The sequence below is a fragment of the Ruegeria sp. BHSC029 genome, assembly GCF_059613085.1.
This window is the reverse complement of record NZ_JBXWRU010000003.1, coordinates 505,175-561,705: the sequence shown is the minus strand read 5'-3', so window position 1 is coordinate 561,705 and position 56,531 is coordinate 505,175. Positions and strand designations below refer to the sequence as shown.

At 63.1% G+C, this 56,531-nt stretch carries 52 protein-coding genes (2 of these 52 running past the window's edge); 18 read left to right on the top strand and 34 right to left on the bottom strand.

Annotated features, from left to right (window positions below):
* The 14 genes from AC2FML_RS09805 to AC2FML_RS09740 form a co-directional block, all read right to left on the bottom strand.
* Window positions 1-404 carry the beginning of an NADH-quinone oxidoreductase subunit E gene (locus tag AC2FML_RS09805; RefSeq protein ID WP_496782942.1) on the bottom strand. Its footprint begins 745 nt before the window's first position, so the window shows 404 of its 1,149 coding nt (coding positions 1-404); the start codon lies at window positions 402-404; the stop codon falls past the left edge of the window.
* Window positions 404-1,627: an NADH-quinone oxidoreductase subunit D gene (locus AC2FML_RS09800; RefSeq protein ID WP_496782941.1), complete on the bottom strand. Its 1,224-nt coding sequence runs from the start codon at window positions 1,625-1,627 to the stop codon at window positions 404-406. Before AC2FML_RS09800 ends, AC2FML_RS09805 begins: the two co-directional genes overlap by 1 nt.
* Window positions 1,627-1,752 carry a hypothetical protein gene (locus AC2FML_RS09795; protein WP_261391884.1) on the bottom strand — a complete coding sequence of 42 codons (126 nt, stop codon included), beginning with the start codon at window positions 1,750-1,752 and terminating at the stop codon, window positions 1,627-1,629. The genes AC2FML_RS09800 and AC2FML_RS09795 overlap by 1 nt, the downstream gene beginning before the upstream one ends.
* 7 nt (window positions 1,753-1,759) lie before the next feature.
* The gene (locus AC2FML_RS09790; protein ID WP_010442775.1) at window positions 1,760-1,933 is read right to left on the bottom strand and encodes a hypothetical protein; all 174 of its coding nucleotides are present in this window, start codon (window positions 1,931-1,933) and stop codon (window positions 1,760-1,762) included.
* A 2-nt stretch (window positions 1,934-1,935) separates the two neighbouring features.
* On the bottom strand, window positions 1,936-2,538 hold the full coding sequence (locus AC2FML_RS09785; protein WP_170340389.1) for an NADH-quinone oxidoreductase subunit C: 603 nt from the start codon (window positions 2,536-2,538) through the stop codon (window positions 1,936-1,938).
* 12 nt (window positions 2,539-2,550) lie between these two features.
* Window positions 2,551-3,084, bottom strand: a complete 534-nt coding sequence (locus tag AC2FML_RS09780) for a NuoB/complex I 20 kDa subunit family protein (RefSeq protein WP_093964904.1) — start codon at window positions 3,082-3,084, stop codon at window positions 2,551-2,553.
* Window positions 3,075-3,440 (bottom strand): NADH-quinone oxidoreductase subunit A, encoded by a 366-nt coding sequence (locus AC2FML_RS09775; protein ID WP_093964903.1) that lies wholly within the window; start codon window positions 3,438-3,440, stop codon window positions 3,075-3,077. The genes AC2FML_RS09780 and AC2FML_RS09775 overlap by 10 nt, the downstream gene beginning before the upstream one ends.
* Before the next feature lie 187 nt (window positions 3,441-3,627).
* Complete coding sequence (locus AC2FML_RS09770) at window positions 3,628-4,416, bottom strand: crotonase/enoyl-CoA hydratase family protein (protein ID WP_496782939.1); 789 nt, start codon at window positions 4,414-4,416, stop codon at window positions 3,628-3,630.
* 9 nt (window positions 4,417-4,425) lie between these two features.
* Entirely contained in the window at window positions 4,426-5,280 is an 855-nt protein-coding gene (locus AC2FML_RS09765) for a hydroxymethylglutaryl-CoA lyase (RefSeq protein ID WP_005984063.1), read from the bottom strand.
* A 57-nt stretch (window positions 5,281-5,337) separates the two neighbouring features.
* Window positions 5,338-7,269, bottom strand: coding sequence for an acetyl/propionyl/methylcrotonyl-CoA carboxylase subunit alpha (locus tag AC2FML_RS09760; RefSeq protein WP_496782937.1), 1,932 nt, complete (start codon window positions 7,267-7,269; stop codon window positions 5,338-5,340).
* A 5-nt stretch (window positions 7,270-7,274) separates the two neighbouring features.
* A complete protein-coding gene (locus AC2FML_RS09755; protein WP_170357337.1) occupies window positions 7,275-7,691 on the bottom strand; it encodes an ASCH domain-containing protein in 417 nt (138 codons plus the stop codon).
* Between the two features lie 13 nt (window positions 7,692-7,704).
* The gene (locus tag AC2FML_RS09750) at window positions 7,705-9,309 is read right to left on the bottom strand and encodes a carboxyl transferase domain-containing protein (protein WP_170450672.1); all 1,605 of its coding nucleotides are present in this window, start codon (window positions 9,307-9,309) and stop codon (window positions 7,705-7,707) included.
* Window positions 9,306-10,106 (bottom strand): hypothetical protein, encoded by an 801-nt coding sequence (locus AC2FML_RS09745; RefSeq protein ID WP_170445024.1) that lies wholly within the window; start codon window positions 10,104-10,106, stop codon window positions 9,306-9,308. The genes AC2FML_RS09750 and AC2FML_RS09745 overlap by 4 nt, the downstream gene beginning before the upstream one ends.
* Window positions 10,096-11,628, bottom strand: a complete 1,533-nt coding sequence (locus tag AC2FML_RS09740) for an AMP-binding protein (protein ID WP_496782935.1) — start codon at window positions 11,626-11,628, stop codon at window positions 10,096-10,098. Before AC2FML_RS09740 ends, AC2FML_RS09745 begins: the two co-directional genes overlap by 11 nt.
* 136 nt (window positions 11,629-11,764) lie before the next feature.
* Here AC2FML_RS09740 and AC2FML_RS09735 point away from each other — a divergent pair, with 136 nt between their 5' ends.
* A complete protein-coding gene (locus AC2FML_RS09735) occupies window positions 11,765-12,370 on the top strand; it encodes an OmpW/AlkL family protein (protein WP_170357333.1) in 606 nt (201 codons plus the stop codon).
* 51 nt (window positions 12,371-12,421) lie between these two features.
* Here the strand turns inward: AC2FML_RS09735 and AC2FML_RS09730 are convergent, their stop codons facing one another.
* From AC2FML_RS09730 to AC2FML_RS09720, 3 genes are all read right to left on the bottom strand, one after another.
* A complete protein-coding gene (locus tag AC2FML_RS09730) occupies window positions 12,422-13,585 on the bottom strand; it encodes an isovaleryl-CoA dehydrogenase (RefSeq protein ID WP_170357332.1) in 1,164 nt (387 codons plus the stop codon).
* A 156-nt stretch (window positions 13,586-13,741) separates the two neighbouring features.
* Window positions 13,742-14,932: a DegT/DnrJ/EryC1/StrS family aminotransferase gene (locus tag AC2FML_RS09725; protein ID WP_496782933.1), complete on the bottom strand. Its 1,191-nt coding sequence runs from the start codon at window positions 14,930-14,932 to the stop codon at window positions 13,742-13,744.
* Between the two features lie 40 nt (window positions 14,933-14,972).
* Complete coding sequence (locus AC2FML_RS09720) at window positions 14,973-15,644, bottom strand: HAD-IA family hydrolase (RefSeq protein WP_170357330.1); 672 nt, start codon at window positions 15,642-15,644, stop codon at window positions 14,973-14,975.
* A gap of 133 nt (window positions 15,645-15,777) precedes the next feature.
* On the opposite strand from AC2FML_RS09720, the gene glmU reads away from it, so the two are divergent.
* From glmU to AC2FML_RS09705, 3 genes are read left to right on the top strand one after another with little or no spacing between them, the layout of a single operon-like run.
* Window positions 15,778-17,130, top strand: coding sequence for a bifunctional UDP-N-acetylglucosamine diphosphorylase/glucosamine-1-phosphate N-acetyltransferase GlmU (glmU, locus tag AC2FML_RS09715; RefSeq protein ID WP_496782932.1), 1,353 nt, complete (start codon window positions 15,778-15,780; stop codon window positions 17,128-17,130).
* A 4-nt stretch (window positions 17,131-17,134) separates the two neighbouring features.
* Complete coding sequence (gene glmS / locus AC2FML_RS09710; RefSeq protein ID WP_496782931.1) at window positions 17,135-18,958, top strand: glutamine--fructose-6-phosphate transaminase (isomerizing); 1,824 nt, start codon at window positions 17,135-17,137, stop codon at window positions 18,956-18,958.
* 6 nt (window positions 18,959-18,964) lie between these two features.
* A complete protein-coding gene (locus tag AC2FML_RS09705; protein WP_496782930.1) occupies window positions 18,965-19,651 on the top strand; it encodes a DNA alkylation repair protein in 687 nt (228 codons plus the stop codon).
* Here the strand turns inward: AC2FML_RS09705 and AC2FML_RS09700 are convergent.
* The gene (locus AC2FML_RS09700) at window positions 19,639-20,043 is read right to left on the bottom strand and encodes a hypothetical protein (protein WP_496782928.1); all 405 of its coding nucleotides are present in this window, start codon (window positions 20,041-20,043) and stop codon (window positions 19,639-19,641) included. The two genes, AC2FML_RS09705 and AC2FML_RS09700, sit on opposite strands and share 13 nt — an antisense overlap.
* A 91-nt stretch (window positions 20,044-20,134) precedes the next feature.
* Between AC2FML_RS09700 and moaA the strand changes: the two genes are divergently transcribed.
* Together moaA and AC2FML_RS09690 are read left to right on the top strand one after the other, a co-directional pair.
* The gene (gene moaA, locus AC2FML_RS09695; protein ID WP_480752856.1) at window positions 20,135-21,142 is read left to right on the top strand and encodes a GTP 3',8-cyclase MoaA; all 1,008 of its coding nucleotides are present in this window, start codon (window positions 20,135-20,137) and stop codon (window positions 21,140-21,142) included.
* A gap of 1 nt (window position 21,143) precedes the next feature.
* A complete protein-coding gene (locus tag AC2FML_RS09690) occupies window positions 21,144-22,442 on the top strand; it encodes a 3-deoxy-D-manno-octulosonic acid transferase (RefSeq protein WP_496782927.1) in 1,299 nt (432 codons plus the stop codon).
* 39 nt (window positions 22,443-22,481) lie between these two features.
* Here AC2FML_RS09690 and AC2FML_RS09685 read toward each other — a convergent pair whose 3' ends face one another.
* Genes AC2FML_RS09685 through AC2FML_RS09665 form a run of 5 tightly spaced genes read right to left on the bottom strand, consistent with a single transcriptional unit; the run spans window position 22,482 to window position 29,066 of the window.
* On the bottom strand, window positions 22,482-23,645 hold the full coding sequence (locus tag AC2FML_RS09685) for a M20 aminoacylase family protein (RefSeq protein ID WP_496782925.1): 1,164 nt from the start codon (window positions 23,643-23,645) through the stop codon (window positions 22,482-22,484).
* Window positions 23,646-23,671: 26 nt separating this feature from the next.
* A complete protein-coding gene (locus AC2FML_RS09680) occupies window positions 23,672-24,835 on the bottom strand; it encodes a M20 aminoacylase family protein (protein ID WP_496782924.1) in 1,164 nt (387 codons plus the stop codon).
* A 16-nt stretch (window positions 24,836-24,851) separates the two neighbouring features.
* Window positions 24,852-26,018, bottom strand: a complete 1,167-nt coding sequence (locus AC2FML_RS09675; protein WP_496782922.1) for a M20 aminoacylase family protein — start codon at window positions 26,016-26,018, stop codon at window positions 24,852-24,854.
* A gap of 55 nt (window positions 26,019-26,073) precedes the next feature.
* Window positions 26,074-27,240 (bottom strand): acetylornithine deacetylase, encoded by a 1,167-nt coding sequence (gene argE, locus AC2FML_RS09670; RefSeq protein ID WP_496782920.1) that lies wholly within the window; start codon window positions 27,238-27,240, stop codon window positions 26,074-26,076.
* Window positions 27,241-27,245: 5 nt separating this feature from the next.
* The gene (locus AC2FML_RS09665) at window positions 27,246-29,066 is read right to left on the bottom strand and encodes an ABC transporter ATP-binding protein (protein WP_170357320.1); all 1,821 of its coding nucleotides are present in this window, start codon (window positions 29,064-29,066) and stop codon (window positions 27,246-27,248) included.
* A 282-nt stretch (window positions 29,067-29,348) separates the two neighbouring features.
* Between AC2FML_RS09665 and AC2FML_RS09660 the strand changes: the two genes are divergently transcribed.
* The 3 genes from AC2FML_RS09660 (at window position 29,349) to AC2FML_RS09650 (ending at window position 33,130) form a co-directional block, all read left to right on the top strand.
* Complete coding sequence (locus AC2FML_RS09660) at window positions 29,349-31,055, top strand: peptide ABC transporter substrate-binding protein (RefSeq protein WP_496782918.1); 1,707 nt, start codon at window positions 29,349-29,351, stop codon at window positions 31,053-31,055.
* Window positions 31,056-31,149: 94 nt separating this feature from the next.
* Window positions 31,150-32,157 carry an ABC transporter permease gene (locus tag AC2FML_RS09655; RefSeq protein WP_170340961.1) on the top strand — a complete coding sequence of 336 codons (1,008 nt, stop codon included), beginning with the start codon at window positions 31,150-31,152 and terminating at the stop codon, window positions 32,155-32,157.
* Window positions 32,150-33,130 (top strand): ABC transporter permease, encoded by a 981-nt coding sequence (locus AC2FML_RS09650; protein ID WP_093964881.1) that lies wholly within the window; start codon window positions 32,150-32,152, stop codon window positions 33,128-33,130. Before AC2FML_RS09655 ends, AC2FML_RS09650 begins: the two co-directional genes overlap by 8 nt.
* Before the next feature lie 7 nt (window positions 33,131-33,137).
* On the opposite strand, the gene AC2FML_RS09645 is transcribed toward AC2FML_RS09650, so the two are convergent.
* The 6 genes from AC2FML_RS09645 to AC2FML_RS09620 form a co-directional block, all read right to left on the bottom strand.
* On the bottom strand, window positions 33,138-34,274 hold the full coding sequence (locus AC2FML_RS09645) for an MFS transporter (protein ID WP_170391037.1): 1,137 nt from the start codon (window positions 34,272-34,274) through the stop codon (window positions 33,138-33,140).
* Between the two features lie 69 nt (window positions 34,275-34,343).
* The gene (locus AC2FML_RS09640; RefSeq protein WP_170440813.1) at window positions 34,344-35,621 is read right to left on the bottom strand and encodes a DUF3422 family protein; all 1,278 of its coding nucleotides are present in this window, start codon (window positions 35,619-35,621) and stop codon (window positions 34,344-34,346) included.
* A 106-nt stretch (window positions 35,622-35,727) separates the two neighbouring features.
* The gene (locus AC2FML_RS09635) at window positions 35,728-36,084 is read right to left on the bottom strand and encodes a VOC family protein (RefSeq protein ID WP_170340955.1); all 357 of its coding nucleotides are present in this window, start codon (window positions 36,082-36,084) and stop codon (window positions 35,728-35,730) included.
* A gap of 98 nt (window positions 36,085-36,182) precedes the next feature.
* Window positions 36,183-37,637 carry an NAD(P)(+) transhydrogenase (Re/Si-specific) subunit beta gene (locus AC2FML_RS09630; protein WP_170357315.1) on the bottom strand — a complete coding sequence of 485 codons (1,455 nt, stop codon included), beginning with the start codon at window positions 37,635-37,637 and terminating at the stop codon, window positions 36,183-36,185.
* Between the two features lie 13 nt (window positions 37,638-37,650).
* Entirely contained in the window at window positions 37,651-39,222 is a 1,572-nt protein-coding gene (locus tag AC2FML_RS09625) for a Re/Si-specific NAD(P)(+) transhydrogenase subunit alpha (RefSeq protein ID WP_475143261.1), read from the bottom strand.
* 130 nt (window positions 39,223-39,352) lie between these two features.
* Window positions 39,353-39,802 (bottom strand): methyltransferase family protein, encoded by a 450-nt coding sequence (locus AC2FML_RS09620; RefSeq protein WP_170460609.1) that lies wholly within the window; start codon window positions 39,800-39,802, stop codon window positions 39,353-39,355.
* A 198-nt stretch (window positions 39,803-40,000) separates the two neighbouring features.
* Here AC2FML_RS09620 and kynU point away from each other — a divergent pair, with 198 nt between their 5' ends.
* Complete coding sequence (gene kynU, locus AC2FML_RS09615; protein ID WP_496782915.1) at window positions 40,001-41,194, top strand: kynureninase; 1,194 nt, start codon at window positions 40,001-40,003, stop codon at window positions 41,192-41,194.
* Here kynU and AC2FML_RS09610 read toward each other — a convergent pair.
* Window positions 41,187-41,765, bottom strand: coding sequence for a TetR/AcrR family transcriptional regulator (locus AC2FML_RS09610; protein WP_496782914.1), 579 nt, complete (start codon window positions 41,763-41,765; stop codon window positions 41,187-41,189). The two genes, kynU and AC2FML_RS09610, sit on opposite strands and share 8 nt — an antisense overlap.
* A 99-nt stretch (window positions 41,766-41,864) precedes the next feature.
* On the opposite strand from AC2FML_RS09610, the gene AC2FML_RS09605 reads away from it, so the two are divergent.
* Entirely contained in the window at window positions 41,865-42,329 is a 465-nt protein-coding gene (locus tag AC2FML_RS09605) for a (2Fe-2S)-binding protein (RefSeq protein ID WP_170357311.1), read from the top strand.
* Between the two features lie 3 nt (window positions 42,330-42,332).
* Window positions 42,333-44,573 (top strand): xanthine dehydrogenase family protein molybdopterin-binding subunit, encoded by a 2,241-nt coding sequence (locus AC2FML_RS09600; protein WP_496782912.1) that lies wholly within the window; start codon window positions 42,333-42,335, stop codon window positions 44,571-44,573.
* A gap of 64 nt (window positions 44,574-44,637) precedes the next feature.
* On the opposite strand, the gene AC2FML_RS09595 is transcribed toward AC2FML_RS09600, so the two are convergent.
* From AC2FML_RS09595 to AC2FML_RS09585, 3 genes are all read right to left on the bottom strand, one after another.
* On the bottom strand, window positions 44,638-45,417 hold the full coding sequence (locus AC2FML_RS09595) for a gamma-glutamyl-gamma-aminobutyrate hydrolase family protein (RefSeq protein WP_170340336.1): 780 nt from the start codon (window positions 45,415-45,417) through the stop codon (window positions 44,638-44,640).
* A 188-nt stretch (window positions 45,418-45,605) separates the two neighbouring features.
* Window positions 45,606-46,031 carry a GlcG/HbpS family heme-binding protein gene (locus AC2FML_RS09590; protein WP_170340334.1) on the bottom strand — a complete coding sequence of 142 codons (426 nt, stop codon included), beginning with the start codon at window positions 46,029-46,031 and terminating at the stop codon, window positions 45,606-45,608.
* Window positions 46,032-46,067: 36 nt separating this feature from the next.
* On the bottom strand, window positions 46,068-48,203 hold the full coding sequence (locus tag AC2FML_RS09585) for a malate synthase G (protein ID WP_496782911.1): 2,136 nt from the start codon (window positions 48,201-48,203) through the stop codon (window positions 46,068-46,070).
* A 215-nt stretch (window positions 48,204-48,418) separates the two neighbouring features.
* On the opposite strand from AC2FML_RS09585, the gene pepN reads away from it, so the two are divergent.
* The 6 genes from pepN to AC2FML_RS09555 all read left to right on the top strand — a co-directional run bounded on the left by pepN (window position 48,419) and on the right by AC2FML_RS09555 (window position 56,359).
* Entirely contained in the window at window positions 48,419-50,971 is a 2,553-nt protein-coding gene (pepN, locus tag AC2FML_RS09580) for an aminopeptidase N (RefSeq protein WP_496782910.1), read from the top strand.
* Complete coding sequence (locus AC2FML_RS09575; protein ID WP_170340328.1) at window positions 50,968-51,411, top strand: hypothetical protein; 444 nt, start codon at window positions 50,968-50,970, stop codon at window positions 51,409-51,411. Before pepN ends, AC2FML_RS09575 begins: the two co-directional genes overlap by 4 nt.
* A 142-nt stretch (window positions 51,412-51,553) precedes the next feature.
* Entirely contained in the window at window positions 51,554-52,801 is a 1,248-nt protein-coding gene (locus AC2FML_RS09570; RefSeq protein ID WP_496782908.1) for a hypothetical protein, read from the top strand.
* Window positions 52,802-52,891: 90 nt separating this feature from the next.
* Entirely contained in the window at window positions 52,892-54,403 is a 1,512-nt protein-coding gene (gene gatB / locus AC2FML_RS09565; RefSeq protein WP_170365804.1) for an Asp-tRNA(Asn)/Glu-tRNA(Gln) amidotransferase subunit GatB, read from the top strand.
* A 148-nt stretch (window positions 54,404-54,551) separates the two neighbouring features.
* The gene (pepT, locus tag AC2FML_RS09560; protein ID WP_496782907.1) at window positions 54,552-55,808 is read left to right on the top strand and encodes a peptidase T; all 1,257 of its coding nucleotides are present in this window, start codon (window positions 54,552-54,554) and stop codon (window positions 55,806-55,808) included.
* 83 nt (window positions 55,809-55,891) lie between these two features.
* Window positions 55,892-56,359, top strand: coding sequence for a DUF4177 domain-containing protein (locus AC2FML_RS09555; RefSeq protein WP_170357303.1), 468 nt, complete (start codon window positions 55,892-55,894; stop codon window positions 56,357-56,359).
* Between the two features lie 12 nt (window positions 56,360-56,371).
* Here AC2FML_RS09555 and AC2FML_RS09550 read toward each other — a convergent pair whose 3' ends face one another.
* Window positions 56,372-56,531 carry the 3' portion of a DUF805 domain-containing protein gene (locus AC2FML_RS09550; protein WP_170357302.1) on the bottom strand. It continues 230 nt past the right edge of the window, so 160 of the gene's 390 nt are visible here — the last part of the coding sequence; its start codon lies off the right edge, out of view; its stop codon occupies window positions 56,372-56,374.

The window sequence follows — 56,531 nt, the reverse complement described above, 5'->3', positions numbered from 1 at the left end:
ACCTCTTCCCAGCTCAGCTTGCCGTCCGCCGACAGTTGGTGCGGCTTGGGCGCGATCTTTTCGCGGCAAACAGCAATCAGATCCTCGGCCCCGCAGATCATGCAGGACGTGGTGCCACAGACCTGAATATGCGCGACGGACCCAACCGGTTGCAACTGGAACATGAAGTAGAAGGATGCAACTTCGAGCACCCGGATGTAGGACATGCCCAGCATCTCGGCCACATATTCGATGGCCGGGCGGCTCAGCCAGCCCTCCTGCTCTTGCGCGCGCCACAGCAGCGGGATGACCGCGCTGGCCTGACGGCCCTCGGGGTATTTGGTGATCTGCGCTTCGGCCCATTGCTGGTTGGCAGCGGTGAAGGCAAAGCTTTCGGGTTGTTCGGGATGAAGACGGCGGAGCATTAGCGGTCAATCTCTCCAAATACGACGTCCATGGTGCCAATGATGGCGGCGACGTCGGCCAGTTGGTGGCCCTTGGCGACGTGGTCCATAGCCTGCAGGTGCAGGAAACCGGGCGCACGCAGCTTGGCGCGGTACGGCTTGTTGGTGCCGTCGGCGACCAGATAGACGCCGAACTCGCCCTTGGGGGCCTCGACGGCGGCATAGACTTCGCCTGCGGGGACGTGGAAGCCTTCGGTGTACAGCTTGAAGTGATGGATCAGGCTCTCCATCGAGGTCTTCATGTCCGAGCGTTTCGGCGGGGTGATCTTGCCGCGGGCCAGAACGTCGCCCGGGCAGTCGCGCAGCTTGGCGATGGCCTGACGGATGATCGACACCGACTGGCGCATTTCTTCCATCCGCACCAGGTAACGGTCATAGCAGTCCCCGTTCTTGCCGACGGGGATCTGGAACTCAAACTCGTCGTAGCATTCATAGGGTTGCGCGCGACGCAGATCCCAGGCCAGGCCCGAACCGCGCACCATCACGCCCGAAAAACCGTATTGCTGGATATCTTCCTCGGTCACCACGCCGATGTCGCAGTTGCGCTGTTTGAAGATGCGGTTCTCGGTCAGCAGTCCGTCAATGTCGTCCAGAACGGCGGGGAATTCGTGGCTCCAGGTCTCGATGTCATCCAGCAGTTCGGGCGGAAGATCCTGATGTACACCGCCGGGGCGGAAATAGGCCGCGTGCAGGCGCGCACCGCAGGCACGCTCGTAGAACACCATCAGCTTTTCGCGCTCTTCAAAGCCCCACAGCGGCGGCGTCAGCGCGCCCACGTCCATCGCCTGCGTGGTCACGTTGAGCAGATGGTTCAAAACGCGCCCAATCTCGGAATAGAGGACCCGGATCAACGAGGCCCGGCGCGGAACTTCGACGCCGGTCAGCTTTTCGATGGCAAGGCACCAGGCATGTTCCTGGTTCATCGGCGCCACATAGTCCAACCGGTCGAAATACGGCAGGTTCTGCAGATACGTCCGGCTTTCCATCAGCTTTTCGGTACCGCGGTGCAGCAGGCCGATATGCGGGTCGCAACGTTCGACGATCTCGCCGTCCAGCTCAAGCACAAGACGCAAAACTCCGTGCGCCGCAGGGTGCTGCGGGCCGAAGTTGATGTTGAAGTTGCGGATCTTCTGTTCTCCGCTCAGCGCGTCCGTGCTGCCGTCATCGTATCTTGAGCCGTCCATCAACGCCCTCGTTTCTTTTTCGCTTCGGCCCGAACCCGGACCTTTTCCGCCTCAAGCGCTTTGGCTGCGGCCCCCGCCAGCAGGACCCCCAGCGCACCCAACGCAATCAGTTCCCCCAGCAGCATGACCATCTCAGCGGCGCTCCAGTTCCTGCAGTTTCAACCCGACCCACCACAGCAACGCGATCGTGCCGAATGGGACCAAGCAGAGAAGGCACCAGTATTTGTTGATCCCGAAAAACGGCAAAATCTTCACCATCGGAATGATGGTCAGTGCAGAAAGGATCAGCCACCAGATGCCACCCATTGTCAGGTCTCCTGTTTTTCATCCCCCGGCAGAACATAGTTCGCACCTTCCCACGGGCTCATGAAATCAAACTGGCGATACTCCTGAACCAGCGAGACCGGTTCGTACACGACCCGTTTCTGCGCTTCGTCGTAGCGGACTTCGATATACCCGGTAGTCGGAAAATCCTTGCGCAGCGGATAGCCGCGGAAGCCATAGTCGGTCAGGATGCGACGCAGGTCCGGGTGGCCCGAGAACAGGATGCCGAACATGTCGAACACTTCACGCTCGAACCAGTTGGCCGAGGGGTGCACATCGACGATCGACGGAACCATGTCTTCCTCGCGCACCGAAATCCGGATACGGATACGCTGGTTCTGGTACATCGAAAGAAAGTGGTAAACCACGTCGAACCGTTTGGCACGTTCGGGGTAATCAACTCCGGTAATGTCGACCAAGGTCGAAAACTTGCAGTTCTGATCCGTTTTCAGAAACTCGACAAACTCCACCAGGCTCGAGGGCGCAACATCAACCGTCAGCTCGTCATGGGCTACGCTCCATGACAGAACACAGTCCGTGCGCTTCAGCTCGATATGCGTGCCGAGTTCCTTGAGTGCTTCGCTCATCTCGGTCCCTCCTCAGCGGACGATGGTGCCGGTGCGGCGGATCTTGCGCTGCAGCTGCAGCAGACCGTACAGCAGCGCCTCGGCCGTCGGCGGGCAGCCGGGCACATAGATGTCCACCGGAACGATGCGGTCGCAACCACGCACGACGGAATAGGAATAGTGGTAATAGCCACCACCATTGGCGCAGGATCCCATCGAGATCACATAGCGCGGCTCGGGCATCTGGTCATAGACCTTGCGCAGCGCCGGGGCCATCTTGTTGGTCAGCGTACCGGCCACGATCATCACGTCCGACTGGCGCGGGGATGCGCGCGGCGCGATGCCGAAGCGTTCGGCGTCGTAGCGCGGCATCGAGGTGTGCATCATCTCGACCGCGCAGCAGGCCAGGCCAAAGGTCATCCAGTGCAGCGAGCCGGTGCGCGCCCAGTTGATGATGTCCTCGGACGAGGTCAGCAGGAACCCTTTGTCCTGCAGCTCGGCGTTCAGGGCCTGAGTGGCGACTTCCTTGTCGACGCCCGCGGTGTTTGCACCCGTCATCACTCCCATTCCAGGGCCCCCTTCTTCCATTCATAGGCAAAGCCGATGGTCAGAACGCCCAGGAACACCATCATCGACCAGAAGCCGACATCGCTGATGTCCTTGAAGCCCACGGCCCAGGGAAACAGGAACGCAATCTCGAGGTCGAAGATGATGAACAGGATCGACACCAGATAGAATCGGACATCGAACTTCATCCGCGCATCGTCGAACGCGTTGAACCCGCATTCATAGGCGCTGACCTTTTCGGGGTCGGGATTGCGGACAGCCAGAACGACGGCGGCCAGAATCAGGACGATTCCAAGGCCCACGGCGACGGCCAGAAACACCAGGATCGGGAGATATTCCCGCAACAGCTCTTCCACGAGTGGCTCCTTTCCTGCGCATCCCGAACGAGACGCGCCGTCAATTGGCGTGTTGACTGGACATTCTCTATCCGCGCGGGGTCAGAGGGTCAACCGAGCAGAAGCGCGCATGGCACCGAATATTCGGCTTGCCAACGCCCAGCGCTGCACTAGGCGCAAGCCCTTGGCTTCAAATGGTCGCGGGCGGTCAAACCTTACTATTCCATGAAGGTTTTCGCTTGTCGAAGAAAGCGCTGATTCCCTCATGCGCTTCGTCGGTTTCCCAACGGTCGACCAGCGCTCGGATCGTGTGATCGATCACCGCGTCGTCGATGCGCGGCCCGAGGTCCCGAACCAACGCCTTGGCCGAGGCCACGGCGCCCGGCGCACAGGACAGATAAGGCTGCACTTCGGCTTCGATCGCGGCATCCAACTCATCCGCCGGAACGGCCCGCGCCAGCAGGCCGAGTTCTACCGCCTCGGCCGCGTCGAACAGACGCGCCGACATGAACACGCGTCGCGCGCGGGCCTCACCCATGCGGGCGATAACATAGGGCCCGATGGTAGCCGGGATCAGCCCCAGCCGGGTTTCGGTCAGCCCCATCTTCAGGCTGTCCACGCCGATGGCCACGTCGCAGACCGACGCCATCCCGACACCCCCGCCAAAGGCGTTGCCCTGCAGCGCGCCGATCAACGGTTTGGGAAGGGTGTTCAAGGCGTTCAACATCTCGGCCAACTTGCGCGCCTCGACAAAGCGGGTCTCGGGGTCGGCGGCCATCTGGGCCTGCATCCAGCCCAGGTCGCCCCCGGCGCAGAAGCTTTTGCCCGCGCCGGTCAAAACTACGACACGCACGTCGTTGGTTTCTCCCAATTGCGCGGCGGCCTGGGTCAGCTCGGCGATCATCTGCGCCGACATCGCGTTGTGTTTTTCCGGCCGGTTCAGCGTCAGCGTAGCAACGCCGCGCAGGTCGGTGGAGATCGAGATAGTTTCAAACATGTCAGCCTCTTATCCCGCCCGCATCGCGCGGGCCATTTCCGCCGCTTCGTTCAGCACGGCGGCGTCCAGTCCGGTGTCATAGCCCAGCCGCTCGAGATGCGCGGCCACGGCTTCGGTTGCCACATTCCCGGCCGCGCCCGGCGCGTAGGGGCAGCCGCCCAATCCGCCCACGGCCGCGTCGAACACCCGGACGCCCAGCGCAAGAGACGCGTCGATATTGTCGATCGCGCGCCCGTTGGTGTCGTGGAAATGCCCGGCTAGGCGGGTCGCGGGCACGTATTCACGCACCGCCAGCAGCATCCGTGCGATGCTATCGGGTGTCCCCTGCCCGATCGTGTCGCCCAGCGAGATCTCGTAACAGCCGTGCGAGAACAGCAGGTCGGCCACCTCGGCCACTTTGGCGGGCGGAGTCGGCCCGTCATAGGGGCAGTCGGTCACGCAGGAAACATAGCCGCGCACCGGCAGGTCGATATGGCGCGCCGCCTCGAGGATCGGGACGAACCGCTCGATGGATTCGGCGATGGTCGCGTTGATGTTGGCCTTGGAAAACCCCTCGGAGGCCGAGGCAAACACCGCGATTTCATCCGCCCCGGCAGCCAGCGCGTCCTCATAGCCGCGCATGTTCGGGGTCAGCGCGGCATAGCGCACGCCGGGGGCGCGGGTGATCCCGGCCAGCACCTCGGCGCTGCCGGCCATCTGCGGCACCCATTTGGGCGACACGAAACTGGCCACCTCGATCCGGCTGAACCCCGCCCGGCTGAGGCAGTCGACCAGCGCGATCTTCTCGGAAACCGGGATTTCGCGCTTTTCGTTTTGCAGCCCGTCGCGCGGCCCCACTTCGAAAATCTCGACACGTTCCGCCATGGCGGTGCCCTCCTGTTCAGTCCCGGCCCGCCCCGCTCGGGGTGGGCGTTCAGGGTTTCAGTAGTCTTCCAGCCGGACCAGCGCCGCGCCAGCCTCGACCTGCGATCCGGCCTCGGCCAGAACCTCGGCCACGACGCCGTCGCGTGCTGCCAGCAGCGAATGCTCCATCTTCATGGCCTCGAGGATGGCCAGCCGGTCGCCTTCCTTCACCGGCTGCCCCGGCGCGGCGAACACCGCCTTGACCAGCCCGGGCATCGGCGCCTCGACCACGTTGGTGTCGCCGGCGGCGCTGACGTCTCGGTCCAGCGGGTCCAGCATCTCGAAGTTTACGCCATAGGCGTCGAACACGGTGACATCGTGGCCCGCAACCGCAACCGGAGGCATCGGCTGGCCGTCGATGATCCAGCGGCCGTTGACCCGTTCGGCGATCACGCTGGTCCCGTCGACCTGCCAGTCCTGCCGGTCCGGCCCTGCGACCTGGACGTCCATATCCAGAACCTCGCCGTCGCGCTTCAGCTGAAGCGCCCGGTGCAGCGGGGCCCAGAGAGTAAACCCCGTATCCTCGGCGGGTTTGTCCAGTCCGGTCGCGGCCATCGCGGCCGCAACGGTCATTGCCGGGGTGACGGCCGGTTCGCGCACCAGATCGTCCAGATCGCGGCCGATCAACCCGGTATCTACATCGCCTGCCGCAAACCCGGCGTGCCGGGTCAGTGCGCCCAGAAAGGACAGGTTGGTGACGGTTCCCGCCACCTGCGTCCGGCGCAGCGCGCGGTGCAGTTGTTCCAGCGCCACCGCGCGGGTCGGGCCGTGCACGATCACCTTGGCGATCATCGGGTCATACCATGGGCTGATCGTGTCGCCCGCACGCACGCCGCTGTCGGCGCGGCAGCCGTGCGGAAACTCCAGATGGGTCAGGGTGCCCGTGGCGGGCAGGAACCCTTTGGGTACGTCCTCGGCATAGAGCCGGGCCTCGAAGGCATGGCCGTTGATCGACAACTCGCTCTGCTGTTTCGGCAGGCTTTCCCCCGCCGCAACCCGCAACTGCCATTCGACCAGGTCGATACCGGTTATGGCCTCGGTCACCGGGTGTTCGACCTGCAGGCGGGTGTTCATCTCCATGAACCAGAACCGGTCGGGGCGCAGCCCGTCAGAGGCATCGACGATGAACTCCACGGTACCCGCGCCCTTGTAGCCGATGGCCTCGGCCGCGCGCACGCCCGCCTGCCCCATCGCTTCGCGCATCTCGGGCGTCATTCCGGGGGCCGGCGCTTCCTCGATCACCTTCTGGTGGCGGCGCTGCAGCGAGCAGTCGCGTTCGAACAGATGCACGGCATGGGTGCCGTCACCAAAGACCTGCACCTCGATATGGCGAGGCTTGGCCACGAATTTCTCGACCAAAACAGCATCATTGCCAAAGGCGGTGCGGGCCTCGCCCCGGGCACTGTCCAGGGCGGCTGCGAAATCCGCCGGTCTCTCGACCAGCCGCATCCCCTTGCCGCCACCGCCGGCCACCGCCTTGATCAGAACCGGATAGCCGATGGTGTCGGCCGCGCCGGCCAGATGCTCGGGGTCCTGGTTGTCGCCGTGATAGCCGGGCACGACCGGGACGCCGGCCTGCTCCATCAGCGCCTTGGCGGCATCCTTCAGGCCCATCTTGCGGATCGCATCCGCCGAGGGGCCGATGAAGGTCAGGCCCGCGGCCTGTACCGCATCGACGAAATCGGGGTTCTCGGACAGAAACCCATAGCCGGGGTGGATCGCCTGCGCGCCGGTATCCAGCGCGGCCTGAATGATCACATCCCCCTTCAGATAGCTGTCGGCCGGAGCCGCCCCGCCGATATGCTCGGCCTCATCCGCCATCTGCACATGTTTGGCGGCCGCGTCCGCATCCGAGTACACGGCAACGCAGGCCACGCCCATCTTGTGCGCAGTTTCGATGACCCGGCAGGCAATCTCGCCCCGGTTGGCGATCAGGATCTTGTCAAACATGGCCGTTACCCTTTCCCTGCCAGATCTTCCACAAGGCGAAACCGTTCGCAGACCAACTCCATCTTCGGGTCGAAGCCGCCGTTTCTTTCGAAATATCTGCGATGATCCTCGCGCCAGCCTTCCAGGCTGTCGTTTTCGCCCTCGGCCAGGGCAAATGCCTCGTCCACATCGCAATAGCGCCGAACCGTCACATCGACCGTTTCGATGACCAGCGCGGGCCGTCCGTCCCAGTCCAACGCGATGTCGCGGCGGCCTGCCTGCGGCATCGCCTCGCCACCCGTCGCAAAGTCACGCAACGCGCCACATGTCGCTGTCTTGCGCCCCGAGCGGACCAGAGCCAGCAACTCGTCGCACAATGCGCGGTTGTCGCCGAATTGAAAGGTCTCGGCCCCCGGATATCTTTCTTTCAAGCTTTCCAGCATCGAACCGCCCCTTCTACATCCGGAACACGCCAAAGCGCGTGTCCTTAATCGGGGCGTTCAACGCGGCGCTCAGCGACAGGGCCAGCACGTCGCGGCTTTTGCGCGGGTCGATGATGCCGTCATCCCACAGCCGGGCAGAGGCATAAAGTGGGTGCGACTGCTCCTCGAACATCTCGAGCGTCGGGCGTTTGAACTCGGCCTCTTCCTGGGCCGACCATGTGCCGCCCTGCCGTTCGATCCCGTCGCGCTTGACCGTTGCCAGAACACCGGCGGCCTGCTCGCCGCCCATGACCGAGATGCGGCTGTTCGGCCAGGTCCACAGGAACCGCGGCTGATAGGCGCGGCCTGCCATGCCATAGTTCCCGGCCCCGAAAGAGCCGCCCACCAGCATGGTGATCTTGGGCACATTGGTCGAAGCCACCGCCGTCACCATCTTGGCGCCGTGGCGCGCGATGCCTTCGTTCTCATATTTGCGGCCGACCATGAACCCGGTGATGTTTTGCAGGAAGACCAGCGGGATCTTGCGCTGGCTGCACAATTCGACGAAATGCGCGCCCTTCTGCGCGGCCTCGGAAAACAGCACGCCATTGTTGGCGACGATGCCGACGGGGCAGCCTTTGACATGGGCAAAGCCGGTCACCAACGTTTCACCGAACCGCGGCTTGAACTCGTCAAAGCGCGAGCCATCGACCAAGCGCGCGATCACCTCGCGGATGTCATACGGGGTGCGTAGATCGGCCGGAACGACGCCCAGAATTTCCTCGGGGTCATAAGCCGGGTCTTCGGGGCTGGCCCAATCCACCGTCTGCGGCCTGTGTCGGTTCAGCGACCCAACCGCCCGGCGGGCCAGAGCCAGCGCGTGCGCGTCGTCCTCGGCCAGATAGTCGGCCACGCCGGACAGGCGCGTGTGCACGTCGCCGCCGCCCAGGTCCTCGGCGCTGACGACCTCGCCCGTCGCCGCCTTGACCAGCGGCGGGCCGGCCAGAAAGATCGTGCCCTGTTCCTTGACGATGATCGTCACATCGGACATGGCCGGCACATAGGCGCCGCCCGCGGTGCACGAGCCCATCACCACGGCAATCTGCGGGATGCCCTTGGCGCTCATCCGTGCCTGGTTGTAGAAGATGCGGCCGAAATGGTCGCGGTCGGGAAAGACCTCATCCTGGTTGGGCAGGTTCGCGCCGCCGCTGTCCACCAGATAGATGCAGGGCAGATGGTTTTCCTCGGCGATCTCCTGCGCGCGCAGGTGCTTTTTGACCGTCATCGGATAATAGGTACCGCCCTTCACGGTCGCGTCGTTGCAGACCACCATGACCTCTTGCCCCTGCACCCGGCCGATCCCCGCGATCACGCCGGCACAGGGGGCCGCGCCACCGTACATGCCATGCGCCGCCGTCGCGCCGATTTCCAGAAACGGAGACCCCGGATCCAGCAGGTTGGCCACCCGCCGCCGGGGCAGCATCTTGCCCCGCGACACATGGCGTTCGCGCGATTTCTCGCCCCCACCCATGCGCGCGGCCTCGGCGGCCTCGGAGATCTGCGCCAGCGCCTCAAGGTGCGCGGCACGGTTTTGCTTGAAGCCATCGGACGAGGGCAAAGCGGAAGATCGCAGCTTCATCTGGTATACTCTCTCAGAAATTCGCGAACGGGGTTTTCGCTGACGCCAAAGCTCTGCATGATGCGCGCATAGCCCTGCGACACGTTGCTGGAGCAGACGGTGTCCAGCTTCTTGATTTCCGGCTCTTCGAGGAAGTCCTCAAGGTCCCACATCGGAACCATGAAATAATACTCGAACGGCTGCATCTCGGCCGCCATTTCCATCGCCTCGACGGCCTGGTCCTGTTCACCCCGGCACAGATAGGCCAGCGACAGGTTGCGGTAGGCGCCTGCCAGGCTCTCAAGGTCGTCATCGGCCTCGTACTGGTTGACCGCAAGTTTGAGCCGCCCAACGACCTGACGGTCGAAATACCCATCATCCGCCTGCGCCTCGGGCAGGAACATCGCGACATAGGCCAGCTTCTCGTCATGCCAGCCGTCGGTCTGCATTTCATTGCTGAAAACCGAGTGCAACATCCGGATTTCCGGTTCGAATTTCAGGGTGCCGTCGGAATCGGCCACCGCATCCAGATAGTTGTCGTAAAAGGCGATCTTTCGTTTGTCATCGGCGTCCAGCCTGGCGACCCGATCGGCGATCTTGCGCAATTCCGAGATGGCCTCATCCGGGTAGCCGTATAAAACCAGAAGGTCGGCCAATTGCAGTTTTTCGATGACGGCGATCTTTTCTTCGACCGCCTTGTCGATCGTGTCGTGCATCCACGTTTCGAAATAGGTCTTTCCGGCCCACACGGCCCCGATGACCGCGATGACTGTCGCGCTGAACTCGATTCCGGTCCGGACGCTGGATTTATCTGCCATGGCACATCTCCTCGGACGCGCGACGTTTCAATTCCTTGCGAATGACTTTTCCCGTCACGGTCAAAGGCAAGTCTTGCACAAAAGCCACCTCTCGCGGGTAGGAATAATGCGCCAGACGGTCCTTGACCCAATCCTGCAGCTCTTGCTCCGAGGCCTCGGACCCCGGTTTCAGCACCACATAGGCCTTCACGATCTCGGTCCGCAGCGGATCAGGTTTGCCGACCACGCCCACGGTGGCCACCGCCGGATGGGTCAGCAGGCAATCCTCGATCTCGGCCGGGCCGATGCGATATCCGGCCGAGGTGATCACGTCATCCTCACGGCCGACAAAGCGCAGATAGTCGTCCTCCCACACGCCGCGGTCACCGGTGATCAGCCAATCACCGCGAAACTTCTCGGCCGTGGCCTGCGGGTTGTTCCAGTATTCCAGCAGCATCGAGGCTGAACCGCGCCGGATGGCCACATCACCCTCGGCGTCGGTCGGGTTGCCGTCCGCGTCTATCACCGCGACCTCATGCCCCGGCACCGGTTTGCCGATGCAGCCCGGGCGCGCGGGGAAATCCTCGGCGCAGGAGGAAACCACCATGTTGCATTCGGTCTGGCCGTAGAATTCGTTGATCGTCAGGCCAAAGGCCCGCTCTCCCCACGCCAGCATTTCCGCGCCCAGCGGCTCGCCGCCCGAAGCCACGGACCGCAGGCCGGGGATCGTCACATCCGCGGCCTTGAGCATCCGCAGGGCTGTGGGCGGAAAGAACACGTTGCGAACGCCGCCGCGCGCGATCACATCCGCGCAGGCCGGCGGGGTAAACTTGTCGAGCCGCGCGGCGACGACCGGAATGCCCAGTGCCAGCCCCGGCATCAGCACGTCGAACAACCCGCCGATCCAGGCCCAGTCGGCCGGCGTCCACAGGCAGTCGCCCGCGCGCAGGTGGTTGTGGCTGATCGAAACGCCCGGCAGATGCCCGGTAAGTACCCGGTGCCCGTGCAGCGCACCCTTGGGCTTGCCCGTCGTGCCCGAGGTATAGATCAGCACCGCCGGATCTTCGGGGCCGGTGTCAGCATAATCCACCGCAGGCCCGTCCGCCCCAAGCTCGGACACGATCAACGGCTGCGCCAGATCGCCCAGCATATCGGCGCCCTCGCCGTCGGTCAGCACATACCCGGCCCCCGCATCGCCGATGCGCGAGGCCAGGGCATCGCGCTTGAACAGCTTGAACAGCGGCACCGAGATTGCCCCAATCTTCCAGATGGCCAGATGCGCCGCCGCGCACCACGGCGACTGGCTGAGCAGCACGCCGACCCGGTCGCCGGGTTGCACCCTGCCCAGCAACCCGCGCGCCAGCCGGTCGGTCATTTGTTCCAGTTCACCATAGGTGATCTCGGTCGTAGCCTCGGAAGACAGATCGAGGATCGCCACCTGCTCACTAGGCCGCGACAGGCACTGACGTGCCATGTTCAGCCTGGGCGGAATGTCCCAGCTGCCACCAGACCGCAAACCCGGTATGACCTCAGCGGGACGCATGGCGTTTTTCCCTTAAATTTAAGCGACTTGCCGCGCCAAACTGAATATCGAACATCAACGAAACTTGATGCAGATCAGAGTGGCCGCCCCGTCCTTCAGGCATGGTCGGCTTGCACACAAAACCAAAGGCAAGAACATGACCAGCAAACTCGCCATCCTCACCCTTTCCACCGCGTTGGCCGCTGTTTCGGCCCCCGCATTCGCCCAGTCTCAGGGAGACTGGACCGTTGGTGTCGGTATCGGCTACCTCGACCCGAAATCCGACAACGGATCCCTCGCCGGCTTCAGCGCCGACGTCGACTCGGACACCCGCCCGATCTTCACCGCCGAGTATTTCATTCGTGACAATCTGGGCATCGAGCTTTTGGCCGCAACGCCGTTCAGCCATGACATCACGCTGGGCGGAAGTGTCGACGCGGGCAGCGTCAAGCACCTGCCGCCCACACTGTCGCTGAACTACCACTTTGCAACCAGCAGCGCCTGGAAACCCTATGTCGGCGCCGGTTTGAACTACACCGTGTTCTTTGACGAGGAATCGCCGCTGGGCGATCTGAAGGTCGACGACTCGTTCGGCGTGTCGCTGCAGGCCGGCCTGGACTACATGGTCACGGACAAGGGCGCGGTTCGCCTGAACGTCCGCTGGTTCGACATCGACTCGGACGTCACCCTCAACGGAGCCGACATCGGCAAGGCCGAGATCGATCCGTGGCTGGTTGGCGTGTCCTACGTCCATCGCTTCTGATCCTTCGATCGGATACGCCTCGCCGTGACCTCGTCGGCGAGGCGTTTTTCTTCAGAGCATTTCGTTCATCAATTCGCGGCCGATCAGCATCCGGCGAATCTCGCTGGTGCCCGCGCCGATCTCCATCAGCTTGGCATCGCGGAAGATCCGGCTAACCGGCGCATCCGCCAGGAACCCGGCCCCGCCCATGGCCTGAACCGCCTGATGCGCCTGCACCATCGCCTGCTCGGACGCATAGAGACAGCACGCCGCCGCATCCTGCCGGGTCACGTCGCCCCGATCACAGGCCTTGGCGACCTCGTAGACATACGCCCGGGCCGAATTCATCGCGGTGTACATGTCGGCGATCTTGCCCTGCATCAGCTGGAAGGTTCCGATCGGTTTGCCGAACTGCTTGCGCTCGGCCAGATAGGGCATGATCTCGTCCAGGCAGGCAGCCATGATGCCGGTGCCAATCCCGGCCAGAACCACGCGCTCATAGTCGAGGCCCGACATCAGAACCGCAACGCCCTTGCCTTCTTCGCCCAGCACGTTCTCGAAGGGCACCTCGACATCTTCGAAGATCAGCTCGGCCGTGTTCGAACCGCGCATACCCAGCTTGTCGAAATGGGGCGAGGTCGAGAACCCTTTCATCTCTTTCTCGATCAGGAAGGCCGTGATGCCCTTGGACCCGGCCTCGGGGTCGGTCTTGGCATAGACGACCAGCGTATCGGCATCCGGCCCGTTGGTGATCCAGTATTTGTTGCCGTTCAGGCGGTAATGGTCGTTGCGCTTTTCCGCCCGCAGTTTCATCGACACAACATCCGACCCCGCTCCGGGTTCCGACATTGCCAGGGCACCTACGTGTTCGCCCGAAATCAGGCGCGGCAGGTATTTCTGCTTCTGTTCTTCAGTGCCGTTCAGCTTGATCTGGTTGACGCATAGGTTGGAATGCGCCCCGTAGGACAACGCCACCGATGCCGAGGCGCGTGCGATTTCTTCAACCGCGATCGTATGCGCCAGATAGGTCATTTCGGCGCCGCCATACTGTTCGGGAACGGTTACGCCCAGCAGACCGAGTTCACCCATTTCCTTCCACAGCTCGTTGGGAAAGGCGTTGGTCTTGTCGATCCCGGCCGCCATCGGCTTGACCCGCTCCTGCGCCCAGCGGTGCACCATCTCGCGCAGCGCGTTCACATCCTCACCCAGATCGAATTGCATTGTCGCCGTGAACATCCGCGCTCTCCTCTTTCGCGTTAATGAACAGGTGTTCAATAAACTGATACAGACCTTTCCCCGCGCGGTCAATCATCGCGTGACCCAAATGAAAAAGCCGCCCTCGGGCGGCTTTTGCAGTGTTCGAACGTGCGCCGCATGGCGCACTCGATTGAATTACTGTTGGAAAACGGCGCCGACCTCGGCGCGGATGATGCCGGCAATCAGGCGGCAATCGTCCAGTGAGAAGGTCAACGGAACGCGCATGTCGATGATCCCGCGCAGAATCCGGTCGGTCTCGGGCATCCGTTCCGACTCGGCATAGCGCCAGCTGTCATAGCGCGAGGTGAACCCGGTCGGCTCGGCCCCGCCGAACCACTTCAACTCGACTCCGCGATCGGCGCAGCGTCGCAGAACCTCGGTAATCCTGTCCTGCGCCCAATCCAGCAGAAGGAACTGGATCGACGAGCCGACATAGCTCTCCTCGGCAGGCCGCTCGACGATGGTCAGGCCGGGCGTGCCGCGCAGGCCCGCCTCGATCTCGGCATAGCGTTCGTTCCAGCGCCGCACCTGCCGATCCAACTCGCGCAACTGGGGGCGCAGGATCGCCGCGCGCAGATTGTCCATCCGCCCCGACACGTTTGGCGTGGTGTACTTGATCCGCTCGAACACCTCGGGACCCGGCACCGCAAGGTGGCGTTCGTATAGCATGTACGAGCCCGATAGCATCGTGGCTTTGGCCGCCAGCATTTCGTCATCGGTGATCAACAGGCCACCCTCGCCCGAGTTCACATGTTTGTAGGTCTGGCAGGAATAGCAGCCGATCGCCCCCTGACGGCCGGACAACTGTCCGCGCCAGGCGGCGCCCATCGTGTGGGCGCAATCCTCGATCACCGTCACCCCGGCGGCGTCGCACATCTGCATCAACCGGTCCATGTCACACAGATGCCCGCGCATGTGGCTGAGCATCAGAACCTTGGCGCGGTCCAGCTTGGCCGCCAGATCGTCCAGATCGATGGTCAGCCCCTCGGTCACGCCCACGAAAACCGGGCGCGCATTGACCGAGGCGATCGCCCCCGGCACCGGGGCCAGCGTGAAGGCGTTGGTCAGAACCGCATCTCCCGGCTGGACACCCACGGCACGCAGGGCCGTGGCCAGCGCATAGCCGCCCGACGACACGGCCAGACAGTATTTCGCACCCATCTGCGCCGCAAATTCCTGTTCCAACAGGGCGGTTTCGCTCAGCTCTCCGGGGGCCACGTTGTAGCGGTGCAACCGCCCGTGACGCAGAACAGCCAGCGCCGCCTCGATCGCCGCGTCGGGGATCGGCTCCTGCTGGGTGAAACTGCCTGAAAATCGCTCGGTCATGGCGTCGTTTGTGGGGCCAGTCGCAGCGCGGGTCAAGAGATCAGGCCGCCGCGCCCACAAGCTCGGCAACGATTGCGGGCAGATCGTCGAAATGGTGCAGCAGCGCATCGGGCTGCAGTGCGGCCATGTCATCACCGGACGGGCCGAAGGTCACAAGGATCGAAGGCACCCCTGCGGCCCGGGCCGTGTTACGGTCGGTATCCGAGTCGCCCACCAGTATGCAGTGGTCGGGAAGCCCGCCGGCCCGGCGCGCCGCTTCACGCAGCGGCGCGGGGTCGGGCTTGCGCACCGGCAGCGTGTCCGCCCCCACCAACGAGCCGAACAACGCCCGCGCTCCCAGCCGCGTCATCAGCAGCTCGGCCAGCGCCTCGGGCTTGTTGGTGCAGATGCCGACACCGTAACCGGCGGCCTTCAGCGCCTCGACCGCCTGCAGCGCGCCGGGATAGAAGGTGGTGTGGGTGTCGATCGCCTGCCCATAGGCCTCGAGCAGGACCGGGTAATAGGCGTTCACGGTCTCTTCGTCATAGGCGCCCACGCGTTTCAGCCCGTGGGTCAGCATCATCCGCCCGCCGCGCAAAGCCACCGCCGCATCCTGCCCGTGCACCAGCACGTCGCCATGCCCCATCTGCCGGAAACAATGGTTGGCCGCCGCCAGCAGATCGCCCGACGTATCGGCCAAAGTCCCGTCCAGATCGAAGATGACCGTGCGCATTCTGTCTCCTTGCTCGGCAGTTTTCCGCCATGTCGTGTTGCAAACGGCAATCTTGTTTGATGGCCGAACGGCTTGCGCCTTTGCCCTCAGCGGATAAAACGGACCGCGACAAAACAAAAGAGAAAACGCATTCATGAGCACTGCCCTTGTCATCCTTGCCGCCGGAAAAGGCACCCGGATGAATTCGGATATCCCAAAGGTTCTGCACCCGATCGCCCAGGTTCCGATGCTGGTGCACGCCATGCGCGCCGGGTCGGTTCTGGCACCCGAACGCACGGTCATCGTCACCGGCCACGGCGCCGAGGCGGTGGCCAAAGTCGCGCAGGCCGAGGATGAAGACGCCCGCATCGTCGTGCAGGACCAACAGTTGGGCACCGCCCATGCCGTCGCCCAGGCGCGCGCGGCTTTGGACGGGTTCACCGGCGACGTGGTCGTTCTGTACGGCGATACCCCGTTTCTGCAGCCCGACACGCTGGAGCGCATGATCGCCGCGCGGGCTGACAACGATCTGGTGATCCTGGGCTTCGAGGCCGCCGACCCGGCCCGGTATGGCCGTTTGGTGATGAACGGAGATGCTCTGGAACGGATCGTCGAGTTCAAGGATGCGTCAGATGAAGAACGCGCCATAACCTTCTGCAACTCGGGCCTTCTGGCCTGTGACGCGGGCACTCTGTTCGACCTGATCGACGCGGTCGGAAACGACAACGCGTCGGGCGAGTACTACCTGACCGACGTGGTCCAGATCGCGCGCGACCGCGGCCTGAAGGTCACTGCCGTTTCGTGCGACGAAGCGCAGACGCTGGGCGTGAACTCGCGCGCTGATCTGGCCGCGGCCGACGCCGTGTTCCAGGCCCGCGCCCGGGCCGAGCTACTGGATCTGGGCGTCACCCTGATGGCCCCCGAGACGGTCTATCTGGCTGCCGACACGGTGATCGGCCGCGACACGGTGATCGAACCCAACGTGGTCTTCGGCCCCGGCGTCACGGTCGAAAGCGGCGCGGCGATCCGGGCGTTTTCGCACCTGGAAGGCTGCCATGTCAGCCGCGGCGCCGTGGTCGGCCCCTATGCCCGGCTGCGTCCGGGGGCGGAACTGGCCGAGAACACCCGTATCGGCAATTTCGTCGAGATCAAGAATGCCGAAATCGCCGAGGGCGCCAAGGTCAATCACCTCAGCTATATCGGCGATGCGTCGGTGGGCGCGGGTACGAATATCGGCGCGGGCACCATCACCTGCAACTATGACGGCGTGATGAAGCACCGCACGGTGATCGGCGAGAATGTCTTTGTCGGCTCGAACACCATGCTGGTGGCCCCGGTCACCGTGGGCAGCGGCGCGATGACGGCCACCGGCACCATCGTGACCCGCGACGTCGAACCCGACGCCCTGGCGGTAGGTCGCGCCAAACAAGAAAATAAGCCGGGCTATGCCCGCAAGCTGTTCGAGATGCTGAAGGCGAAAAAGGCACGCCGGGACAAGGGAGCCTGAGTAAATGTGTGGAATTGTTGGCGTATTGGGCAAGCACGAAGCGGCGCCCATCCTGGTCGAAGCGCTGAAGCGGCTGGAATACCGCGGCTATGACAGTGCGGGCATCGCAACCGTAAACGGCGGCAAGCTGGGTCGTCGGCGCGCGGTAGGCAAGCTGGTCAATCTCAGCGACCTGCTGGTGCATGACCCCTTGCCCGGAAAGTCGGGCATCGGGCATACGCGGTGGGCGACCCATGGCGTACCCTCGGTCAGCAACGCGCACCCGCATCAGGCCGGACCGGTTGCCGTGGTCCACAACGGCATCGTCGAAAACTATCGCGAGCTGAGGGCCGAACTGGCCGAGAACGGAATCGATTTCCAGACCGAGACCGACACCGAAACCGTCGCGTTGATGACCGAATTCTACATGAAATCGGGGCTGAGCCCGGTCGAGGCCGCCTTCAAGACCATCGACCGGCTGCAAGGCGCCTTTGCGCTGGCCTTTCTGTTCGACGGCGAGGATGACCTGATCGTCGCCGCCCGCAAGGGCTCGCCGCTGGCCATCGGGCACGGGGATGGCGAGATGTTCGTGGGCTCGGACGCCATCGCACTGGCGCCGCTGACCGACCGGATCACCTATCTGGAAGAAGGCGACCGCGCCGTGGTCACCCGCACTTCGGTCGAGATCCGCAACGAGGCGGGCGAGATCGCAAATCGCGAGATCCGCAAGATCCAGCTGGATCAGACCCGGACCGACAAGGGCGGGCACAAGCATTTCATGGCCAAAGAAATCGCCGAACAGCCGGTGGTGGTGGCCGAAGCGATCCGCTCGTACCTGCCAACCGGCGGCGACAGGGTAGTTTTGCCGGACGCGGATCTTGATTTCTCCAAGCTGGACCGCCTGACCATGGTGGCCTGCGGCACAGCCTTCTATGCCTGTCTGACCGCCAAGTACTGGTTCGAGCAACTGGCCCGGATGCCGGTCGAGGTCGATATCGCCAGCGAGTTCCGCTATCGCGAACCGCCGATCACCGACCGCACGCTGGCCCTGTTCGTCAGCCAGTCGGGCGAAACCGCCGACACTCTGGCCGCGCTGCGCTATTGCGAGGGCAAGGCCGACAAGATCGTGTCGGTGGTCAATGTCCCCGAAAGCTCGATCGCGCGCGAAAGCGACGTGGCGCTGCCCATCCATGCCGGGGTCGAGATCGGCGTGGCCTCGACCAAGGCCTTCACCTGCCAGCTGAGCGTTCTGCTGATGCTGGCGCTCAAGGCCGCGGCCGACCGGGGCACGCTGGACGATGACGCGCTGGCCGATCACGCCGCCGCGCTGCGCGGCTTGCCGACGCTGCTGAACGCCGCGCTGGATCAGGAGGAGGCGATCCGGAAATCCGCGCAGCGCCTGTCCGAGGCGCGCGACGTTCTGTTCCTGGGGCGCGGCCTGATGTACCCGCTGGCCCTCGAAGGCGCGCTGAAACTCAAGGAAATCAGCTATATCCACGCCGAAGGTTATGCCTCGGGCGAGTTGAAGCACGGCCCCATCGCCCTGATCGACAAGCATATGCCGGTGGTGGTGATGGCCCCGCGCGATGCGGTGTTCGACAAGACCGTGTCGAACATGCAAGAGGTCATGGCGCGCAAGGGCAAGGTCATTTTGGTCTCGGACGACGACGGGATCGCCGATGCCAAGGACGGGGTCTGGAGCACGATCCGTATGCCGCATGCCCACCCTTCGGTGGCGCCGATCCTGTATTCGGTGCCCGCGCAGCTGCTGGCCTATCACACGGCGGTCGCCAAGGGCACCGATGTGGACCAGCCGCGCAACCTGGCGAAATCCGTCACGGTCGAGTAAGCCCCCATGCCGGACAGCCCTCTGGACCAGATCAACGCCCATGCCGACCCCGACCGGGCCGCCCAGATGGCGGCCTATCACAAGATCGACCGCCCCTATCTTGGGGTACCGAACCCGGTGCTGAATGATCTGACCAGAATCTGGCGGCAGCAGATGGACGTGGACGCCCGCGTCGCGCTGGCCGATCAGCTGTGGCAGACCAACATCCACGAGGCGCGGCTGGCCGCCGCCAAGCTGTTGACGCAGGCCCGCATCCGTCCCGATCAGGCGGTTTGGGACCTGCTGCAAAGCTGGCTGCCCGATTTCGACGCCTGGGCGGTGGCCGATCATGCCAGCATGGCCATGCAAAAGCGCCTGTGGGCCGATCCTTCGCGGCTGGATCAGGTCGAAAGCTGGACCACCTCGGATCACATGTGGACCCGACGCGCAGCACTGGTCGCCACCCTGCCCTGGACCAAGCAGAACCACCCCAAGCCCGAAGACCTTCAGCGCCGCGACCGAATTCTGGGGTGGGCCGCCGGCTATGTCCCCGATCGCGACTGGTTCATACAGAAGGCGGTGGCCTGGTGGCTGCGCGACCTGTCCAAACATGACCCCGATCGGGTCCGGGCGTTTCTGGCCGTGCACGGTCACGCGATGAAGCCTTTTGCCCGCAAAGAGGCCGGCAAGTACCTGAAAGATCAGTTGGAATAAACGTCTACTTCAACCAGTTCGTCAAACGGCACCAATAGCGCACGCATCGCCTCAACCGACAGGCGGCTGCCGCCTGAGGGCGCCGGTACAAGTGTGATATAGGCCTGCGCGCCCGTCTTGGGCACGACCACCCGGCCATTGATCTCAGTTTCGACCAACGGCGTTTCAAGCCAGCGTCCGGGCTTGTTCGGATCGCCCAGTCCGGCAATCGTTGTCTTGGCGCCGGCCCATCCGGTGTTCACGGCCGCAACAGGCGTTGCTTCCACCTCTTCAGTCGCAGCGGCGGTTTCTGTCGTCTGCGCAGGTTCCGCATCCGGGGCGCGATCAAGGCTTTGCCGCACCGCATCACAGCCGGTCAAAAACGCAGGAATAATGACAAACAGGTATCGCATGCAACCAGCCTACCCCTGCCCGCGCCCGCGTTCCACCCCTCAAGCGCAGTTCTGACTTGTCGCAAGGCACGGTGCGCTTTACCTATTGGGCATGACTGCTCCGTTGATCGACCCGTTTGCCCGCGCAATCACCTATCTCCGCGTCTCCGTCACGGACCGCTGCGATTTCCGCTGTGTCTACTGCATGTCTGAAAACATGACCTTTCTGCCCAAGAAAGAGCTGCTGACGCTGGAAGAACTGGACCGGATGTGTTCGACCTTCATTCGACTGGGCGTGGAAAAGCTGCGGATCACCGGGGGCGAGCCGCTTGTGCGCCGTGGGATCATGGGGTTCTTCGACTCGATGACCCGGCATCTGGACAGCGGCGCACTGAAAGAGCTGACGCTGACCACCAATGGCTCGCAACTGGCCCGGTTCGCCGACGACCTGTATGCCGCCGGGGTGCGGCGGGTGAATGTCTCGCTCGACACGCTGGACGAGGACAAATTCGCCCAGATCACCCGTTGGGGTCGCTTGAAACAGGTCCTGGGCGGGATCGATGCCGCGCAGAAGGCCGGGTTGCGCGTCAAGATCAACGCGGTGGCCCTGAAAGGGTTCAACGAGGAAGAGCTGCCCAAGATCACCCGCTGGTGCGCCGAGCGCGACATGGACCTGACCTGGATCGAGGTCATGCCTATGGGTGACATCGGCAACGAGGACCGGCTGGACCAGTACTGGTCGCTGAAAGACGTGCGGGCCGAGTACGAAAACCACTATACTGTCACCGATCTGGCCGAGCGCACGGGCGGACCGGCGCGCTATGTCCGGCTCGAGGAAACCGGGCAGAAGATCGGCTTCATCACGCCGCTCAGCCATAATTTCTGTGAAAGTTGCAACCGGGTACGCCTGACCTGCACGGGCGAGTTGTACATGTGCCTGGGGCAAGAGGACATGGCCGACTTGCGCGCCCCTCTGCGCGACCACCCCAACAGTGAAGAGCCACTGGAACAGGCGATCCGCGCGGCGATCACCCTCAAGCCCAAGGGCCATGATTTCGACTATTCCCGCCAGAAGATCGATGGCCAGATGAGCCGTCACATGAGCCACACGGGCGGCTGACATGGCAGACCAGTCGGGGCAACCCACGACGCTGTACCGTATGTACTGCGCGTTGACGTCCATCGCCATGCCATTGGCCTGGCGCACCGTTCGCGCCAAGCTGCAGACGGCGGGTGTTTCCGAGGTCCGTCAGCGCGAGCGGCTGGGCCATGCGAGCCAGCCCCGGCCCGACGGTCGGCTGATCTGGTTCCATGCGGCCAGCGTGGGCGAGAGCCTGTCGGTTCTGAGCCTGATCAAGCGTATGAGCGAACGGATTGAGGATGCGCAGTTTCTGATCACCTCTGGCACCCCGACCTCGGCGGCGCTGGTGGAAAAACGCCTGCCGCCGCGCACCCGCCACCAATACCCCCCGCTGGACAGCGCCGGCCCGGTTGCGCGGTTTCTGGATCACTGGCGGCCCGATGCCGGCGTCTTTGTCGAAAGCGAGATCTGGCCACGCCTGATCGTCGAGACCGCCCGGCGCGGGACGCCCCTGGCCCTGCTGAACGCGCGCCTGTCCGAGAAATCGGTGGCCGGGTGGAAGAAGCGCCCCGACACCGCCCGCTATGTCCTGAGCCGGTTCCGACTGTTCCTGACGCAAAACGACCGCACGGCCGCAAACCTGATCGCCATGGGCGCGTCCGCCGATCTGGTGCAGCCCGGAACCAACCTCAAGGCCATGTCCGATCCGCTGCCGGTGGATCAAAACACGCTGACGCAGATCCGCGCGCAGATCGGCGCGCGGCCGGTCTGGATCGCCAGCTCGACCCATGCGGGCGAGGAGGAGACCGTTCTGGCCGCCCATGCCGAATTGCTGAACCGCAGGCCCGATCTCCTGCTGCTGCTGATCCCCCGCCACCCGGAACGGCGGGACGAGGTCTGCGCCCTGATAGATGCCGCGGGTCAAAGCCATGCTCTGCGCAGCGCCGGGCAGCCGGTTACCGACGACACGCAGGTCTATGTGGCCGATACGCTGGGCGAAACCGGAACGTGGTACGCGTTGTGCCCGATCGTGTTTCTGGGCGGGTCGCTGAAAGAGATCGGCGGCCACAACCCGTTCGAACCGGCTCAGGCTGGCGCTGCGGTGATCACCGGGCCGGGTTACTACAATTTCGCCGAGACATTTGCCCCGCTGGTGGACAGCGGCGGCGCGGTCGAAGTCGCTTCGGCACCCGAGTTGGCCAAAGCGGTCGAGCTCTGGCTGTCGGACAGATCGGCGCTGGCCGCGGCGCAAGCGGCGGCGCAGTCCTGCGTGAACACCCAGAAATCGGCGCTGGATTCGGTTGTGGATACGCTATGCGACAAGCTGGGCCTCAACTGACCGCAAGCGGCAGCGGGGGCCTGCGCCCCCGCCACGGTGTCAGGCTGCGGGCATCCGCTGTTCGACGATCTCGGCCCACCAGCTGCAACCGGCAGGGATCGCCTCGTCGTTGAAGTTGTATTCAGGATGGTGGACCATCGCCGTGTCGCCATTGCCGACCAGGATATAGGCACCGGGACGTTCTTCCAGCATGTAGGCGAAGTCTTCGCCGCCCATGACCAAAGGTGCCTCCTCGCAGGCCCCCGAGACCGAGCGGGCGACCTCGGCGGCGAACTCGGTCTGCTCGTCGCTGTTGATCATGACCGGATAGCCCCGGATATAGTTGACATCGGCAGTACCGCCGAATGTCGCGGCGACGCCCAAGCAGATTTCGTTGATGCGCTGCTCAGCAAGGTCGCGCATCTCTTTGCTCATCGTGCGCACGGTGCCCTTGATCTGCACTTTCTGCGGGATCACGTTGAACGCCTTTGACGAGGTCTCGAACGAGGTGACCGAAACAACGACCTGATCGATCGGGTCGGCATTGCGCGACGCGATGGTCTGCAACGCCAGAACGGCCTGCGCAGTCATGACAGTGGTGTCCACGGTTTCATGCGGTTTGGCGGCATGACCGCCACGACCTTCGAAAGTAATATCGAACTGGTCAGTCGCCGCGAAGAACGCGCCCGGCCGGATCGAGAAGCTGCCCACAGGCTTACCGGGCCAATTGTGCATTCCGTAGACTTCCTGAATGCCCCAACGCTCCATCAGGTTGTCTTCGCACATCTCGCGGCCGCCGCCGCCGCCCTCCTCGGCGGGCTGGAAGATCACAACGACGGTTCCGTCGAAGTTGCGCGTTTCGGACAGGTATTTGGCCGCCCCCAGCAGCATGGCGGTGTGGCCGTCATGGCCGCAGGCATGCATCGCACCCGGAGTTTTCGAAGCATAGTCCAAACCCGTCGCCTCGTGGATCGGCAAAGCGTCCATATCCGCCCGCAATCCGATCACCTTCCCCTTGGTGTCGACCTTGCCCTTGATCACCCCGACAACTCCGGTGCGGCCAATCCCCGTGACCACCTCGTCGCAGCCGAATTCTTTCAGCTTTTCCGCAACCAGCGCACTGGTGCGATGCGTATCGAACAGAATTTCAGGATTCTCGTGAATATCACGCCGCCAGGCGGTGATTTCATCCTGCAATTCGGCAAAGCGGTTCTTCACTGGCATCTTCGTCTTCTCTCCTTAAAAAAATCTCAGGCCACCGGCATCCGGCGTTCGACCATCTCTGCAAACCACGAGCATCCGATCGGAATGATCTCGTCATTGAAATCGTATTCGGGGTGGTGAAGCCCGGCGCTGTCGCCATTTCCCAGGACTATGAAGGCCCCGGGACGTTCCTGCAACATGAACGAGAAGTCTTCGCCCCCCATCACCATCGGTGCTTCGGCACAGCTGCCACCGACGGCAATTGCCGCGGATTCTGCATATCCGGTCTGCTCTTCCGCGTTGATCGTGACCGGAACGCCGCGCGAGTAGGTCACCGTGGCGGTGCCACCCATGGTCGCCGCGACACCTTGCACAACTTCATTCAGTCGCTGTTCGATCAGGTCGCGCATCTCGTTCGAATGGGTGCGGACGGTGCCACGCAGCCGGGCCGATTGCGGGATCACGTTGAACGCATTCGACGAGGTCTCGACCGCCGTGACCGACAGAACGGCCTGCAAGATCGGGTCGGCGTTGCGCGAAACGATGGTCTGCAGGGCCACGATCAGTTGCGACAGCATGACCGTAGTATCCACGGTTTCCTGCGGCTTGGCGGCATGACCGCCGCGGCCTTCAAGATGGATGTCAAACTCGTCCGCCGCCGCCAGCAGAGGCCCGGAGCGAATGGCAAACTGCCCGGTCGGCAGGCCCGGCACGTTGTGCATCGCATAGACTTCCTGGATGCCGAAGCGGTCCATCAAACCGTCCTGGCACATGGCTTCAGCACCGTTGCCGCCTTCTTCGGCCGGTTGAAAGATCACGATCGCGGTCCCATCGAAGTTTCGGGTCTCGGCCAGATATTTGGCGGCGCCCAGAACCATCGCAGTGTGACCGTCATGGCCACAGGCATGCATGGCGCCCGCAGTCTTGGAGGCATAATCCGCTCCCGTCTGCTCCTGCATTGGCAGCGCATCCATATCGGCCCGCAGACCAATCACCCGGCCTTGGGTGTCGGTCCTGCCCTTGATCACGCCGACTACCCCGGTCCGGCCAATTCCGGTCACGACATCGTCGCAACCGAACTCTTTCAGTTTTTCCGCAACCAATGCGCTGGTCCGATGGGTATCGTAGAGAATTTCGGGGTGTTGATGTATGTCGCGCCGCCAACCGGTGATTTCGGGGTGCATTTCGGCAAAACGGTTCTTGATCGGCATGACTGTCTTTCCTGTTTCAGGCGATGGGCATTCGTCGTTCGACGAGCTCGGCGAACCAGCTGCATCCGGCCGGAATGGCCTGGTCGTCGAAATTGTATTCGGGATGGTGGCACATGGCCGTGTCGCCGTTCCCCAAGAAGATGTAGGCTCCGGGCCGTTCTTCAAGCATGTAGGCGAAGTCTTCGGACGGCATGATCGGATCCGTTGCGTCATTGACCTTGCCTGCCACCGCCTCGGCGGCTTCGGCGGCGAAGGCCGTTTCCGCCTCGGAATTCACCGTCACCGGGTAGCCGGGCGTCCAGGTCACGCGGGCTTTGGCGCCAAAAGCCGAGGCTGTGTCTTCGGCGATCCGGCGCACGCGCTCCTCGGCGATGCCACGGTATTCCGGGTCCAGTGTGCGAACCGTGCCCTGCAGCCGGACCGTGTGCGCAATCACGTTCGAGGCGACGCTGTCAGTTTCAAACGTCCCCACCGTCAGCACCACCCGTCGGATTGGATCAACGGTGCGGGATACAACCGATTGCAGCGCAACCACGATATGCGATGCCACCAAGGTTGTGTCGATGGCTTCATGCGGTGCGGCGGCGTGGCCACCTTTGCCGGTCACGACAATCTCGAACTCGTCCGACGACGCCAGCAGCGCGCCGGGCCGGATTGCGAACTCTCCGACAGGCAGGCCGGGCATGTTGTGCAAGCCGTAGACTTCCTGAATGCCCCAGCGATTCATAAGCCCATCGCGGCACATGGCCAGACCGCCGGCCCCGCCTTCTTCGGCCGGTTGAAAGATCAGAACCACCGTTCCGTCGAAATTGCGCGTCTCGGCAAGGTATTGCGCAGCGCCGAGCAAGATCGACGTGTGCCCGTCATGCCCGCAGGCATGCATCTTGCCCGGCACGGTCGAGGCATAGTCCAGTCCGGTCGCCTCGTTGATCGGCAAGGCATCCATGTCGGCCCGCAACCCGATCACCCGCCCCTGCGTGTCCGTCCGCCCTCGGATCACGGCCACGACACCGGTTTTACCTATACCCGGCGTGATTTCATCGACACCGAACGCCTTGAGTCGGTCGACAACGAAGCCGGCGGTTTCATGCACGTCGTACATCAACTCGGGATGCGCATGCAGGTGCCGCCGCCACTTGGTGATCTCGGCGTGCATTTCGGCAAGTCTGTTTTTGACCGGCATGTTCAACTCTCCGAGCTTCTGACTGAAATCCTGAGTTTCCAGTGCCTCTTTTGGGTCACGCCGCCAGTTTGTAGACCAGACGCTGCATGAAGTCATGGCCGGCGTTGAACTGAGCGATCGTGATGTATTCGTTCGGCTGGTGCGCCTGGGCGATATCTCCGGGCCCACAGATCACGGCTGAGTAACCGGCTTCCTGAAACTGACCGGCTTCGGTGCCATAGCTGACGACATGGGTAGCGTTGTCGCCCGTAAGGGCACGCACCAGTGTCTCGGCTTCGCCATCGGTTTCCGGGACCAAAGCCGGAACGGCAAAGCTGGCTTTCACCTCGATATGGGCGTCCGCATGCACTTGCTGCATCTTCCTTTCCGCCACTCTTACCTGTTCCAGATAGGCTTCTTTCCAAGCTGATGCCTGCTCGCCGGGGACGACCCGGAAATCCATCATGAAACGGCAATCCTTGGCCGTGATGTTGTGCGCAGTGCCGCCCTTGATCATGCCCACGTGACAGGTTGTCCAAGGAGGATCAAAGACTGCCGCGATATCGCTGGGGTCCGCCGCCATGTTGATGTCGTTCTGCGCATTTGCCCAGTCGATCAGCGGCGCGGCATACATTATCGCATTGACACCGGTATGCATGATCGAACTGTGCACCTCGTATCCAACCACGTGGGTATCAAAGCCGAAGCCGCCCTTGTGGCCGGTGACGGCCTGCATCATCGACGGCTCGCCCACCACCACGGCCGAGCCCTTGGGCAGAACCTCCTGCATGGCGACGATCATGGGCGGCGCACCGGTGCAGCCGACCTCCTCGTCAAAACTCAGCGCCAATTGCAGCGGGCGCTTGACGTCGGCGTATTGCGCCTCGACCAGCGCCCAGATGGCGAGGGCGTCATAGCCCTTCATGTCACAGGTACCACGTCCGAAATACTTGCCGTCCCGTTCGGTCACGACAAACGGGTCGCTGTCCCAGGGTTGTCCGTCCACCGGCACCACATCCGTGTGACCGGAAAGCACGACCGCGCCTTCCTCCCAGGGGCCGACATGGGCAAACAGGGCCGCCTTGTGCGGCTGGTCCGGATCCGGCCATCGGTGGGCGCGGATACCGTGGCCGTTCAGGTAGTCTTCGACCCAGTCGATCAGCGGCAGGTTGCTGTCGCGGCTGACGGTGGGAAACGCGATCAGCTTGGTCATGATCTCAAGCGGAGTCAGGCGCTGTGGCATATGGGTCAGTAACCGCTGTCGGTCGTCAGAATGAAGTGACCCGGCTCGACCTCGCGGTATTCCGAAGGCGCAGGCTCATAGCCGATTGGGTGAATTGGAGACGGGATCGGTTTGAAATTCAGATCTTTTTCCGACTTGCGCTGATTGGGATCGGCGATTGGAACCGCCTTCATCAATGCCTGCGTATAGGGGTGCTGCGGGTTCTCAAAAACACGCGCCCGTGGGCCCAGTTCGACGATCCGGCCCAGATACATCACACCCACGTGGTGGCTGACCCGCTCAACCACGGCCATGTCGTGGCTGATAAACAGATAGCTCAGGCCAAGTTCGGACTGCAATTCCATCATCAGGTTCAGAACCTGCGCCTGAACAGAAACGTCCAGCGCGGAAACGGCTTCGTCCGCAATGATCAGTTTCGGGTTCAGGGCCAGCGCCCGGGCAATCGCAATTCGCTGCCGCTGCCCACCCGACATTTCGTGCGGGAACCGGCGCATGAAGCTGCGTGGCAGGTGCACCTTGTCGAACAGCTGTGCGACCCGGTCCTGCAGTTCCGACCCCGATGCCACGCCATAGTTGCGCATCGGCTCGGCCACCTGATCAACCAACTGCATCTGCGGGTTCAGCGATGCGAATGGGTCCTGAAAGATCATCTGCATGTCCAGGCGGGCCTTGCGCAGGCCCTTCTGGTCCAGCTTCATGATGTCCATGCCATCAAGACTGATTTCACCCGCCATGGGCTCGATCAACCGCAGGATCGAGCGTCCGGCCGAAGATTTTCCACAACCCGACTCGCCGACGAGGCTCAGCGTCTGCCCTTTGTTCAGGGTGAACGAGACGTCTTCGACCGCGTGCACATTCGAAATGGTGCGGCGCAGGATCCCGCCTTTTACCGGGAACCGCGTGGTCAGGTTCCGGACTGACAGCAATACATCCTCGGTTCCGGGAATCGGGGCGATCTTCTGTCCTTCGACACCCAGCAACTTCATCGGCTCGGGGGCGGATTTTCCGCGCATCTCACCCAGCTTGGGCACCGCGGCCAGCAGAGCCTTGGTGTAGTCATGCTGAGGATTCTCGAAAATCTCGGTGACGGTGCCCTCTTCGACCTTGTTGCCGCGGTACATGACGACAACCCTGTCGGCCATCTGGGCGACCACGGCCATGTCATGGGTGATGAACATGACCGCCGTGCCGGTTTCACGCTTCAGCCGGTCCATCAAGGCGAGGATCTCGGCCTGGATCGTCACGTCCAGAGCCGTGGTGGGTTCATCGGCGATCAGCAGGCGCGGCTCGCAGGCCATGGCCATTGCGATCACAACCCGCTGGCGCATCCCGCCCGACAATTCGTGCGGATACTGCTTGAGCCGCCGCTCGGGTTCGGGGATGCGGACCTGTTTCAGCAGTTCCAAGGCGCGTGCTTCGGCCTGGGACTTGGACATATCCTTGTGAATCCGCAGCCCTTCGGTCAGCTGTCGCCCGACCGTGAAAACAGGGTTCAGCGCCGTCATCGGTTCCTGAAAGATCATCCCGATTTCGTTGCCGCGAATCTGCTTCATGAGGTCCTGATCGGCCTTGGCCAGATCCAGTTCGGTCCCGTCGTTGCGGTCGAAAATCAACTGTCCGCCGGCGATTTCACCCCCGCCGAATTCAACAAGGCGCATCAATGACAACGAAGATACGGACTTGCCCGATCCCGATTCGCCCACGATGCAGACGGTTTCGCCCGGACGGACCTCGAACGAGACGTCCTCGACCCCGACGACGGGCCCATCCTTGGTTTGGAATTCGACCCGAAGTTCCCTGATCTGGGCGATAGGCTGATCCAGCACGCGAGCGCTCCCCTTGGCTGCATGAGTGTTTTGATTGCCGAACGCTAAGGCGGGCTGACAGGAAAAGTCAAACGCATTGCCAGTTTCGCTGCGGCAAGGCTTGCAATTTCTGCAAACTCTGTTTCGATACCCCGCGTAACCGTGCCGAGAAATTGGGCGTAGTGCGCAGACATTTGCGCAATTGTCTTTTGTTTCAGTGGCTTGAGCCCGGCACGGCAACGCCAAATCCGCAGGCCTTGCGGAGAAAATCGAGACACGAATGTGTCCAACAAGGAGTGTATGATGAAAATCAAAACCCTTTTGCTTGGTGCGATTGCAAGCACGGCGATGGCCCCGATGGCCATGGCCGAGCGCGGATCGGACGGCAACGTCAGCATCATCTATTGGCAAGCACCCTCGATCCTGAACCCGTTCCTGTCGGGCGGCACCAAAGACGTCGAAGCGGCCTCGCTGGTGATCGAACCTCTGGCCCGCTACGACCAGGACGGCAACATGGTGCCGTATCTGGCAGCCGAAATCCCGACCGTCGAAAACGGCGGCGTGAGCGAGGACCTCACCTCGATCACGTGGAAGATCGCTCCGGGGATCACCTGGTCGGATGGTACGCCGTTCACCTCGGCCGACGTGAAATTCACCGCCGATTACTGCATGGACCCCGAAGGAGGCTGTGCGCAGGTGACCAAGTTCGAAGGCGTCACCAGCGTCGAAGCTGTGGATGATCTGACCGTCAAAGTCACTTTCGACAAGCCGACCCCGTTCCCCTACGGTCCGTTCGTCGGCGGTGAAAGCCCGATCATTCAGGCCGCTCAGTTCGCGGACTGCATGGGCGCGAAAGCTCCGGAATGCACCGATCAGAACTTCAACCCGATCGGCACCGGCCCGTTTGTCGTCACCGAGTTCAAGCCGAACGATGTGATCACCTTCAAGGCCAACGACAACTATCGTGACCCGGCGAAACCGGCCTTCGCAACCGTGACCTTCAAGGGCGGCGGCGATGCGACTGCGGCCGGTCGCGCCGTGATGGAAACCGGCGAGTTCGACTATGCCTGGAACCTGCAGTTGGCGCCCGAAGTGATCGCGCAGATGCAGGAAGGCGGCAAAGGCACTCCGGTGGCAGGCTTTGGCCCGCTGGTCGAGCGCATCATGCTGAACCAGACCAACCCGTCGCCCGAACTGCCGGAAGGCGAGCGTTCGACGGCCAAGCACCCGCACCCGTTCCTGAAGGATCCGGCGGTGTACAAGGCTATGTCGATGGCAATCGACCGCCCGCTGTTGGTTGAGATCGGCTATGGCCAGGCGGGTAAAGTGACCTGCAACTGGGTGCCGGCTCCGGCTGCGTTCAACTCGACCTCGATGACCTGCGACACGCAGGATATCGAAGGCGCCAAGAAACTGCTGGATGATGCCGGCATCGTCGACACCGACGGCGACGGCGTCCGTGAGAAGGATGGCGTTCCGCTGAAAATCGTCTATCAGACCTCGACCAACGCCGTCCGTCAGGACTTCCAGGCGCTGATCAAGGAATGGTGGAGCCAGATCGGCATTGAAACCGAACTGCGCAACATCAACGCTTCGGTCTTCTTCGGTGGTGACCCGGGCTCGCCCGACACGTTCCAGAAGTTCTATGCTGACGTTGAAATGTACGCCAACACCTTCAACGGCACCGACCCGCAAAGCTATCTGGGCAACGGCCTGTGCGACAAGGCACCGCGTCCCGAGACCCAGTGGCAGGGTGAGAACATCAGCCGCTTCTGCAACGAAGAGTTCGACAAGCTGCACGCCCAACTGGCGCAGACCGCAGGTCTGGAGCAGCGCGCCGAAATCGCGAAGCAGCTGAACGACATCATGGTTCAGAACGGCGGCATGATCCCGCTGGTCCACCGTGGTCGTCTGTCGGCCCACGCAAACACTCTGGGCGGTGTCGTCCTGAACGTGTGGGACAGCGAACTGTGGAACATCGCTGACTGGTACCGCAAGACCGGTTCCTAAGCGCTAGCCTTGCACGGCCGCGTCCCGATCTGTATCGGGGCGCGGTCTTTCGCAAGTTCCACCAACAAGAAGACGCATATAAAGGCGCCTCTTAATGCTCAACTTCACCATTCGACGACTGATCCTGGCCGTTCCGACGCTGTTGTTCATCAGTCTCGTCATCTTCCTGTTGCTCGAGCTCGCCCCCGGCGACCCGATGGCACAGGTTCCGCTTACCGTTCCGCCCGAAGTCAAAGAGAAGATGCGCGAGGCGCTTGGCCTCGGCCAGCCGATGCATGTCCGGTTCTGGAAATGGATCGTGCAGTTCTTCTGGATCGAACCGCAGGTTTTGGTCGACCACATCTTTGGCACTACCTTTTCCGAAGGTGACCTGCGTGTGATTTCGTGGCAGACCCGCTCGCCCGTCATGGACATCGTCGTTCAGCGTATCCCGCAGACCCTGTGGGTTGTCGGCACCGCCTATGTGGTCGCCATCCTGATCGCCCTGCCCATCGGCATCTATTCGGCCTATCGCCAGTATTCCTGGTTCGACCAGATGGGCACCTTCGTGTCGATGGTCGGCTTCTCGGTTCCGCCGTTCTTCTCGGGGGTGCTGGTGATCGTGATCTTCTCGGTCCAGTTGGGCTGGTTCCCGTCGATCTATGACACGACGCATGTGGTCAATGACTGGGACAGCTTCGTCATTCAGCTGAAACAGATGATCATGCCCGTGATGGTGCTGGCGCTGCAGATCACCGCGCAGCTCAGCCGGTTCATGCGCGCCTCGATGCTGGACAACCTCAACCAGGATTACGTCCGTACCGCCCGCGCCAAGGGCCTGAGCGAATACACCGTCGTCATGGTACATGTCCTGCGCAACTCGATGATCCCGGTGGTTACCGTGATCGCTCTGGGTATTCCGGCGATCTTTGGTGGCGCGATCATCACCGAGCAGGTGTTCAAGGTGAACGGCATCGGTCAGCTGCTGATCGGCGCCATTCAGGCCAATGACTTGCCGATGGTGCAGACGCTGACCTTCATCTTTGCCGTGCTGATCGTCCTGTTCAACCTGATCGCGGACGTTCTTTACGGCATTCTGGACCCGAGGATCCGCTATGACTGATCACAATCAATCAGACACGCTGGTCCCTGATGAGGGCCTTGCGCCGGCCTCGACGGCCTTGCCGACTGCCGATGTAATGGAAGAACTGACCACCCCGCCCCGCAGCCAGTGGCGCGACGTGTGGGATCAGTTCAAGACCCACAAGGGCGCCATGATCGGCGCGATGCTGTTCATCTTCATCGTCGCGGCCGTCTACCTTGGCCCGTTCCTGTGGACCATCGACCCGACCCAGATCGACATCCGGGCCCGCAACCAGGGGCCCAGCTGGGCCCATCCGTTCGGCACCGATCAACTGGGCCGGGACATCATGGCGCGAATGATGTCTGGGGGGCAGACCTCGGTATCGGTCGGCATCACCGCGATGCTGCTGGCGCTGTTCCTGGGGTCGTTCATCGGCGTGGTTGCCGGGTTCTTCAAACGGCTGGACGGGCCGCTGATGCGCCTGACCGACCTGTTCCTGGCCCTGCCGCTGCTGCCGCTGCTGCTGGTGATGATGCTGCTGTTCCGCGAACCTCTATCCGCTGCGTTCGGGCTCGAGCGTGGGATCTTCATCCTGATCGTCTGCGCCATCGGCATCACCTCGTGGATGCCTACGGCGCGGATCGTGCGCGGCGACGTGCTGGCGATCAAGGAACGCGAGTTCGTTCTGGCCGCCCGCTCGATCGGCACCAGCAACACGCAGATCATCACACGGCACATCCTGCCCAACGTGCTGTCGCCGATCATGGTGTCGGCCACGCTGGGCATCGCCACGGCGATCATCACGGAAAGCGCGCTGTCCTTCCTGGGGCTGGGCTTCCCGCCTGACTTCCCCACCTGGGGCCGGCTACTGTTCGATGGCGTCGACTATCTGCAGCAATACCCCGAGCGTGTGTTCTGGCCCGGCCTGGCGATCTCGCTGACCGTTCTCAGCGTGAACTACCTGGGCGACGGCCTGCGCGATGCGCTCGATCCGCGTATCCGCGGACGCTGATCCAAAGTCAGTCGGCGCGCCTGAGCGCGCCGGCCAACACCACGATCACCACCGCCAGCGGCAGCAGGACGGCAAAGGCCAGCCGCAGTGACAGGATCCCCGCCAGAAGCCCGATAAGCGGCGGACCGATCAGCAGACCTCCGTACCCCAAAGTGGCGACACTGGCGATGGCCTGCCCCGGTGGGACATGCGGGTCATTCGCCGCCCGGCTGAAGGCCAGCGGCATGATCACCGCATAGCCCACGCCCATCATCGCGAATCCAGCCAGCGCCCCGATCGCGCCGCCGGCCGATACCACCAGGAATACGCCCACGGCCGCGCAGGCTCCGCTGACCCGTGCCACGGGCACCGGGCCGAATCGGGCGATCACGAGGCCGCCTAGCAGCCGCACGGCAACCATGGACACCGAAAAGACGGCATAGCCCAAGGCCGCAACGCTTTCAGCCACACCCGTGACATCCCGCAGAAAGATGGCGCTCCAGTCAGCTACTGCCCCCTCGCCCAACGCGCCGCACATCGCGGTCAGCCCGACCAGAACCAGAACGCCGCTGGGCAAGGCAAAGATCGCGTTGGCGTCAGACTGCACCCGCCGCGACGTCCATCGGACCCAGGACAGGGCAAGCGCCAGCGCGACGGTTGCCCCACCGGCCAGCAGGAAATGCGGCAACACGTCAAGCTGCAGCTGAACCGCGCCATAGCCGCTGAGCGCACCCAACCCGGCACCAAGGCTCCACATCGCGTGAAACGAGGACATCACCGGTTTGGCGTAGGCCTGCTCGACCTCGGCGGCCCAGGCGTTCATGGCCACATCCATCGAGCCGTGGAAGGCCCCGAAGATGAACAGGAACGCGGCCAGCATGGCGAAGCTGTCGGCGGCCGCAAGAAGGATCAGTGAGGCCGTGTACAGGACCGCGATCACCCGCGTCACGGTCACCGCGCCAAACCTGTCGGTCAGGCGTCCGGTGACTGGAAAGGAACACACCGCCCCGGCCGCCATGAACAGCAGGCCATAGCCCAGTTCCTCGTGGCTCAGCCCCAGACGGTCACGGACGGCTGGAATGCGCGAGGCCCAGATGCCGAACAGGGCGCCGTTCAGGATGAACATGGCGGCCACGGCCCGCCAGGCTGAAACCAATCCGATCATGAAACCTGCCCTGCCAGCGAAATATCTGCCTCGCAGCAATACAGGCAGTGCGCCGGTTGGCAAGCCGCGCTATTCCAGCTTGCGGCGGATGCGGCGCACGGCCAGCCAGACAAGCGCCACTACAGGCAGCGTCACGCCTGCGGTCAGCATCCCCTTGCTGATCCCCGCATTGGTCAACGGGTACAGCAGGTAACTGACCAGCGACACGGCATAATAGCTGATAGCGACCACCGACAGACCTTCGACCGTGTGCTGCAATCGCAGCGCCAGATCCGCCCGGCGGTCCATGCTCTCCAACAAGGCCTGGTTCTGCGCGCTGCGCTCGACATCGACGCGCGTCCGCAGCAGGTCGCCGGCGCGAATGGCCCGGTCCGAAAGTGCCTGCAGCCGCCGTTCGGTTGCCTTGACCGTGCGCATGGCCGGGTCATAGCGGCGCATCATGAAATCGGCGAATGTCTGACGCCCGTGGAAGCGATCCTCGCGCAGCGCCTCGATCCGCTGGTGCACGATGGCCTCATAGGCCCCCGTCGCGGCAAAGCGAAAGGCCGAACGCGCCGACAGCGTCTCGAGCTCGGTCGAGGTGGCCAGCAATTGCGGCAGCAGATCGTCGGGATGGGTCGTATCCTTGGTCATCTCGCCCATCAACTGGGTCAGTTGCCGGTCCAACTCGCCGATCTGGGGCATCAGGGCCTTAACCCGGGCAAAGCCCAACATGGACATTGCCTTGTAGGTCTCGATCTCGCACAGGCGCTGGATGATCCGGCCGGTGCGCCTGCGCCCGGTGCCCTCGGACACGAACAGGGCAAACCGCATGTGGCCCGCCGGGTCGATGCGAAAATCGCTGGCGCAAATCGCCGAGTCGTCCAGCACCCGCGACACCGCCAGGCTTTCCGGTTCGAACCAATCCGCCAGCGCGGCTTGAGTGGCCCCGTCATCCGGGCGCGGCACCACCCGCAGCATGATCGAGGTCACGCGCTGGCCCGGACTGGCCAACAGCCAGTCGGGGGGGAAAACCTCGAAATCGGCGGGGTTGAACGCGCGCTCGCTGACATTCTGAGTGATGGCCGTATAGGTCACGAATTCCGTGTGGTGCTCCCACTTCAACCAATGCCGCCCGATCTGGCCGGCATAGTGAGTGGCATCGGGCTGCGGATGCTGCGCCCCGTGGCGGTCCAACAGGTCGATCAGGTGGGCCATATCTTCGGCTCGGTCGCGCGCCACCGCGGCGACCGGTTTTTTGATCGCAAGGAATACAACCGTGCACGGCGCCTGCGCCACGGGGAACGGCCGCGCGTGCAATTCATTGGCCAGCGCATAGCGCAGCGGATGATCCTCGATTGGCGTCATGAGCGGCTCCTTGTGTTCCGGGCACTATACGACACCGGGGGATTTCATCAATTATCTTTTTATTTCATATACTTACATGGATACCGCGGTATACAAGCCGGCTATCTCATTGATTTGGCTGCCAGAGCTCGATCGGATTGCCCTCGGGGTCGTGCAGGCGGGCGAATTTTCCGATCTCGCTGTTCCATTCGTCACGGGTCTCCACCTCGATTCCAGCCGCACGCAGCTGGTCGACCATGGCCGCCAGATCGTCGACGCGGAAATTGATCATCCATTGCTGCGCGGCATCACCGAAATAGTCTGTGTCTTCGGCGAATGGGGCAAACACGGTGTAGCCTTCGCGCTGCTTCCACGGAACCGGGTCATAGTGATTGACGCCCAGATGGGTCTCGTACCATTGCGACAGAGCCTTTGAATCGCGGGCGCGGAAGAACACGCCGCCGATGCCGTTTACCTTATGCATGGAACACCTCCTGCCGATTGGGGTTGATACGGCATCATACCCTGAAACGGAAAAAGGCGCCCGCGAGGGGCGCCTTTTCCAAGTATAAGAGCCACAGATCAGTCGATCATTGGCAGCAGCTTGTCCAGCGACTGCTTGGCGTCGCCATAGAACATGCGGGTGTTCTCCTTGTAGAACAGCGGGTTTTCGATGCCCGAATACCCGGTGCCCTGCCCGCGTTTCGAGACGATCACCTGCTTGGCCTTCCAGCATTCCAGAACCGGCATCCCGGCAATGGGGCTGTTCGGGTCTTCCTGTGCCGCAGGGTTCACGATGTCGTTCGAGCCAATGACGATCGCCACATCTGTTTCCGGAAAGTCGTCGTTGATCTCGTCCATTTCCAGCACGATGTCATAGGGCACTTTGGCCTCGGCCAGCAGCACGTTCATGTGGCCCGGAAGACGGCCCGCGACGGGGTGGATGGCAAAGCGCACATTCTTGCCCTTGGCGCGCAGCTTGCGGACCAGTTCGCTGACCGATTGCTGCGCCTGCGCCACCGCCATTCCGTAGCCGGGGATGATGATGACGCTGTCGGCATCGTTCAGCGCTGCTGCAACACCGTCGGCGTCGATCGCCACCTGTTCGCCTTCGACCTCCATCTGGGGTCCCGAAGTGCCGCCAAAGCCGCCGAGGATCACGCTGACAAAGTGACGGTTCATCGCCTTGCACATGATGTAGGACAGGATCGCACCCGACGAGCCTACCAGCGCGCCGACGACGATCAGCAGGTCGTTGCCCAGCGAGAAACCGATCGCAGCCGCGGCCCAGCCCGAGTAGCTGTTCAGCATAGACACAACGACCGGCATGTCGGCACCGCCGATGCCCATGATCAGGTGATAACCGATGAACAGCGCCGCCAGCGTCATCAGGAACAGCGGGAAGAACCCACCCGAAGCGGTGTACCAAATCAGACAGATCAGCGAGAGGCCAGCCGCCGACGCGTTCAGCGCATGCCCGCCCGGCAGCTTGGTGGCCGCTGAGGTCACCTTGCCGGCCAGCTTTCCATAGGCCACGACCGAACCGGTAAAGGTGATCGCACCGATGAAGATGCCCAGGAACAGCTCGACATGCAGAATGGCCAGCTCGGCCGGAGTTTTCTTGGCGATCAGTTTCGCGAAGGCGCCCAGATCCGACAGGTCGGCATCCTTGGCCGCGTCAACGATCGCAAAGACTTCGGCGACATTCTTGATCTCGAAATGGGCGTTGTACCCGACGAAAACCGCCGCCAGACCCACCAGCGAATGCATGGCGGCGACAAGCTGCGGCATCTCGGTCATCTGGACGCGCTGCGCCACGTATTGACCGATCAGACCGCCGCCGATGATCAGCAGCAGCGACAGCAGCCACAGGCCCGATCCGGGGCCGACCAGCGTTGCAAAAACCGCCAGCGCCATTCCAACGATGCCGTACCAGACCGCGCGCTTGGCGCTTTCCTGGTTCGACAGGCCGCCGAGCGAAAGGATGAACAGAACAGCCGCAACGACATAGGCGGCAGTGGTGAAGCCAAATTCCATGTGCCCGGCCTCCTTAAGATTTCTGGAACATGGCGAGCATGCGCCGGGTTACGAGGAAACCGCCGAAGATGTTGATCCCGGCCATGAAGATCGACAGCGCCGCCAGCAGAATGACGAGGAAAGACCCCGACCCGATTTGCATCAACGCGCCCACGATGATGATCGAGGAAATCGCGTTGGTGATCGCCATCAACGGTGTGTGCAGACTGTGGCTGACGTTCCAGATCACCTGGAAGCCCACGAAGACGGCCAGCACGAAGACGATGAAATGCTGCATGAAGCTGGCAGGAGCCACCAGCCCCACCAGCAGCATCAGCGCACCGCCCACGCCCAGCAGGGTAACCTGCTGCTTGGTCTGCGCCTTGAAGGCCGCAATCTCTTGCGCGCGTTTTTCTTCGGGCGTCAGTTCCTTGGCCTCGGCCTTGGGTTTGGCCGCGATGGCCTGCACCTTGGGCGGTGGTGGCGGGAAGGTGATCTCACCTTCATAGGTGACGGTCGCGCCACGGATCACGTCATCTTCCATGTTATGATTGATCTGACCGTCCTTGTCCGGGGTCAGGTCAGTCATCATGTGACGGATGTTGGTCGCATAAAGCGACGAGGACTGAGCCGCCATCCGGCTGGGGAAGTCGGTATAGCCGATGATGGTCACGCCATTGTCGGTCACGACCTTTTCATCCGGCACGGTGCCTTCGACATTGCCTCCACGCTCGGCCGCAAGGTCCACAATGACTGATCCGGGCTTCATCGCCTTGACCATATCCTCAAGCCACAGCTTGGGGGCCGGGCGGTTGGGGATCAGGGCCGTAGTGATGACGATGTCCATCTCGGGCGCAAGCTCGCGGAACTTGGCCAGCTGAGCATTGCGGAACTCCTCGGACTGAACCGAAGCATACCCACCGGTGGCCGAGCCATCCTGCTGTTCTTCTTCAAAGTCCAGATAGACGAATTCGGCGCCCATCGACTCGACCTGTTCAGCGACCTCGGGGCGCACATCGAACGCATAGGTGATAGCGCCAAGCGACGTCGACGTCCCGATGGCGGCCAGACCGGCCACGCCGGCACCAACGATCAGAACCTTGGCCGGCGGTACCTTGCCCGCGGCCGTCACCTGGCCGGTGAAGAAGCGGCCAAAGTTGTTGCCCGCCTCAATCACCGCACGGTACCCGGCGATGTTGGCCATAGAAGACAAAGCGTCCATCTTCTGCGCGCGGCTGATGCGGGGCACCATTTCCATCGCGATGACATTGGCGCCCTTGGCTTTCGCCAATTCCATCCCTTCTTCGTTCCCGGCCGGGTTGAAGAACGAGATCAGCGTCTTGCCCTTGGTCAGACGTTTCATTTCGGTCTCGGTGGGCACGCGCACCTTGGCGATGATGTCCGACGATTTCCACAACGAGGCGGCTGTCTTGACGATTTCGACCCCGACGGCCTCGTAAGCCTCGTCTGAGAAACCGGCGGCAGCACCAGCCCCCTTCTCGATGGCGCATTCATAGCCCAATTTCTGCAGCTGCACGGCTGACTCCGGAGTCATCGCGACCCGGTTCTCGCCTTTCAGTATTTCCTTTGGCGTGCCTATTTTCACCGGCAAGTCCCCCTAATTTTCACTCTGACCGAGCGGGTGGCCGGTATTGTTTGTTAAGCAAAGATCTATCCTGCGCAACATTATTTCGCAAGCGCAGCATTCATTACGTTGTGTCACGGGTCGGCGCATTTCAGATCCACCGACGGGTTTTGCGTTCGTAACGCGCGAAGTCCGCACGGAAGGTGCGGCGCAGGCGGTCCTCTTCGGGCAGGATGAACCGCCGTTCCAGTATCCAGACGAAGACCGGAACCAAAACCAGCGACAGCACCGCATCGAAGCGCAGGATCAACCCGGCAAGGATCAGGACATCGCCCAGATAGATCGGATTGCGGCTGCGTTTGTAGATGCCCGACTGCACCATTGCGGTGGGTGTTTCGTGCGGAATGACGGTCGTACGGTGACGGCGGAATTCTACGATGGCCAGAACCGCCAGCAGGATACCCCCACCAATCAGCAACCCGCTTAGCAGGTCGGTCAACCCGCCTTCCAGCGACAGGCCGAGCGACAGATAACGGCCCTGCAACCAGGCCAACACCGCGAAGCCCAAAAGCCAAAGTGGCGGTACGTCGATACGGCGCATGAGCATCCCTTTTGAACGACGACATGCACCGGCACATGTCGCTTCCGGGCCAAGTCCTACCGCTTTCAGACCCCGATGGCAAAGCATCTTGGCCTTGCGGTCGAATATTGTGCACCCGGGCCACAAACAGGCGGGCGTAGACAGCCCGGCACCGATCCGATACCCCGGGTCGGACACAAGAAAACACCGGGATTTATCATGACTGACTTCGCCGCCACCAAAGCCATGTTCCACCTGCCGGAAGGAGTTCTGTATCTGGACGGCAACTCGCTGGGCCCTCTGCCCAAGGCGGCGGCCGCAAAGGTACAGAAGATGCTGACCGAGGAATGGGGCCAGATGCTGATCACCGGGTGGAACAAGGCCGGGTGGATGGGCATGCCGACCGACCTGGGCGATCGGATCGGCCGCCTGATCGGCGCCGCGCCCGGTACGGTCGTGGTCGGCGACACGCTGTCGATCAAGGTCTTTCAGGCGGTTGCCTCGGCGTTGGAGCTGAACCCGGGGCGCAAGGTGGTCCTGTCGGACAATGGCAACTTCCCTTCCGATCTCTACATGGCTGACGGGCTGCTGCGCTCGCTGGGCGAGGAGTACGAGCTTCGGGTCGTGGACCCCGAGACCGTGGCCGAGCACATTACCGATGAAGTCGCCGTGCTGATGCTGACCGAAGTCGACTATCGCACCGGCCGCAGGCACGACATGAAGGCGCTGACCGAGCTGGCCCATGCGCGCGGCGTCATCACGGTGTGGGATCTGGCCCACTCAGCCGGGGCCATCCCGGTGGACCTGGCCGGCTGCAACGCCGATTTCGCGGTCGGGTGCACCTATAAATACCTCAACGGTGGTCCGGGCGCCCCGGCCTTCATCTATGTCGCTCCGAAATGGGCGGACACCGCGCGCCCGGCCCTGTCGGGCTGGCTGGGGCACGAGGCGCCGTTTGCCTTCGACCTGAACTATCGCCCCGGCGCGGGCATCGAGCGCATGCGCGTCGGCACGCCACCGGTGATCCAGATGACCGCGCTGGCCGCGGCGATGGATATCTGGGACATGGCCGACATGGATAATGTGCGCGCCAAGTCCATCGCCCTGACCGAACAGTTCATCCAGCAGGTCGAGGCCACCTGCCCCGATCTGGAAATGGCCAGCCCCCGCGACCCCGCGATGCGTGGCAGCCAAGTCTCGTTCCGGTTTGCCGACGGGTACGCGGCGATGCAGGCCTTGATCGCCCGCGGCGTGATCGGGGATTTCCGCGCGCCCGACATCATGCGGTTCGGCTTCACGCCGCTGTATATCGACGAAGGCGACGTGTCGCGCGCCGTCGAGATCCTGACTGACATCATGCAGAACCGTTTGTGGGACAGACCGGAATTCAAGGTCCGGCAGCGGGTTACCTGACCTCAAGCCCCGCGCCGATCAGCGCGGACAACTGGGCAATGCGCTGCTCGAACTCCTCGGCGTTCGAGGCGGTCATCTTGATCCCCTTCAGCGCGGCGGTGATGGTCCGCGCGGTCTCGGCCGGACCGTCCGGCAGGCGCACGCGACCGGCCGCCAGTTCGCGCTTTAGCCATTCAGCGTAGAGATCCGCCAGCGCCGCCTCGCCCTCGGCCACGATGTCGGCAGCGGTGGACTTGCTGGTATCCAGCATCTCCAGCCCATGCGGCGAGGCCAGGATGGCCGCCATCCCGGCGATCTGCGCGTCAATCGCCCGCGCCAGGATCTCGGACACCGCTCCGTCGCCTTGCAACGCCTGCGCCACCGCCGCGATCTTTTCGGCGTAATGCGCCTGTGTCAGACTGCGAACGATGGCCTCCTTGTTCTTGTAATGCAGATAGACCGCTGGACGGGACATACCCGCGCCGCGCGCTATGTCGTCCATCGAGGTCTTGCGGAACCCATAGGCGGAAAAGGCCTGAAACGCCGAAGTCAGGATCGCCTTTGCCCGTGTATCATCCAGTTTTTCCGCCATGAATTGACCTCTGACAGTTTCGCGCGAAATTGTCAATTGACGCACTGACATTTTTCATCAATTATGTCAGAAACCAGCCACAGCCAAAAGAGGTACGCCATGGCGACCACGCTGACGATCAACGGAAAGCCACATCAGGTCGATCTGCCCGACGATGTCCCCCTTCTGTGGGTGCTGCGCGACGAGGTGGGCCTGACCGGAACCAAGTTCGGCTGCGGTGTGGCCGCCTGCGGAGCCTGCACGGTGCAGATCGATGGCGAGGCCGTCCGCTCGTGCCAAGTTGCCCTGTCCGATGTCTGGGGCGAGGTCACCACGATCGAAGGGTTGGGGACGCCCGACAACTTGGCCACGATCCAGCAGGCCTGGGTCGACCATCAGGTCGCGCAATGCGGCTATTGCCAGTCGGGGCAGATCATGCAGGCCGCCGCGCTGCTGGCCGAAAACCCTGCCCCCTCTGACGAAGAAATCGACGAGGCGATGCAGGGCAACCTGTGCCGCTGCGGCACCTACCCCCGCATCCGCGCCGCGATCCACGACGCCGCCGCCAAGCTGAAGGAGGCCTGATCCATGGCCAGCATCGGAAAAATCCTGCGCCGCACCTTCCTGATCGGGTCCGCCGCCATCGTCGGTGGCGTGGCTTTCGGCGTCTATTACGTCAACCGCCCCGCCAAGAACCCGCTGAAACCGGGCGACGGCGAAGCGGCCCTGAACCCCTTCATCCTGATCGACCAGAACGGCGTGACCCTGTTTGCGCCCCGCGCCGAGATGGGCCAGGGCGTGAAAACCACCTGGGCCGCCCTGATTGCCGAGGAACTGGACGTGGATCTGGATCAGGTCACCGTTCTGCACGGACCAGCGGCGGCGGCCTATTACAACTCGGCCCTAATCGGCGAGAGCCTGCCCAACAAGGGCTATGACGTCTCGAACTTCCAGCACAATCTGGGCGAGGCCCTGGGCGTGATCGGCAAGGCGCTCAGCCTGCAGGTCACCGGCGGCTCGACCTCGATGAAGGACGGGTTCGTGCGAATGCGCGCGGCTGGTGCCTCCGCCCGCGAGACGCTGAAACAGGCCGCCGCCGACCGACTGGGGGTGGATCGGGCTCAGTTGAAGACCGCTTCGGGCCATGTCATCGCGCCTGATGACAGCAAGATCGCCTATACCGACCTGGCTGCAGACGTGGCGCAGATGGAACCGATTGAGGCAGAGCTGCGCGACCCGTCCGAGTGGCGTTATCTGGGCCGGACCCTGCCGCGTCTGGACATGGTGGAAAAGGCCACCGGCACCGCCCAGTTCGGCGTTGACGTGCGCCTGCCCGGCATGAAATTCGCCAGCGTCCGGATGAACCCCAAGCTGGGCGGCCAGATGAACGGCTTTGACGACAGCGCCGCCAAGGCAATGCCTGGTGTCGAAAAGGTTGTCGATCTGGGCAACGGTGTTGCGGTGATCGCCACCAACACCTGGCTTGCCAACCAGGCGGTCGAGGCCATCGACGTCGATTGGGGCGAGGCCCCCTATCCGCCCGAAACCGACGCCATCTTTGCCGAGATCGCCAAGGCCTTCGACGCGGATCCGAACTCGACCATGCGCGATGACGGCGATGTCAGCATCGTTCCCGAAGGCGCGACCGTGATCGACGCTGAATACACTGTCCCCTACCTGGCCCACGCCACGATGGAACCGATGAACGCCACCGCGCTTTTCACCGGCGACGCCTTGGAACTGTGGTGCGGCAACCAGGCCCCCACGCTGATCCAGTTCCGCGTTGCCAACACGGCCGGTTTGGACACCGAAGCCGTCCAAATCCACACCACCTATCTGGGCGGCGGGTTTGGTCGCCGCGGAGAGCTGGATTTCGGCGACATCGCCACCAAAGTGGCCATGGCGATGCCCGGCACTCCGGTCCAGACCACCTGGAGCCGCGAAGAAGATATGCGTCACGACTACTACCGCCCCGGTGCGATGGCGCGGATGCGCGGTGCGGTTCAGGATGGCAAAGCAGTGCTCATCGATGGTGCGGTCGCCGCGCAGTCCTGCACGCAGCAAGCCGTTGAGCGCTATACCGGAATGCCCGGCGCTGGCCCGGACAAGGTTCTGGTCGAAGGGTTCTTCAACCAGCCCTACGCGGTGCCCAACTATCGCATGAGCGGCCATATCGCCGACCTGAAGATCCCGGTGGGTTTCTGGCGCTCGGTCGGCAACAGCCACAACGGTTTCTTCCACGAGACCTTCATCGACGAGATGGCTCATGCCGCCGGACGCGACCCGCTGGAGTTCCGGCTGGAGCTGATGCGCGACGAACACGCGCCCTCGGCCGGGTGCCTCGAGGCGGTGCGCGACATGTCCGACTGGACGGGCAAGACCCCCGATGGCGTGGGGCGCGGCGTGGCCTTCACCTACAGCTTCGGCACCCCGGTCGCGCAGGTGATCGAGGTGACCGACGAAGACGGCACCATCCGCATCAGCAAGGCCTGGATCGCCTGCGACATGGGGCTGGCGCTGGACCCTGAAAACGTCAAGGCGCAGATGTTCGGCGGCATGATGTATGGCCTGTCGGCGGCTTGCTACGGCGAGATCACCTTCGCCGATGGCGAGGTCGAACAGATGAACTTCCCCGACTATGACGCGCTGCGCATGCACACCGCGCCGCAGGTTGAGGTTCAGGTGTTGGAAACCAACCGCTTCATGGGTGGCGCGGGCGAGCCCGGCACGCCGCCCTCGATGCCGGCGCTTGGCAACGCGCTGTTTGACCTGACCGGCCAGCGCGCTCGGACCCTGCCGCTCAACAAGCAGTTCAACCTGCTGGTGTGAAACGAAAAAAGACCGGCGCGGTGATTGCCGCGCCGGTCTTTTGAAGAAATCCGAGAGCCGATTGTCAGGCCGATTGCCGCACCGGCGTCGGCATTGCACTTGCCGACCAAGCCCGCACCGCGTCGCCGAAAGCCTGAAACAGAGGCCGCGACACCGGGTCATTCGCGGCATCCCATTCCGGGTGCCATTGCACCGACAGGGTGAACCCGGGCGCATCCTGGATATAGATCGCCTCGGGCGTACCATCCGGCGCGTGGCCGTCGATCACCACGCCCTTGCCCACCGTCTTGATGCCCTGCCCGTGCAGCGTATTGGTCATCACCTCACTGGCACCGAACAGGCGGTGGAACACCCCGCCCTCGGTCAGCTTGACCACATGGCGCAGGGCGAATTTCTCTTCCAGCGTGCCATCGGGCGGCATGCGGTGGTTCATCCGGCCGGGCAGATCGCGGATTTCCGGGTACAGAGTGCCGCCCATGGCCACGTTGACCTCCTGGAAGCCCCGGCAGATGCCCAGAAAGGGCTGGCCGCGTTCCACGCAGGCCCGTACCAGCGGCAGGGTGATCGCATCGCGCGCCCGGTCGAATTCGCCATGTGCGTCAGTTGCCGACTCGCCGTATTCCTCGGGGTGTACGTTGGGGCGGCCACCGGTCAGCAAGAACCCGTCGCACACCTCAAGCAGCTCGGTCACGTCGACATAGCGCGGATCGGCCGGGATCAGCAGCGGCAGACAGTTCGAGACATTCGCGACCGCGTCCGAATTCATCGTCCCCCCGGCATGGGTGGGGTACTGGTCGTTCATCAGATACGAATTGCCGATGATGCCAACGACGGGTCGGGACATTGTGCTACCTTGCTGTTTTACTTGAACTGGTCGGAAATTATCCGCCCCTTCAATAACGTGCAAGAAAACACGCCCTGCACCATGGCGCAAGGACGTGTTCAGATACGCACATATTGTTCCCGATTTCCGCAGAGCGCGGGACGAATTTCCCGAAACAGGCGGCCGCGGCGGGACGGCGCTTGTGCAGATCAGGTCTCGCCGGTCAGCCCGGCGGCCTCGATCCCGGCCATGGCGGCAGCGGCGTCGTTGTCCGAGGTGTCTCCGGTTACCCCGACGGCACCGATCACCGCGCCCTTGCGGTCGCGCAGCAGTACGCCGCCCGGAACCGGAACGACCTGCCCGCCATAAACCCCGTTCACCGCAGCCATGAAATAGGCCTGCGCCTCGGCCCGCTTCATCTGGGCGGTGCCTGCCATGCCCAGCATGACCGATCCATAGGCCTTGCCATGAGCAATCGCAAACCGGCCTGGGGCGGCACCGTCCTCGCGCTCGAACGCGATGACATGGCCACCGGCGTCCAGCACCACCACCGACAGGGGTTTCAGGTCCATCTCGCGCCCTTTCTCAAGGGTTTTGCGAATGATGGTGCGGGCCTTTCTGAGTGAAACCGACATGATTTTGTCCTCTGTCTGCGGTGGTCTGTCCCGGTTCTAGCCCTGACGGGCCTTCAGTTCCAGCCGCCGCGCATGCAGGACCGGCTCGGTATAGCCCGAGGGCTGCACCCGCCCCTTGAACACCAGATCACAGGCGGCCTGGAAGGCGATGCCGTCGAACCCCGGCGCCATGGGCCGATAGGCCGGGTCGCCTGCGTTCTGGCGGTCAACCACGGCGGCCATCTTCTTCATCGCCGCCATCACCTGATCGGCGCCGATCACGTCGTGATGCAGCCAGTTGGCCAGCGCCTGGCTTGAAATCCGGCAGGTGGCGCGATCCTCCATCAGACCCACGTCGTTGATGTCGGGCACCTTCGAGCAGCCGACGCCCTGATCGACCCAGCGCACGACATAGCCCAGGATACCCTGCGCGTTGTTCTCGATCTCGCGGGTGATTTCATCGTCGCTGAGGTTGCGGCCGCCCAGCAGCGGGATGGTCAGCAGATCGTCAAGCGTGCCGCACGGGCCTCCAGCGGCGATCTCATCCTGACGGGCCAGAACATCCACCTTGTGGTAGTGGGTCGCGTGCAGGGTCGCTGCGGTGGGCGACGGCACCCAGGCGCAGGTCGCACCGGCCATGGGGTGGCCGATCTTGGCCGCAAGCATCTCGCCCATCCGGTCGGGCATGGCCCACATACCCTTGCCGATCTGCGCCCGGCCCTTCAGCCCACAGGCGAGCCCGATATCGACATTGCGATCCTCGTAGGACTGGATCCAGGGCGTATTCTTCATGTCGCCCTTGGGCAGCATCGGCCCGGCCTCCATCGAGGTGTGGATTTCGTCCCCCGTCCGGTCGAGGAACCCGGTATTGATGAAGGCCACGCGCGATTTCGCGGCGCGGATGCACTCCTTGAGGTTTACCGAAGTCCGGCGTTCCTCATCCATGATGCCCAGTTTCACGGTGTTGCGCGGCAGGCCCAGAATATCCTCGACCATATCGAAGATTTGGACCGAGAACGCCACCTCTTCAGGCCCGTGCATCTTGGGCTTGACCACATAGACCGAACCGTGGACCGAGTTGCCGCCATCGCGTTGCAGGTCGTGCATCGCGATCAGCGTAGTGCACAGCGCGTCCATCAGCCCCTCGCCGATCTCGTTGCCGTCGACGTCCAGCACGGCGGGGTTGGTCATCAGGTGGCCCACATTGCGCACCAGCATCAGCGACCGGCCCTTCAGGCTGCCGGCCGATCCGTCGGGCCGGGTAAAGGCGATGTCCTCGGCCAGTTTGCGGGTAAATGTCCGGCCGCCCTTCGTGACCTCTTCGGTCAGGTCACCCTTCATCAGGCCCAGCCAGTTGCCGTAGGCCACGACCTTGTCCTCGGCATCGACACAAGCCACCGAATCTTCGCAGTCCATGATGGTGGACAGGGCCGATTCCAGGCGCACGTCGGAAATGCCCACCGGGTCCGAGGCGCCGATGGTGCTGGACGGATCGATCATGATCTGGATGTGCAGGCCGTTGTTCTTCAGCAGCACGAAGTCCGGGGCCTCGGCCGCACCGCCGAAGCCCACGAATTTCCCGGGTTCGGCCAGCGCCGGGACCAATGCGCCGCCTTCGACCTTCAGACCGGACACATCGGCCCAGCTGCCTTGGGCCAGCGGTGCGGCCTCGTCCAGAAACGCCTTAGCCCAGGCGATGACCCGCGCACCTCGGGCCGCGTCATAGCCGCCCCCCTGCGGCAGGTCGCCCATCGCGTCGGTGCCATACAGCGCGTCATACAGGCTGCCCCAACGGGCATTGACCGCGTTCAGAGCAAAACGCGCATTGGTGATCGGCACCACCAGTTGCGGGCCGGGCGTCGCGGCGATCTCGGGGTCGACATTCGCCGTGTCGATCTGGAAATCGGGGCCTTCATCCAGCAGATAGCCGATCTCGCGCAGGAACGCCTGATACTCGGCCATGTCGATGGGTTGCCCTTTGCGCGCAAGGTGCCACGCGTCGACACTGCCCTGGATATCCGAACGCTTTTGCAGCAAGGCGCGGTTTTTCGGGCCAAACTCGGACACCATCCGCGAAAGACCGGCCCATAATGCATCGGGCTCAACGCCCGTTCCGGGAAGCGCGCGTTCCTCGATGAAATCAATCAGAACCTGATCTACGTCCAATCCGCTCCGGATAGCTCTGCCGTTCATGACTCGAATCTCCTGCCCATCGTGTGCCGTTGTATGCAGTCTTCAATTAGGGGCATTGTTTCCGATAGGCAACTTGCCGCTGCATCAATCCGTCTTTCCATACCGGCTGAAACAGCTTCAAACCGTACAAGGGAATGCCGCCCTGACCCGCCTGCTTGCAGCGCCACGGCGATCCTCCTAACGTCGCGCGGGAACACACCGACACGAGGCCCCAGATGCGCGACGCCGCCCCCACTACGATCTACCTGTCCGACTATTCGCCCTTCGGTTTTCTGGTCGACAGCGTTCACCTGACCTTCGATCTGGCCCCGCAGGCAACGCGCGTGACATCGCGCATCGCGTTCCGGCCCAATCCGCAGGCCACCGACCGCACGTTTTTTTTGCACGGTGAAGAGCTGAAGCTGATCCGCGCCAGCATCGACGGCACCCCGATCACACCCGACGTCACCGACAAAGGCCTGACCGCCAGCGTCCCCGATGCCCCCTTTGTCTGGGAGGCCGAGGTCGAGATCGACCCCGGCAACAACACCGCGCTCGAAGGGCTTTACATGTCGAACGGCATGTATTGCACCCAGTGCGAGGCCGAGGGGTTCCGCAAGATCACCTTCTATCCCGATCGTCCTGACGTGATGACCACCTTCACCGTGCGCATCAACGGCGACCTGCCGGTGCTGCTGTCCAACGGCAACCCGACGGGCAAGGGCGAAGGCTGGGCCGAATGGACCGACCCCTGGCCCAAACCCGCCTATCTGTTCGCGCTGGTCGCCGGAGAGCTGGTGGCCCATTCCGACAGTTTCACCACCAGATCGGGCCGCCATGTGGATCTGAACCTGTGGGTCCGGCCCGGGGACGAGGGCAAATGCGCCTTTGGCATGGAGGCCCTGAAGCGGTCGATGAAATGGGACGAGGACGTCTATGGCCGCGAATACGATCTGGACGTGTTCAACATCGTCGCCGTGGATGATTTCAACATGGGCGCGATGGAGAACAAGGGGCTGAACATCTTCAACTCGTCGGCGGTGCTGGCCAGCCCTGAAACCTCGACCGATGCCAATTTCGAACGGATCGAGGCGATCATTGCGCACGAGTATTTCCACAACTGGACCGGCAACCGCATCACCTGCCGCGACTGGTTCCAGCTGTGCCTGAAAGAGGGGCTGACCGTGTTCCGCGACGCGCAGTTCACCTCGGACATGCGCTCGGCCGCGGTCAAGCGCATCCATGACGTGATCGACCTGCGCGCACGCCAGTTCCCCGAGGACAACGGGCCGCTGTCGCACCCCGTGCGCCCCGAAAGCTTTCAAGAGATCAACAACTTCTACACCGCGACAGTCTATGAAAAAGGCGCCGAGGTGATCGGCATGCTGAAAACGCTGGTGGGGGACGAGGCCTATTCCAAAGCGCTGGATCTGTATTTCCAACGCCATGACGGGCAGGCCTGCACGATCGAAGACTGGCTGAAAGTGTTCGAGGACACGACCGGCCGCGACCTGACCCAGTTCAAGCGGTGGTATAGCCAGTCCGGCACGCCCCGGGTGAAGGTCGAGGAGGATTGGGCCGACGGCACATATACCCTGACCCTGTCCCAGACCACACCGCCCACGCCCGGCCAGCCCAAAAAGCTGCCGCAGGTGATCCCCGTGGCCGTGGGCCTGCTGGGCCCGAATGGCGACGAGGTGCGCGGCACCGAGGTCCTGGAACTGACCGAAGCGCGCCAGAGCTTCACCTTCGAGGGGCTGGCCGCGCGGCCCGTCGCCTCGATCCTGCGGGGGTTCTCGGCGCCGGTGATCCTTGAACACGATCGCCCGAACGCCGAACGCGCGTTTTTGCTGGCCCATGACACCGATCCGTTCAACCGGTGGGAGGCCGGGCGGACGCTGGCGCAGAACAGTTTGCTGCGCATGATCACCCAGGACGCGGCCTCCGATGCCGAATATCTGGATGGCCTGCTGGCGGTTCTGCGCAACGCCGATCTGGACCCGGCCTATCGCGCGCTGATGCTGGGCCTGCCGACCCAGTCGGAACTGGCCGCCGCGCTGCACGAACAGGGCGAAACGCCCGACCCGATGGCGATCTGGCGCGCGGTCGAGACTCTGCGCCAGGCCACCGCCCAGCACATGCAGGACCTGCTGCCCCGCCTGCACTCCGAGGCGCTGGTCGATGGCCCTTATTCGCCCGATGCCGAACAGGCGGGCAAGCGCGCCCTGGGCAGCGCCGCGCTGGCGCTGACCACCCGGCTGGATGGCGGCGCGATGGCAGCCGAGGTCTATGCCAAGGCCGACAACATGACCCTGCAGCTTAGCGCTTTGTCCTGCCTGCTGCGTGCCGGCAAAGGTCAGGCGGAACTGGCGGCATTCTACGACCAGTGGCGCCATGACCGGCTGGTTCTGGACAAATGGTTCGGGCTACAGGCCTCGCTGGCCGCACCGGACGAGGCGCCGCGGATCGCCCGCGCCCTGTCCGAGCATCCCGATTTCAACTGGAAGAATCCCAACCGGTTCCGTGCGCTGATGGGTGGGCTGGCAATGAACCATGCCGGGTTCCACCACGCCAGCGGCGAGGCCTACGCCCTGCTGGCCGACTGGCTGATCCGGTTGGACCCGGTCAACCCGCAGACCACCGCGCGCATGTGCACCGCCTTCCAGACCTGGAAACGCTATGACGCCGACCGTCAGGACCTGATCCGCGCCCAACTGACCCGCATCGCCGAAACCCCGAACCTGTCGCGCGACACGACCGAGATGATCTCGCGCATCCTCGGGGCATGACGGCGCCCGAGGGCTCCGGGTTTCGCTTTACCCGACACAACCGGTCGCCCCGCAGCATCGCCATCCTGGCCGCTGTCTATGCGGGGCTGCTGGCACTTGTGCTGGTTTTCGGCGCGGCCTGGTGGCTGATCGGGTTGCTGGCGCTGGGCACCCTGCCCGCGTTGTGGGACGTGCTGCGCGACACCGATGCCGGGCTGAACCTGGACCCGGCCAAACTGAGCTGGCATTCGGGCGCGCGGCAGGGCGAGATCGACCTGACCGAGATCGACTTCTTCCGCTTCGACACGCGCTGGGATTTTTCCGTGCGCGTGTCGATTGTGTTGACCAGCGGCAAGCGGTTGCGCCTGCCGGACGAGTCCCTACCGCCGCACAAACAGCTGGAACAGGCGCTGCAACAGGCCGGTTTCCGGGTCGACCGGCATCATTTCACGGTTTTCTGAAACGATTCACGGAATCCGCGTCGATTGATCCTGTCTGATCCATTGAAGCAGAAAGTTTAATGTTAGAATCCTTGAACTGGTCACAATTCCGGTTCAGAATTCATCGCTAGTTAACAAGTTTGTACAGTTTCGAGTGTTTTCGATGTTCCGGTCGTTCTGGGCAGGTCTTGCCCGTATCAATCCCATATCAACTCACGCGGCTCCGGTTTCGGACGCGGGTTCCCGCTGTCTGGAAGATGTCGGGCGTCTCAATATTCCCGTTGCGGAACTGGGTGCGGCTGACCTGATCGGGCGGGACATGATCGAACGCGGGCGCCATCTTGCTCGGCAGGATCGTTGGGCCGAACTGTCAACCGAGATCTGGGCCGCGGACCAAGCGCGGACAACAGCCCCGGACGGGCTGCCCATCGCCGATCTTCTGGCATTTGGCGCGCGATCGGATGTTGTCCTGGCCGCCGAACACGCGCTGTCCGACGGCGGTGCGATCGCCGAGTACGACCTGCTTGGCGGTATTTCCGAGCTTGAGGGTGTGAAACAGGATCATCCCGATGATCCGATGATTGCTCTCATCGTCGCTCTGGCCCACATCGATCTGGCATGGGCGTGGCGTGGCACGGCTCTGGACGCGGCGCTACCGCCGCTGCATCGTTCACGCTGTGCTGCACATTTTGACCGGGCTGCAGCCATCCTGCCCGAGTGCCGCAAGGCGCTGCCGGACAGCCCTGTGGTCGCCGCCGCCGACTGTGCCCTGCTGGCTGGTCAGCGCACCCAGCGGGCCCGGGTGGCGGATCAGTACGAACGCCTTATTTCGCTGGATCCGCGAAACCATCGACACATGCGCGCGATGGGCAGCCACCTGCTGCCGCGATGGTTCGGCAGCTATGAAGAGCTTGAGGTGCAGGCCCTGCGCAATGCCGCGAACACGCGCGACACGTGGGGTGCCGGCGGATACACGTGGGTTCAGTTCGACGCAATTGCCTTGGATGAACAAGCCTGCGCGCGGCTGGACGTCGAGTATTTTCTGGAAGGTCTGCGCGACATTGTGCAACGGATGCCGGACCAGCAAACGATCAACCTGCTGGCCTCGTATTGCGCGATCACGGTGCAGAATGGGTTCGGTCTGGACGACAAGGCCGATCTGGTCCGGTGCCAGATCCGGGAGGCCGCCCAATGGCTGATCCGCGATCATTTGACCGAACTGCACCCGCTCATCTGGGCCCACGCGGCCAACGGGTTCAACAACTCGGTCCGCGTCAACTCACCCGAGCGGTTCGCGGCACGTGGACAGCGTGACGCTTTGCGCGCCATCGGTGATCTGTTCCGCGAGGAATTGCGCAACGGGACCGACGTGACCTTCACGCCTTCAGGTCTGCAACTGTCCAGCCACTGAGAATTGCGTCTCGGCGCCCTTTGCCCCTTGCCCCTTGGCCTTGCCGGGCATAATACCCATGCCTGAACTTCTGCGGAAATGAGGCGCGCCATGCTCGACTTGACCTATGAACTGCCCAAACCCAAGACCATCGCCGGTGCCAAGCACGACTGGGAACTGGTGATCGGGATGGAGGTGCACGCGCAGGTCTCGTCCAACGCCAAGCTGTTCTCGGGGGCATCGACCAAATTCGGGGCCGAGCCGAACTCGAACGTGTCTTTCGTGGATGCGGCCATGCCGGGCATGCTGCCGGTGATCAACGAATTCTGCGTGGAACAGGCAGTGCGCACGGGTCTTGGCCTGAAAGCGCAGATCAACCTGAAATCGGCCTTTGACCGCAAGAACTATTTCTATCCCGACCTGCCACAGGGCTACCAGATTTCCCAGCTGTATCATCCGATCGTGGGCGAAGGCGAAGTTCTGGTGGAACTGGGCGACGGCACCGCGCGCATGGTGCGCATCGAGCGTATCCACATGGAACAGGACGCAGGCAAATCGATCCACGACATGGATCCGAACATGTCCTTCGTCGACCTGAACCGCACCGGCGTCTGCCTGATGGAGATCGTCAGCCGCCCCGACATCCGCGGCCCGGAAGAGGCCGCCGCCTATATCGCCAAGCTGCGCCAGATCATGCGTTACCTTGGCACCTGCGACGGCAACATGCAGAACGGCAATCTGCGGGCCGACGTGAACGTGTCGATCTGCCGTCCGGGCGACTATGAGAAATACATGGAAACGCAGGACTTTTCGCACTTGGGCACGCGTTGCGAGATCAAGAATATGAACTCGATGCGTTTCATCCAGCAGGCCATCGAGGTCGAGGCGCGTCGCCAGATCGCCATCGTCGAGGCCGGCGGCAAGGTCGAGCAGGAGACCCGCCTGTATGACCCCGACAAGGGCGAAACGCGCTCGATGCGGTCCAAGGAAGAGGCGCACGACTATCGCTATTTCCCGGACCCCGACCTGCTGCCGCTTGAGATCGAGCAGGCTTGGGTCGATGACATCGCCGCCAAGCTGCCCGAGCTGCCGGACGAGAAAAAGGCCCGTTTCATCAACGATTTTGGCCTGACCGACTATGACGCCTCGGTGCTGACCGCCGAGGTTGAATCGGCCGTGTACTTCGAAGAGGTCGCCAAGGGTCGCAACGGCAAGCTGGCCGCGAACTGGGTCATCAACGAGCTGTTCGGCCGCCTGAAGAAAGACGACCGCGACATCACCGACTCGCCGGTTTCGCCCGCGCAGCTGGGTGAGATCATCGACCTGATCGCCTCGGACGCCATCTCGGGCAAGATCGCCAAGGACCTGTTCGAGATCGTCTATACCGAAGGCGGCGACCCGGCGCAGATCGTCGAAGAGCGCGGCATGAAGCAGGTGACCGACACCGGTGCCATCGAGGCTGCTTTGGACGAGATCATCGCTGCCAACCCGGCCCAAGTCGAGAAGGCCAAGGTGAACCCAAAGCTGGCCGGCTGGTTCGTCGGACAGGTGATGAAGGCCACCGGCGGCAAGGCCAACCCCAAGGCGGTCAACCAGTTGGTTGCGCAGAAGCTGGGCCAATAAGGTCTTTCCATTTGTACAGGCCCGGCAGCCGGGTTTGCCAGGTTGCTCAAAGTTTTACCCGGAGTTCTTGACGCCTTCCAGGCTCGAGGCGGCGCTTGACTCGGGCGGCCGGTTGCGGCCTTTGTCTTGGCCAGAGAGGTAAGGTGCCATGCAGAACAGATTTGACCAGGAGCTGGAGGACCGGCTGGTTCGCTACGCTGCTATCGACAGCCAGAGCGACGAAAACTCACCCACCACCCCCAGCACGGAAATCCAATACGACATGCTGAACCTGCTGCGGCAGGAACTGACCGAAATGGGCGCGCAGGATGTGACCATGACGGACTATGGCGTCGTTCTGGCCACCATTCCGGGCACCGCGCCGGGGCCGACTATCGGCTTTCTGGCCCATGTGGACACTGCACCGCAGTTCAACGCGACCGGGGTCAAACCGCGAGTCATCAAAGGCTACAATGGCGGCGACATTACCTTTCCCGACGATCCGTCACTGGTGCTGTCCCCGGCCGAGCATCCCTATCTGGCCAGCAAGGTCGGTGACGACCTGATCACCGCCTCGGGCGCCACGCTGCTGGGCGGCGACGACAAGGCGGGCGTGTCGATCATCATGACGATGGCCAGGCACCTGCTGGCCGATCGGACGATCGCGCATGGACCGATCCGCATCGCCTTTACCCCCGACGAGGAAATCGGCCGGGGCGTAACCGAGGCGCTTCCCAAGGATCTGGGCGCCGACTTCGCCTATACGCTGGATGGTCAGCAACTGGGCGAGATCGAGTACGAGAGCTTCTCGGCTGACCGGGCGGTGATCAGGATCGAGGGCGTTTCGATTCACCCGGGCTTGGCCAAGGACAAGATGGTGAACGCGACCCACCTGGCCGCCAAGATCGTGCAGACGCTGCCGCAGGCCACCATGACCCCCGAAGTCACCGACGGGCGCGGAGGGTTCATCCACGTGACCGATATGAACGGCGGCTCGTCCGAGATGGAGATCAAGCTGATCCTGCGCGATTTCGAGATGGACGGGCTGGAAGCCAAGGGCGAACTGGTGCGCAAGGTCTGTGATGCAGTACAGGCCAGCGAACCGCGCGCCAAGATCAGCGTCGAGATCAGCCACCAGTACCGCAACATGCGCTATTGGCTGGAAAAGGACATGACACCGGTGGATCTGGCGCGCGAGGCCTGCCGCGACATGGGGATCGAGCCGGTCTCGGTTCCGATCCGCGGCGGCACCGACGGGTCGCGCCTGACCGAATTCGGCACCCCCTGCCCCAACATCTTTACCGGGATGCAATGCATCCACGGGCCGCTGGAGTGGATCTCGGTCCAGGACATGGCGGTGGCGACCGAGCTGTGCCTGAAGATCGCCTCAAAGGCGACGCAGGGGGAAAGCAACAGTCGAGGCTGAAATTCGCCGGGGCGCGAAGTTTTCTGTTCCCCGTCCCGGACGGAACGATACATTGCCCGCCAACACCAGTTCAGGAACCATTGATGCAGCGTTACGAATACAAGGTCGTCCCGGCCCCCAAGAAAGGCACCAAAGCCAAAGGGGTCAAAACACCCGAGGGCCGGTTTGCCGTCACCATCGAGCAATTGCTGAACGAGTTGGGTGCGAAAGGCTGGGAGTACCAGCGCGCCGAGCTGCTGCCCAGCGAGGAGCGGGTCGGCCTGACCGGAACCGCGGAAAACTGGCGCAATGTTCTGGTGTTTCGCCGTGCGGTCGAAACCGAAGTCGCCAACGACGACGTCGCCGCACTCCTGACCCCGCCAGAAGCGGATGACACTCCTCTGGCACGGCCGGTTCCTGGCCCGGACGATGCGGCTGCGGCGGGTCAAGTCGAGGCTCCGGCCCGCATCGCGCAGGATCATGACGACCCGCCGCTGACGCTGAAGCCGGGCAAGTCAGAAGATGCCCCCAAAGCGGATGCCGAGGAAGAGAAAGAAAAGCCCGACAGCTAGGCGAAGGCCCCGTCAGGCCGGCGCGGCACCATAGGCGTTTTCGGCCGGCTCGCTGGGTTGAATGTAGAAATACAGAAGGATCAGCGTACCGATCAGCGGAATCAAACCGATCAGGATCCACCAACCGGAGCGCCCGGTGTCATGCAGACGCCGCACGCCCACCGCGATGTTC

What these genes read in the sequence shown, in the direction of transcription:
- AC2FML_RS09575 (WP_170340328.1), top strand. Translation starts at nt 50,968, where the DNA reads ATGACGGCGCCCGAGGGCTCCGGGTTTCGCTTTACCCGACACAACCGG.
- pepT (WP_496782907.1), top strand. Translation starts at nt 54,552, where the DNA reads ATGCAGAACAGATTTGACCAGGAGCTGGAGGACCGGCTGGTTCGCTAC.
- AC2FML_RS09720 (WP_170357330.1), bottom strand. Translation starts at nt 15,644, where the DNA reads ATGCGCACGGTCATCTTCGATCTGGACGGGACTTTGGCCGATACGTCG.
- AC2FML_RS09620 (WP_170460609.1), bottom strand. Translation starts at nt 39,802, where the DNA reads ATGCGCCGTATCGACGTACCGCCACTTTGGCTTTTGGGCTTCGCGGTG.
- AC2FML_RS09645 (WP_170391037.1), bottom strand. Translation starts at nt 34,274, where the DNA reads ATGATCGGATTGGTTTCAGCCTGGCGGGCCGTGGCCGCCATGTTCATC.
- AC2FML_RS09765 (WP_005984063.1), bottom strand. Translation starts at nt 5,280, where the DNA reads ATGGCGGAACGTGTCGAGATTTTCGAAGTGGGGCCGCGCGACGGGCTG.
- AC2FML_RS09640 (WP_170440813.1), bottom strand. Translation starts at nt 35,621, where the DNA reads ATGACGCCAATCGAGGATCATCCGCTGCGCTATGCGCTGGCCAATGAA.
- AC2FML_RS09595 (WP_170340336.1), bottom strand. Translation starts at nt 45,417, where the DNA reads ATGTCCCGACCCGTCGTTGGCATCATCGGCAATTCGTATCTGATGAAC.
- AC2FML_RS09650 (WP_093964881.1), top strand. Translation starts at nt 32,150, where the DNA reads ATGACTGATCACAATCAATCAGACACGCTGGTCCCTGATGAGGGCCTT.
- AC2FML_RS09785 (WP_170340389.1), bottom strand. Translation starts at nt 2,538, where the DNA reads ATGAGCGAAGCACTCAAGGAACTCGGCACGCATATCGAGCTGAAGCGC.
- argE (WP_496782920.1), bottom strand. Translation starts at nt 27,240, where the DNA reads ATGCCACAGCGCCTGACTCCGCTTGAGATCATGACCAAGCTGATCGCG.
- AC2FML_RS09635 (WP_170340955.1), bottom strand. Translation starts at nt 36,084, where the DNA reads ATGCATAAGGTAAACGGCATCGGCGGCGTGTTCTTCCGCGCCCGCGAT.
- AC2FML_RS09730 (WP_170357332.1), bottom strand. Translation starts at nt 13,585, where the DNA reads ATGTTCACGGCGACAATGCAATTCGATCTGGGTGAGGATGTGAACGCG.
- AC2FML_RS09690 (WP_496782927.1), top strand. Translation starts at nt 21,144, where the DNA reads ATGGCAGACCAGTCGGGGCAACCCACGACGCTGTACCGTATGTACTGC.
- AC2FML_RS09600 (WP_496782912.1), top strand. Translation starts at nt 42,333, where the DNA reads ATGGCCAGCATCGGAAAAATCCTGCGCCGCACCTTCCTGATCGGGTCC.
- AC2FML_RS09675 (WP_496782922.1), bottom strand. Translation starts at nt 26,018, where the DNA reads ATGCCGGTCAAAAACAGACTTGCCGAAATGCACGCCGAGATCACCAAG.
- pepN (WP_496782910.1), top strand. Translation starts at nt 48,419, where the DNA reads ATGCGCGACGCCGCCCCCACTACGATCTACCTGTCCGACTATTCGCCC.
- AC2FML_RS09605 (WP_170357311.1), top strand. Translation starts at nt 41,865, where the DNA reads ATGGCGACCACGCTGACGATCAACGGAAAGCCACATCAGGTCGATCTG.
- AC2FML_RS09800 (WP_496782941.1), bottom strand. Translation starts at nt 1,627, where the DNA reads ATGGACGGCTCAAGATACGATGACGGCAGCACGGACGCGCTGAGCGGA.
- AC2FML_RS09570 (WP_496782908.1), top strand. Translation starts at nt 51,554, where the DNA reads ATGTTCCGGTCGTTCTGGGCAGGTCTTGCCCGTATCAATCCCATATCA.
- AC2FML_RS09790 (WP_010442775.1), bottom strand. Translation starts at nt 1,933, where the DNA reads ATGGGTGGCATCTGGTGGCTGATCCTTTCTGCACTGACCATCATTCCG.
- AC2FML_RS09755 (WP_170357337.1), bottom strand. Translation starts at nt 7,691, where the DNA reads ATGCTGGAAAGCTTGAAAGAAAGATATCCGGGGGCCGAGACCTTTCAA.
- glmU (WP_496782932.1), top strand. Translation starts at nt 15,778, where the DNA reads ATGAGCACTGCCCTTGTCATCCTTGCCGCCGGAAAAGGCACCCGGATG.
- AC2FML_RS09660 (WP_496782918.1), top strand. Translation starts at nt 29,349, where the DNA reads ATGAAAATCAAAACCCTTTTGCTTGGTGCGATTGCAAGCACGGCGATG.
- glmS (WP_496782931.1), top strand. Translation starts at nt 17,135, where the DNA reads ATGTGTGGAATTGTTGGCGTATTGGGCAAGCACGAAGCGGCGCCCATC.
- AC2FML_RS09555 (WP_170357303.1), top strand. Translation starts at nt 55,892, where the DNA reads ATGCAGCGTTACGAATACAAGGTCGTCCCGGCCCCCAAGAAAGGCACC.
- AC2FML_RS09705 (WP_496782930.1), top strand. Translation starts at nt 18,965, where the DNA reads ATGCCGGACAGCCCTCTGGACCAGATCAACGCCCATGCCGACCCCGAC.
- AC2FML_RS09725 (WP_496782933.1), bottom strand. Translation starts at nt 14,932, where the DNA reads ATGACCGAGCGATTTTCAGGCAGTTTCACCCAGCAGGAGCCGATCCCC.
- AC2FML_RS09760 (WP_496782937.1), bottom strand. Translation starts at nt 7,269, where the DNA reads ATGTTTGACAAGATCCTGATCGCCAACCGGGGCGAGATTGCCTGCCGG.
- AC2FML_RS09735 (WP_170357333.1), top strand. Translation starts at nt 11,765, where the DNA reads ATGACCAGCAAACTCGCCATCCTCACCCTTTCCACCGCGTTGGCCGCT.
- gatB (WP_170365804.1), top strand. Translation starts at nt 52,892, where the DNA reads ATGCTCGACTTGACCTATGAACTGCCCAAACCCAAGACCATCGCCGGT.
- AC2FML_RS09780 (WP_093964904.1), bottom strand. Translation starts at nt 3,084, where the DNA reads ATGGGAGTGATGACGGGTGCAAACACCGCGGGCGTCGACAAGGAAGTC.
- AC2FML_RS09630 (WP_170357315.1), bottom strand. Translation starts at nt 37,637, where the DNA reads ATGGAATTTGGCTTCACCACTGCCGCCTATGTCGTTGCGGCTGTTCTG.
- AC2FML_RS09610 (WP_496782914.1), bottom strand. Translation starts at nt 41,765, where the DNA reads ATGGCGGAAAAACTGGATGATACACGGGCAAAGGCGATCCTGACTTCG.
- AC2FML_RS09740 (WP_496782935.1), bottom strand. Translation starts at nt 11,628, where the DNA reads ATGCGTCCCGCTGAGGTCATACCGGGTTTGCGGTCTGGTGGCAGCTGG.
- AC2FML_RS09745 (WP_170445024.1), bottom strand. Translation starts at nt 10,106, where the DNA reads ATGGCAGATAAATCCAGCGTCCGGACCGGAATCGAGTTCAGCGCGACA.
- AC2FML_RS09770 (WP_496782939.1), bottom strand. Translation starts at nt 4,416, where the DNA reads ATGTTTGAAACTATCTCGATCTCCACCGACCTGCGCGGCGTTGCTACG.
- kynU (WP_496782915.1), top strand. Translation starts at nt 40,001, where the DNA reads ATGACTGACTTCGCCGCCACCAAAGCCATGTTCCACCTGCCGGAAGGA.
- AC2FML_RS09655 (WP_170340961.1), top strand. Translation starts at nt 31,150, where the DNA reads ATGCTCAACTTCACCATTCGACGACTGATCCTGGCCGTTCCGACGCTG.
- AC2FML_RS09750 (WP_170450672.1), bottom strand. Translation starts at nt 9,309, where the DNA reads ATGAAGCTGCGATCTTCCGCTTTGCCCTCGTCCGATGGCTTCAAGCAA.
- AC2FML_RS09590 (WP_170340334.1), bottom strand. Translation starts at nt 46,031, where the DNA reads ATGTCGGTTTCACTCAGAAAGGCCCGCACCATCATTCGCAAAACCCTT.
- AC2FML_RS09685 (WP_496782925.1), bottom strand. Translation starts at nt 23,645, where the DNA reads ATGCCAGTGAAGAACCGCTTTGCCGAATTGCAGGATGAAATCACCGCC.
- moaA (WP_480752856.1), top strand. Translation starts at nt 20,135, where the DNA reads ATGACTGCTCCGTTGATCGACCCGTTTGCCCGCGCAATCACCTATCTC.
- AC2FML_RS09700 (WP_496782928.1), bottom strand. Translation starts at nt 20,043, where the DNA reads ATGCGATACCTGTTTGTCATTATTCCTGCGTTTTTGACCGGCTGTGAT.
- AC2FML_RS09680 (WP_496782924.1), bottom strand. Translation starts at nt 24,835, where the DNA reads ATGCCGATCAAGAACCGTTTTGCCGAAATGCACCCCGAAATCACCGGT.
- AC2FML_RS09585 (WP_496782911.1), bottom strand. Translation starts at nt 48,203, where the DNA reads ATGAACGGCAGAGCTATCCGGAGCGGATTGGACGTAGATCAGGTTCTG.
- AC2FML_RS09795 (WP_261391884.1), bottom strand. Translation starts at nt 1,752, where the DNA reads ATGCTGCTGGGGGAACTGATTGCGTTGGGTGCGCTGGGGGTCCTGCTG.